This window comes from Variovorax sp. 10N412 (assembly GCF_056394985.1).
On sequence record NZ_JBFTIO010000014.1, the window covers coordinates 1 to 56,105 of the forward strand.

Here is a 56,105-nt window from a genome sequence, read left to right on the forward strand (position 1 = left end):
TGGCAGCGGACGCGTCTTCTCCGCAACGATTGAAGGGGCACGTCCGACCCTGCAAGACACGATGGTGGCCACCAGTGTTTATGTGGGGCATCTGGAGGAAGCGTTTCCCGACGCGGCCGAGCTGATCGCATGTTTCAGCGCCTGGCAACTGGAAGACAGCCCGGATCGAGACGGCTGTTCGCATGCCGACTCCGAGCGTTCGCTCAGATGGCAAAAGGCACATGGCACGGCACAAAGCGCTGGACGGTCGTGGCTCAGCAATCCCCTGGAGCAGACCTTTCGGTTCAGGCTTCACGAGGTTGCGGCGACTCGAGGGCAGCCGCTTCCAGCTTAGGGAGCCGGGTGCCGAGAGTCCTCCGCAAGCATCTCTTCGGGGCGCGCAGTCGAAGCATCTTGCTGGGCCACGCGCGCCGACGCCTATATGAGACCTTCCTTGGAGCGGACCCGACGAAGCGTCGCAATGAAGCTTTCGCTGGCGGCCGACAGCGAACGGCCTCGCTTTTGGACCACAAAGACATCGCGCGACACGCGCGGCGCGCTGATCGGGCGGATCACGAGCGAGTCGTCGCTCGCGGCCATCGCGTAGGCCGAGGGCATGATCGACGCGCCCATGCCGCTGGCCGTCATCCACAGCGCTGTCGACAGGAACGACACTTCGTTCATCACCTTCAACTCGACGCCGGCGCGCGCCGCGGTGGCGTCGATCAAAGACCGGATGCCATAGCCGGGCCGTACCGTGATGACTTGATGATTTGCCAGGTCCGCCCAACGCACCGCGCGGGCCTGCGCCAGCGGGTGATCCCGTAGGCACACCAACGCCAGGTGATCGCGCAAGAGGGTCTGCGTCTCGACTTCGGCACCTGGCCGCTCGGGCGTGCCGATGCCGAAGTCGACCTGCTCGGCGATGATCCGCGCGATGAACTGATCGGGTGCACAGTCGTCGACGACGATGCGCACCTGCGGATGGCTCTCCATGAAGCTGCGGATCGCGGAGGGCATCAGGAATGACGCCAGGGTCGGTGTAATCGCCACGCAGATGCGCCCGCGCTTGAGCGTCGACAGTTCGCGAAAGCCACCGGACAGCGCGTCGACATCGCGCAAGATGCGCTCCGCTATCGGGAGCATGTCGGCCGCCGCGGCGGTCGGCTGCAGCGAGCGCGTCGTCCGATCGAACAGCCGGGTGCCCAGCCCTTCCTCGAGCTGGCGGATCAGCATGCTCACGGCAGACTGAGTCACAAAGAGCCTTTCCGCAGCGGCGCTCAGCTTGCGCAGGCGATGCACCTCCACGAAAGCGCGCAGCTGTCGAATGCTGGGGGTGAAGGTCGGATTCATCAGAGAACATCATATTTGCTTCTGAATTTGTTGATTTACGAATGAATCGCTGCGGTGTTCAATGGGTGCAACTACAAGCAAGGAGACATCGCATGCATCACATCCAACGTCGCCGCACAGGGCTCTTTGCCGCGCTTCTGGTCGCCGCCCTGTTTGCGCCCTGGGTCGCCGGTCCCGCTGCGGCGCAGGCACCCACGGCCTTTCCAGCCAAGCCGATCCGTGTCGTCGTGACCTTTCCGCCGGGTGGCAGCACCGACGCGGTGGTACGGATGCTCACGCCCCGCCTCAACGAGAAACTGGGCCAACCAGTGATCGTCGACAACCGTCCGGGCGCTGGCGGCAACGTCGGCTTGTCGCTGGTTGCCAAATCACCAGGTGACGGCTACACCCTCGGCCTGGGCGCTGCAGGCGGACTGTCGGCCAACGTAAGCCTCTATGCGCAGATGCCCTTCGACCCGGCGAAGGACTTCAAGCCGGTCGGCATGGTGGCCGCCATTCCGTTCGTCCTCATCGGTCACCCTTCGATGACGGCGCGCACGCAGTCCGAACTGATCGCTCTCGCACGCAAGGAGCCGGGCAAGTTGTCCATCGGGCACGGCGGCAACGGCACAGCCATGCATCTGTCGGTTGCGCTGTTCGGCCAGATGGCAGACGCGCGATTCACCGAGGTGCCTTACCGAGGCTCCGGGCCTGCCGCGCTCGACACGCTGGGTGGCCAGATTCCGCTGGCGATGGTTGACCTGCCTTCCGCTCTCCAGCAGATCAAGGCCGGCAAGCTGATCGCCTATGCCGTGACCAGCCCGCAGCGCCTGCCGATGCTGCCCGACGTGCCAACCGTGTCGGAGTCCGGCCTGTCAGGGTACGACTCGACCGGCTGGTTCGGCTTGGTCGCGCCCGCGGGCACGCCCGATGCCATCGTGGCGCGGCTCAACGCCGAGCTCAACGCCGCGCTGTCCGATCCGCAGATACAGGCTGCCATGCGCAACCTTGGCGTGGAGCCGTCGCCGGGCACGCCTGCCGCCTTCGGCGCCTACATAGCGTCGGAAACCACGAAATGGGCCAAGGTCATCCGCACCGCCCACATCAAGCTCGATTGAGGACACCCTGGACATGGAAACATTGAATACCGACGTGTTGATCGTGGGTGCTGGCCCCGTGGGCCTCACTCTGGCGATGGACCTGGCTTCCCGCGGCGTGCGTGTGGTCATCGCCGAGATTCGCCACTACGCGGAGCCGCCCAACGTGAAGTGCAACCACGTCGCGTCCCGCACCATGGAGCAATTCCGCAGGCTCGGCGTTGCGCAGAAGCTGCGCGACGCGGGTCTGCCGGCGGACTACCCGAACGATGTCGTATTTCGCACCAGCGCCACCGGCCTTGAATTGACGCGAATTCCGATCCCCTGCCGGCGCGACCGCTTCACGGAAACCGAAGGCCCCGACGGCTGGTGGCCGACCTCGGAGCCGCCGCATCGCATCAATCAGATATATCTCGAGCCGATCCTGCTCGAGCATGCCGCGGCGCTGCCTGGCGTGACGCTGCTCAATCGCACGCAGGTCACATCTTTCGCTCAGGACGACCAGGGCGTGACAGCTGCCCTGGTTGATCTCGACACGGGTGCGACCCGCACCGTGCGCAGTCGCTACCTGGCCGGATGCGATGGCGGCAGCTCGGGGGTGCGCAAGCAGATGGGCGCAAAGCTGGAAGGCACACCCGTGATCCAGCGTGTGCAATCGACCTGCATCCGGGCTCCGCAACTGCGCGCGCTGCTGCCGGGCAAGCCGGCATGGTCCTACTATTCGATGAATCCGCGGCGCTGCGGCACCATGTTTGCAATCGACGGGCAGGACACCTGGCTGGTGCACAACCATCTCAACGCCGACGAGCCCGAGTTCGATTCGGTCGATCGCGACCGATCGATCCGCGAAATTCTCGGCGTCGGTGACGACTTCGGCTACGAAGTGATCAGCAAGGAAGACTGGGTCGGACGGCGTCTCGTGGCTGACCGCTTCCGCGAGGGGCGCGTGTTCCTCGCGGGCGATGCGGCGCACCTGTGGGTTCCCTACGCAGGGTATGGCATGAATGCCGGCATCGCCGACGCCATCAATCTGGGCTGGCTGATGGCCGCGGCAGTTCAAGGCTGGGCGGACGAAGCCATTCTCGACGCCTACGAGGCCGAGCGCCGACCGATCACTGAGCAGGTGTCACGGTTTGCCATGGACCATGCGCAGAAGATGATCCGTGCTCGCCGCGCGGTGCCGCAGGACATCGAGGCACCTGGACCCACAGGCGACGCACTGCGCGCAGAGTTGGGACGCGAAGCCTACGAGCTCAACGTGCAGCAGTTCTGCTGTGCCGGACTGAACTTTGGCTACTACTACACCGGTTCGCCCATCATCGCCACCGACGAAGAGCAGCCACCAGGCTACGCGATGGGAAGCTTCACGCCCTCGACCGTTCCAGGGTGCCGCGCGCCGCATTTCTGGCTGGCCGACGGGCGCTCGCTCTACGATGCCTTCGGTGCTGGCTACACACTGCTTCGGAGTGACCCGGCGGTCGACGTCGACGCGCTGCAAGCCGCAGCCCAAGGCGCGGGCATGCCGCTCACCTTGATCGACGTGACAACCGAGACGCTGCCCGCCGCGTACGTCCACAAGCTGGTGCTCTGCCGAGCGGATCAGCACGTCGTGTGGCGTGGCGACAAGCTGCCTTCGCAGCCCGAGTCGCTGGTCGCGAATCTGTGCGGGCGCGTGCTGGCTGCGTTGTCGACCTGATTCTGAGATGGCAACCCACGGCGCGTGCAATGGGGTCTGCGCGATCACGCCCCATGTTTCGGAGTACGGCTGAAACCGCCCCACGGAGTTCACGATCGTGACAGGAGCGCCTATCGACGTGTTCGTCGGCGATCATCTAGAGCCCCAACTCGCGCTTCGCGATGATGTTGCGCTGGATCTCGTTGCTTCCGCCGTAGATCGACATCGCGCGGCGCCAGAAGTAGTTGGGCGCCGCGCCCTGCACGCTGGCCTCGATGCCGTCGAGCTCGCCTTCGCCGCGCATGAGGGCGGGGTCCAGCACCTGGCCTTCGGGGCCCGCGGCCTCGAAGATGAGCTCGGTGATGCGCTGGCCGATTTCCGTGCCGCGGATCTTCAACGCCGACGCCAGGCCCGCGCCCGGCGAACTGCCGTTGCCCATGCTGGACAGTGCACGCAGCGTGGTCACTTCGAGCGCCTTCAGCTGCGCTTCGACGCCCGACACCTTGGCGCGGAACACAGCGTCTTCCATCAGCGGCTTGCCGCGCTGCGTCACGCTCGACGCGACGCGGTGCAGACGCCGCATGGCGAAGGTCGAGAAGCCGATGTTGGAGTTTTCCACGCGCTCGTGCTCCAGCAGGAACTTGGCATAGCTCCAGCCCTGGCCTTCTTCGCCCACCAGGTTGGCCTTTGGCACCTTCACGTCGGTGAGGAACACGGCGTTGAACGAGTGCGTGCCCTCGAGCATGGGAATCGGCTGCACCACGATGCCGGGCGACTTCATGTCGATGAGCACGAACGAGATGCCGTGCTGCGCCTTGGCGTCGCGGCTGGTGCGCACCAGGCAGAACATCCAGTCGGCGTAGTGCGCGTACGAGGTCCAGATCTTCTGGCCGTTCACCAGGTAGTGGTCGCCGCGGTCTTCGGCGCGCGTGGCCAGCGAAGCCAGGTCGGAGCCCGAGGCCGGCTCCGAATAGCCCTGGCACCACCATGTGGTCGAGTCGCGAATGCCTGGCAGATGCTGGGCCTTCTGCGCCTCGTTGCCGAAGTTGAAGATCACCGGGCCCACCATGCGCGGCCCGAAGGGCTGGATGGTGGGGCAGTCGAGCTCCGCGCTGATGGTCTCGAAGATGTAGCGCTGCGTAGCGCTCCAGCCCGGGCCGCCTTGCGACACTGGCCAGGTGTAGGCGTGCCAGCCGCGCCGCCCGAGGATCTGCTGCCAGCGCATGAAGTCCTCGCGGTGCAGGTGCAGGTCGTGCGCCACGCGCCGTGAAATGTCGCGCGGCAGGTGGGTCTTGATGAAGGCGCGCACCTCGTCGGCGAAGGCGCGCTCTTCGGCGCTGAAAGCCAGGTCCATGAATTTTTCCTCTCGGGCTCAGTGGTGGATGCGCAGCATGAAATGCACGCCGCCCACGTGCACGCCCGCGGCGTCGGTCTTCAGGCCGCGCTCGCGCGCGGTGGCGTGGATGGCGCTTGCGGCCTGCGCGTCCTGCACATCGACGACGATGCCGTACAGCCCTTCGCCCCGGCCGTCGTGCTGCGGCATGAACTGCAGCGTGGCGTTGTCGAGTGGCAGAAACGGGTCTGCCGTGGGTTCGCTGTCTTGCGTGCCGTGGTGCACGGTGCGCTCCAGGATGCGGCCCCAGCGCTCGGCCAATGTCTCGGGGGCGTCGCCCTGCAGCACCGCGCCCGCGATGCCGCGCACCCGCGCGTCGCAAACGGCATCGGGCCAGTGCGGGCCGGCGGGCCAGTAGGGGCCGTGCAGGTCCGCGCCGTTGCGGGTGGTATTGATCTCGAGCAGCGCACCGCCGGTGTCGCGCGGGTGCAACTGCATGCCCTCGTAGTCGCCCAGGGCCAGCGGCGCGGCAATGCGCACGCCGATGCGCGCCACGTGGGCGCGCCAGCGCGGCAGCGATTCGCTGTCGAGGATCACCATGTAGCCGCCGTCGCCCCCGCGCCGCTCCAGGTAGCGGCCCGCCGTGGTGCCCGCTTGCAGCGGTGCCACCACCTCGACGAAGCTGGTGCCGAAGGGCATGAGCGCGTTGTGCAGGCCGAACTGGCCCACCTCGGGGTCGCGGTGGCACACGCGCACGCCGAACACGGCGCACAGGTCTTCCTCCACCGGGGCGAGTTCGCGTGCAACCAGGCAAAGCTGGCGCAGGCGAAGGTAGTGCGCAGGGCGGGCCCCGGGCGCGGATGTGGTCGTCGTCAAGCGTGTCTCCTTGAATTCATGGGTTGCCGAATTCTTCTAATTTTGAATATGATATAACAAATTACGAAATCAACGAGACAAGGCCGACCCATGACATCGCTTGCCGGAGTGCGCGTGCTCGATCTCTCGCGCTTCATCGCCGGGCCCTACTGCGCCATGATGCTCGGCGACATGGGCGCCGAGGTGGTCAAGATCGAACCGCCCGGCGAGGGCGAGTACGCGCGGCGCGCGCTGCCCGCCGTGAACGGTCAGAGCCTGTACACCTTCGTGGTCAACCGCAACAAGAAGAGCCTGGCCATCGACCTGCGCCATGCAGACGGCCTGCGGGTGCTGCACGAGCTGGTGGCGCAGGCCGACGTGCTGGTGGAAAACTTTCGCCCCGGCACCATGGAGCGCATGGGCCTGGGCTGGGACGCGGTGCACAAGCTCAACCCCCGGCTGGTCATGGCGCGCATCTCCGGCTTCGGGCAGGACGGCCCGCTGGCCGGCAAGCAGTGCTTCGACGGCGTGGCACAGGCCATGAGCGGGCTCATGGACATGACCGGCGCGCAAGACGGCCCGCCCACCATGATCGGCTCGTTCATGTGCGACTACACCACCGGCATGTACGCCGCGCTCGGCATCCTGGCCGCGCTGAATGCGCGCCATGCCTCGGGCAAGGGCCAACTGGTGGACGTGTCGCTGCTGGAAAGCGCCACCTCGATGCTGATGACGGCCATCCCGCAGCAGAAGCTCTTCGGCACCACCATGACGCGCGTGGGCAGCCGGGACCGCTTTGTAGCCCCCTCCAACACCTTCGCCACCGGCGACGCCCGCTATGTGCTGATGGTGGGCGGCGACGACAACATGTTTCCGCGCGTGGTGCGCGCCATGAAGCAGCCCGCGCTGCTGGACGACCCGCGCTTCGCCTCCATGGCGTTGCGCCTCGAACACCGCGACGCGGTCGAGGGCATCGTCGCCGAATGGATGCGCGCGCACGACGCCGACGACATCGTCGCGCGCCTGGAGGCCGAAGGCGTGCCCTGCGCCAAGATCGCGACCGTCGACGAGGTGGTCGACAACCCGCAGCTGCGCCACCGCGGCGCCATTGCCGACATCGCGTTCGGCGACACCGCGGTGCCGGTGCAGGGCGTGACCATTCACCTGTCGGACACGCCGCTGTCCATTCGCGGCGCCATGCCCGACGTGGGCGCGCACAGCGGCGAGGTGCTTGCGCAATGGCTCGGCTATGCGCACGCGCGCGTCGACGCCCTGCGTGCCTCAGGTGCGCTTTGACTTCGAGATTTCCACGACAACCTTTGCAGGAGACAAGCGGATGACGACTTCCACCCAGCAGTTCGACGAACTCGCAGAGCACTTCAACCACGGCGTGCTCACGCTCACGCTGAATCGGCCCGAGCGGCTGAACGCGCTGACCGTGCCGATGACCGAGGCGCTGCTTGCGGCGCTGCGCCGCGCGGCCGTCGACACCCGGGTGCGCGCGGTGGTGCTCACCGGCGCGGGCCGCGGCTTCTGCGCGGGCGGCGACGTGAAGGCCATGGCCGACGACGACGCCAGCCGCCATACGCTCGAGTCGCGCACGCTGCAGCTGCGCGAGCACATGGAATGCGCGCGCCTGCTGCACGAAATGGCCAAGCCGACCATCGCCGTGGCGCGCGGCGCGGTCGCCGGCGCGGGGCTGTCGCTGGCGCTGGCCTGCGACCTGCTGCTGGCCAGCGACACCGTCAAGCTCACCTCGGCCTTCGCCAAGGTCGGGCTGTCGGGGGATTTCGGCAGCACCTACTTCCTGACCAAGCTGCTGGGCCCACGGGCGCGCGCTTTCGCGCTGCTGTCGCCGGTGCTCAAGGCCGACGAAGCGCTGCAGCTGGGCCTGGTGACACGCGTGGTGCCCGACGCCGAGCTCGACGCCGAAGGCCGCGCGCTGGCGCGTCAGCTGGCCGACGGCCCGTCGATCACGCTGGGCCACATCAAGGCCAACCTCAACGCGGCGGAGCAGGGCGCCACGCTGGCGCAGGCACTGGACCACGAGGCCATCCGCCACATTCGCTGCGGCATGACCGAAGACCACCAGGAAGCGGCGCGCGCATTCGTGGAAAAGCGCGCCCCCAAGTTCGTCAACCGCTGAACGGAGCACCCCCGAATGGACCGCTTTTCTCTCAAAGGCAAGACCGCCATCGTCACCGGCTCGTCGCGCGGCATCGGCCGCGCCATTGCCATCGCCTATGCCCGCGCGGGCGCCCGCGTGATCGTCACCAGCCGCAAGGCCGACGCCTGCGAGGCGGTGGTGGCGCAGCTGCGCGGCGAGGGGCTGGAGGCTGCTGCGGTGCCCTGCAACATCTCGAACAAGGAGCAGGTGGCCGCGCTGGTCGATCGCACCGAGGAGGTCTACGGGCCGGTCGACGTGCTGGTGTGCAACGCGGCCGTCAACCCGTACTACGGCCCGATGCTGGGCATCAGCGACGAGGCCTTCTCCAAGGTGATGGATGTGAACATCCGCTCCAACCTGTGGCTGGTGAACCGCGTGGCGCCCGGCATGGCCGAGCGAGGCGGCGGCTCGATCGTCATCATCAGCTCGATTGCAGGGTTGACCGGCTCGCGCGTGCTCGGCGCGTACGCCATCTCCAAGGCGGCCGACATGCAGCTGGCGCGCAACCTTGCGCTGGAGTGGGGCAAGCAGGGCGTTCGCACCAACTGCATTGCGCCCGGACTCATCAAGACCGACTTTGCGAAGGCGCTGTGGGACAACCCGCAGACCCTGGCCGCCGCGCTCGCGTCGAGCCCGCTGAACGCCATCGGCGACCCCGAGGACATTGCCGGGGCGGCGCTGCTGCTGGGCTCGGACGCGGGGCGCTTCATCACCGGCACCACGCTCGTGATCGACGGCGGCGCCACCATCGGCGGCGAGGCCTGAAGGCCAAAGTACGCACGGCAATTGCACTGAAGAAAAAAGCAGAGGACACGCATCCATGAGCTACCAGGACATCACCACCGCCATCGACGGGCACGTGCTCACCCTGACGCTGAACCGCCCCGAGCGGCTCAACGCCTGGACCCACCGAATGGAGAGCGAGTTTCGCCAAGCTGTGGAGGCGGCGCAGGCCGACGAAGCCGTGCGCGCCATCGTGGTGACCGGCGCGGGGCGGGGCTTTTGCGCGGGGGCGGACATGGACATCCTGGAGGCGGGTGCCGCCGGCGCGGCATCGCAGGACACGACCGAATCCGCCCCGGCGCCGGGCCCCGGCACCGGCATCGAGGCCAACTACGCCTGGCGCTTCAGCTACCTGCTGCGCGTGCGCAAGCCGGTGTTCGCGGCCATCAACGGGCCCATTGCCGGCATCGGCCTGTGCATGGCGGTGTTCTGCGACTTTCGCTACATGGCCGAGGGACAGAAGCTGACCACCGCCTTCGCCAAGCGCGGGCTCATCGCCGAGCACGGCATCTCGTGGATGCTGCCGCGGCTGGTGGGGCCGACGAACGCGCTCGACCTGCTGCTGTCGGCGCGCACGCTGGTGACGGCGGAGGCGGCCGCGCTGGGCCTGGTGAAGCCGTTGCCGGCGGAAGGTTTTCTTGCCCAGGTGCAGGCCACGGCACGCGAGATGACGCGCAGCGCTTCGCCGCGCTCCATCGGCGTCATCAAACAGCAGGTGTACGACAGCCTGTTCCAGGACCTGGACACCGCCTGGCGCCGTGCCGACGAAGAGATGGGGGCCTCGTTCGCGAGCGAGGACTTCCGTGAAGGTGTGGCGCATTTCCTTGAAAAGCGCGCACCGGCCTTCACTGGGCGCTGACGTTTGCCCGCCACGGCATCGCAGGGCTCGCCGCGGAAAGAAATAACATATACGCTATTTGCAAAGAAACAACGTGCACGCTGCCGCGTGCCGCTCCACGCCATGGACGACAACCTTCTTACCCGCGACAGCCTGAACGCGCAGGCCTACAACCGGCTGTGCCGCGACCTCAAGGCCGGCCGCTTCGCCCCGGGCGAAAAGCTCAAGCTGCGCGACCTCGCGGCCGAGATGGGCATCAGCCCCACGCCCGTGCGCGAGGCGCTGGCGCGGCTGATTTCCGAGCAGGCGCTCGAACAGGTCGGCCACCATTCGGTGCGGGTGCCGGTGATGAGCGAAGAGCGCTTCGCGGAGGTGCGCACGCTGCGCCTCATGCTCGAAGGCGAGGCGGCGTCGCGCGCGGCCTTGCGCGCAGGCACCGAGGACATCCGCCGGCTCGACGCCATCCACGAGCGCATGGCCGCGCTGCGCGAGGCCGGCGACACGGCCGGCGAGCTGCTCGAGTCGGAGCGCTTTCACATCGAGGTGTGCGCGCTGGCCGGCATGCCGGTGCTGCTGCGCGTGGTGGAAGGCCTGTGGCTGCAATGCGGCCCGCTGTTCAAGGCCTTGCAGACCCACGCGCTCGACCAGCCACGCAAGCAGCACCCGCACCTGATGGTGCTGCGCGGCCTGCGCAAACACGACGGCGACGTGGCGCGGCGCGGTATTCAGGACGAGATCGACCGCACCACGGCGCCCATCCTGGCGTACCTGCGCGAGCGCAACGAGGCGCAGGCGGAGCCGGCCGAGCGGGGTACGGCAGCCAAGGCCTCGAAAGACACGAAGCAGGCGAAAGCCACCATGGCCACCACGGCCACGCGCCGCGCAAGCAGCCAGCTGGCCTGAGCGGGGGGCGCCGCAGCGCTGGCCTTGCATGCCGCACGACCATGCACCGCGAACATGGACCCGCATGCCGAATATTCATCGGGCATGCCTTGCCGCTGCTGGCGCTTCGCCGCATGATGGCGAACAAACCGGGGCGCCGCGACACGGGCGCAACCCGGACGAGCAGATCGACTCGGAGACAAGCCCAGAATGATCGCCTACCGCCACGGCCTGCAGCCGCTGCATGAGTATCTGCGTCTTCACGCGCGCAACACGCCCGACAGGGCGGCCGTCATCTGGTACGGCCGGCGCATTTCTTGGGCCGAGCTCGACGACCTGAGCGACCGCTTCGCGCAAAGCCTGCGCGGGCGCGGCATCGGCCAGGGCGACGTGGTGGCGCTGTTCCTGCACAACTGCCCGCAGTACCTCATTGCGCACTTCGGCGCGCAGAAGCTGGGCGCCATCGTGAGCCCCTGCAACCCCGACGCGCAGGCCTACGAGCTGGAGCACCAGCTCAGCGAGCTCGACGCCAGCGCCATCGTCGCGGGCGAGGCGCTGCTGAAGGTGGTGCTCGGCTCGCACGCGATGCGCACCGTGGCGCATCTGTACGCCGTGCGCAGCGGCGACATGCTGCCCGCCACGCTCGCCATGGACGTGCCCGCCTGTCTGCGGCTGCCGCACGAGAGCGCCCCGCCGCTGCCCGCCGGCGCCATCGACTTCGCCGACGCGCTGGCCGAGGCCGGGCGCTTCGAGCCGGCGGACACGATCGCCATGGACGACGTGGCGCTCATGGCCTACACCTCGGGCAGCACCGGGCTGCCCAAGGGCGCGATGATCAGCTACGAGTGTTCGCTGTTCAAGACGGCGGTGAGCGCCGACAGCTTTCGCATCGGTGCCGACGACGTCATGCTGGCCGACGTGGCGCTGCACCACATCTCCGGAATGATGACCGGGCTTGCGCTGCCCGTGTACTGCGGCGCCACGGTGGTGCTGCTCAACCGCTTCGACGCCACCGCCGTGCTGCAGGCCATCGAGGCCTTCAGGGTCACGTGGTGGTACACGATGGCGCCGTCGCTGCCTTCGGCCATGGCCTGCGACGACGCGGCGAGCTTCGACCTGTCGTCGCTGCGCACCACGGTCGGCACCAGCTTCGGCGTGCCGCTGACCGAGGCGCTGGCCGCGCGCTGGAGCCGCTTTGCCAACGGCTGCCTGGTGTACGAGGCCGGCTACGGGCTGAGCGAAACCCACACCTGCGACACGCTGATGCCGCCCGACGCCATCCGGTGGGGCACCAACGGCAAGCCGGCGCCGGGCGTGGAACTGCGCATCGTCGACCCCGAGACCGGGTGCGACCTGCCTGCGGGCCAGCGCGGCGAGATCCTGCTGCGCGGGCCCATCCGCTACAAGGGCTACTGGCTGCAGCGTGAAGCCACCGAGGCCATGCTGCTGGACGGCTGGCTGCGCACCGGCGACGTCGGCGTGGTCGATGCGCAGGGTTACCTCACCTTCCTCGGGCGCACCAAGGAAATGATCAAGGTCTGGAGCTACAGCGTGTTCCCCGAAGAGGTCGAGGCCATCCTGGGCATGCACCCCGACGTGCGCCAGGCGGCGGTGGTCGGGCTGCCCGACCCCGACCGGGGCGAGGCCGTGCAGGCCTACGTGGTGCTCAAGGACGAGGCCGCGGCCCGCGTGCACGCCGGCCAGACCAAGGACCGCGCCGACCAGAAGATCATCGAGTGGTGCCTGCAGCACATGTCGCACTACAAGGTGCCGCGCACCGTCATCTTCCGCAACGGCCTGCCGTCTTCGGAGAACGGCAAGCTGCTGCGCCGCATGCTGCGGGAGCCGGCCACGTCGATGGCCGTGAACTGAGCAGCCGGTGCGCACGGCGCGCCGGCGCGCCAGGTTCCGGTCAGCGTGCGTTCACTGGCACCCGGTAGCTCGCCAGCTCCTGCTTGGCGATCGCGTTGCGGTGCACTTCGTCGGGCCCGTCGGCCACGCGCAGGTGGCGCGCATAGGCGTAGAAAGACGTCAGCAGCGTGTCCTGGCTCAGCCCGGCCGCGCCGAACGCCTGCATCGCATCGTCGATCACCTGCACGCAGTTGTTGGGCGCCAGCACCTTGATCATCGCGATCTCCTTGGCGGCGACCTTGTTGCCCACGGTGTCCATGCGCCAGGCCGCGTGGAGCACCATCCAGCGGGTCTGGTCGATCAGCATGCGCGCCTTGGCGATGCGCTCGCGCCACACGCCCTGCTCGGCCAGCGGCTTGCCGAAGGCCACGCGCGAGACCACGCGCTCGCACATCATCTCCAGCGCCGACTCGGCCATGCCGATCATGCGCATGCAGTGGTGGATTCGCCCCGGGCCGAGGCGGCCCTGCGCGATCTCGAAGCCCCGTCCTTCGCCCAGCAGCAGGTTCGAGGCCGGCACGCGCACGTTCTCGAACAGCACCTCGGGGTGGCCGAAGGGCGCGTCGTAGTGGCCCATGAGTGCCATGTCGCGCACCACGGTGATGCCGGGGGTGTCGCTCGGCACGATGATCATCGACTGCTGCCGGTGGCGATCGGCGTTGTCGGGGTCGGTCTTGCCCATCAGGATGAAGAGCTTGCAGCGCTCGTTCATGGCGCCGGTGATGTACCACTTGCGCCCGTCGATCACGTAGTCGCTGCCGTCGCGGCGAATGCGGCACTCGATGTTGGTGGCGTCCGACGAGGCCACCGCCGGCTCCGTCATCGCGAACGACGAACGGATCTCGCCTTCCAGCAGCGGCTGCAGCCAGCGCGCCTGCTGCTCGGGCGAGCCATAGCGCGCAATGACCTCGGTGTTGCCGGTGTCCGGCGCGCTGCAGTTGAAGGCCTCCGCGCTCCAGTAGCGCCGGCCCATGATCTCGCACAGCGGCGCGTACTCCAGGTTGGTCAGCCCCGCGCCGTGGGCGGCCTCGGGCAGGAACAGGTTCCACAGGCCCGCGGCGCGCGCCTTCGGCTTGAGCTCTTCCATCAGCGGCAGCGTGGTGTAGCTGCCACCGTTCTGCGCGTTCAGGTAGGAGCGGTGGGCTTCTTCTTCGCGGCGCTTCTCGTTCGGGTAGATGTGCTCGTCCATGAAGGCGAGAAGGCGCTTGCGCAGATCCTGCACTTTGGGGGTGTATTCGAATTCCATGGTGTCTAGGTTTCGGTCGTCGGGTTGAAAAATAGCGGCCGTTCAGGCCCAGGAGAAAAGGCCCAGCGACACCGCCACCAGCGCCGGCTTGGCCTGGCCTTCGATCTCCACCGTGTTCTCGGTGCGAAGGAGCGTCCAGCCGTCGTCGCGTGGCTCGGCCGCCAGCAGCTTGATGTGGTTTCGCACTCGCGAGCCCGCGGCCACTGGCGACATGAAGCGCAGCTTGTCCATGCCGTAGTTGACCGACTTCGTCGCCTTCAGGTCGGCCAGCAGTTCGTAGGAGGTAATGGGGAGCAGCGACAGCGTGAGAAAGCCGTGCGCAATGGGCGCGCCGAAGGGGCTTTCGCGTCGGGCGCGCTCCACGTCGATGTGGATCCACTGGCGGTCCTCGGTGCAGTCGGCAAAGGCGTCGATGCGCGACTGCGGCACCTCCACCCACGACGACGTGCCTATCGATTGCCCGACGTGTTCGAGCAGGTTGTCTTTGTTCAGCAAGGGCATGGCGGCAAGGCTTGAAATGGCGATGCGCCAATGGTGCCGCCTGGCCGGCCGCGAAAGGGGCTTGCGGCATGCAGGCTTTTCATCGGGCCCATGCGGCTTGTTGATGCCCGCGCGCCGCGCGTGCCCGAACATGGCGGCGACCCGCACCGAAAGGACACCGTGACCGCAAGCTACGAAGTGCAAGACGGCGTTGCCGTCCTGACCATGGACAACCCGCCCGTCAACAGCCTCGGGCTGGGCAACCGCCGGTTCGTCGCCGATTCGATGCTTCGCGCGCAGGCCGATGCGGCGGTGGTCGCCATCGTGCTCGCCGGCACGGGCCGGGCTTTTTGCGGCGGTGCAGACATCCGCGAATTCAATCTTCCCGAAGCCACCACCGCGCCCGGACTCGTCGACGTGATCGCGCTGGTGGAGGGCGCCACCAAGCCCGTGGTTGCCGCGATTCACGGCGTGGTGATGGGCGGCGGGCTGGAGCTGGCGATGGGCTGCCACTACCGCATCGTGCAGGCGGGAACGCAGGTGGCGCTGCCCGAGGTGCGCATCGGCATTCTGCCGGGCGCGACCGGCACGCAGCGCCTGCCCCCGCTGATCGGGCTGGAGGCCGCGCTCAACATGATCGTGACGGGCGACACGGTGACGAGCGAGCGCCTGTTCGCGCTGCCGGGCCAGCGGCTCTTCGATGCGCTGGTGGCGCACGACGTGTTGCCGGCGGCCATCTTGTTCGCGCGAGACAAGGCGCATGCACGGCCGCTGCCGCGCTCGCGCGAACTGGCCGTGGCGCATGCCGACGCGCAGGGCTACCTGCACTTTGCGCGCAACGCCGTGGCCGCGAGCTCGCAGCACTACCCGGCACCGCTGCGCTGCCTGGACTGCGTGGCCCAGTCGGTGCGGCTGCCCTTCGATGCCGCGGTGGCTTACGAACGCCAGGCGGTGACGGAGTTGGTGTGGACGCCAGAGAGCGCCGCGCTTCGCCATGCGTTCTTCGCCGAGCGTGCGGCGAAGAAGGCGAGCGGGCCGGGCGATGCCGTCATTGGCGAGCGGATGCTGGCGCAGTACCGGCGCCAGGCTGCGTGGCTGATGCAGGCCGGCGTGTCGCCGGGGCAGATCTCGCGTGCGATGGCGCACTACGGCTTTGCGCCGGAGGTTTCAGCGGCGCCGCTTACAAACGCTTCCGCGTCTGCGACCACGCCAGCTGTTGCCGACGAAGAGATCGTGCAGCGGCTTGTCTATGCGATGGTCAACGAGGGCGCTCGGCTGCTCGAGGAAGGCAAAGCGGCACACGCCGCGCATATCGACTTCATCTTTCTTTCCACGCTGGGCTTTCCCCGCTGGCGTGGCGGGCCCATGCATTGCGCTTCGCAGGCAGGGCTCTACAACGTGGTGGCGGCCATGCGCCGCTTTGCTTTGCAGGACGAGGGCTTCTGGCAGCCCGCGCCGCTGTTGTTGCGACTGGCGGCCGACGCCGGGGCTTTTGCCTGACCCATTCAAGTCGCTTCATTCGCTTGGCGCAGGCTCGCGCGGAGGCCGTGGGCCTCGAAGCCGGTGCATCCCTCGCTGTCTGCCACCGCTTGCATGCCTTGCAACGACGCTCGCTGCGCCAGCGCGGCGACGTCGGGTACCGCGAAGTGGATGGCGCTGACGCGGGCACGGCCGTCGCGGGCGAGCACGAAGCGCAAGTCCAGGCCTTCCAGCGCGAGCGCCGGCAATCCGCCTGCGGCGCGGGTGACGGTCGAGTGAAAGAGCTGTGCCCAGTGCAGGGCGACGCGTTCGGGTGAGCGCACCGCCAGCTCCAGGCCGCACCACACGGCGCTGGCCACGCCGGGTGCGTTTGCCTTCGGCGCTTCGTCCCGCGCAAGCCCGCATGCCGGACCTTCGCGCAGATCGACCGTGCACGCGCCCGTGTCCATCGGGTCCAGCCGCAGGCGCGGCGCGCAGCCGACGGCGCTGTCGTCCGTCGGGTCGATGCCCAGGCGCTGCAGGTGGGTGCGCTGGCGCGAGAGGTCCGCGCAGTGCAGTTCGAGCGCGGCGCCCGAGCCGGTGCGCAGCTCGAGCCAGCGGCTTGCAAAGCCCAGGCGTGGCCAGTGGTCGCCGCCGTCGCGCGCGAGCGGCGTGCCGAGCAGTTGCGCGAGCCAGGCCGCCGCGGCGGCACTGTCCGCAACGCCGACGCGCAGCCCGCGCAGCCAGGGTGCCTGAGAGTGGGCCTGGGCCTGGGCCTGGGCGTGGGTCTGAGCCTGGGCGTAGGGCGACGCGGTCATGCGGTCAGGCCCGGTCTGCGCGTTGCCAGCCGAGTTCGGCCAGCTGCCGCGCCTGCCGGCCCGCGTCCAGCGCGCGTTCGTTCGAGGCATTGCCCGCCAGCGCGCGGCCCATGATGCCCTGGGCGATGGCCGCGGCGCGAAAGAGGTTGAACGCCGTGTAGAAGCGCCAGGTCTGCGCCGGCACCGGGGCCAGCCCGCGTCGCTCGCAGTAGCGCGCAAGGTACGTGTGCTCGTCGGGCAGGCCGAGCGGCGCGAGCGCCTTCGCGTCGAGGTCGCCGAGCCCGCGAAAGGGCGGTGGCAGCTGCCACGCCATGCAGTGGTACGCAAAGTCGGCCATCGGATCGCCCAGCGTCGACAGCTCCCAGTCGAGCACCGCGACCACGCGCGGCGCGTCGTGCGCGAACACCAGGTTGTCGAGCCGGAAGTCGCCGTGCACGATGCGCGCGGCGTTCTCCGGCGGCATGTGCCGTGGCAGCCAGTCGATCAACTGTTCCATCGCCTGGATGCGCTCGGTCTCGCTGGCGCGGTACTGCCTGCTCCAGCGCGCGAGCTGGCGCTCGATGTAGTTGCCGGGCCGTCCGTAGTCATGCAGGCCCACCGCGTTCGCATCGACGTCGTGCAGGGCGGCCAGCACGCGGTTCATGTCGTCGCATACCGCGGCGCGCTCGGCCGGCGCCATGCCGGGCAGCTTCGGGTCCCACAGGATGCGGCCGTCGACGCAGTCCATCACATAGAAGGCGGTACCGATCACATCGGAGTCTTCGCACAGCGCATGGACGCGCGGCACCGGCACGCCGGTGTCGGCCAGCGCCTTCATCACGCGGAACTCGCGGTCGATGGCGTGCGCCGAGGGGAGCAGCTCGCCCGAGGGCTTGCGCCGCACCACGTAGCGCCGTTTCGGCGTTTCCACCAGAAAGGTGGGGTTCGACTGGCCGCCCTTGAACTGCGACACGCGAAACCCCGCGTTGGCGCCCGGGTCCACGCGCGCGGCAAACCAGTGGCGCAGGGCGGTCTCGTCGAAGCGCTGCCGTTCCTGGACCTCGGTGGTGCCGGCGAACTCCTCGATGGTGCTCATGGGTGCTTGTCTCCTCGGTGAATGCGCGCGGGCGCCATCTCGCGCATGATGGCGCGCGTTCCTGGCCACAGCCTAAGGGCAGCCACGCCCCGGCGGCCAATGAATACTTGGAATGGACCTGGATACAGCAAATGCATATCTCGCGCGTCGACCTGAACCTGCTCGTGGTGCTCGACACCATCTACACCGAAGGCGGCATCACCAGGGCCGCGGAAAAGCTCCACCTCACGCAGCCGGCCATCAGCCATGCGCTGGCGCGCCTGCGCGACCTGTTCAACGACCCGCTGTTCGAGCGGCAGGGCCACCGCATGGTGCCCACCGCGCTGACCAAGCGGCTGATCGACCCGCTGCGCGGCTCGCTGCAGTCCATCGGCTCGCTGCTCAACGACACGCAGAGCTTCGAGCCCGCCAGCGCGAGCAAGCGCTTCGTGATCGGGCTGCGCGACTTCATGGAGTCGACGGTGATGCCGCCGCTCATGCGCGCGCTGGCCGCCGAGGCGCCTGGCATCGAGGTGTCCAGCGTGCGCGCCAATCGCCGCAGCCTGGAGAGCGAACTCGCGGCCGGCACGCTCGACATGGCCATCGACGTGCTGCTGCCGCTGTCCGACGCGGTGAAGGTCAAGCGCATCAGCGTGGACGGCATGGCCGTGGTGGCGCGCAAGGGGCACCCGGCCATCGACGGCGCGATCGACCTGGACACCTACCTGGCGCAGCGCCACATCCTGGTGACCTCGCGCCGCCAGGGCCCGGGCTTCGAGGACATCGAGCTGCGCCGCATGGGCGTGCAGCGCCAGGTGGCGCTGCGCTGCCAGTTCTACTTTGCGGCGTGCCGCACCGTGTCGCAGACCGATCTGGTGCTGACGATGCCCGAGAGCTACGCGCACATGGCCAACCGGCAGTTCGGCAACCAGGTGATGGCGTTTCCGGCGCCGCTGTCGTCGATGGACGCGTACATGTACTGGCACGCCAGCGCGGAGAACGACGCGGCCAACCGCTGGTTGCGCTGCGTGCTGATGCGCTGCCTGGCGCGCTGAGCGGCCCGCCTGCGCCCACGTTGGGCGCGGCTTCGTTTTCCTTCCTCTTCCTTCGCGGCACCAGCGTCCGCGCGCCGGAACGCGCCTGCCTTCGGGTTTACGCCAGTGACAGCGCCACGCGCCAAGTCGTAAATTGTCATCTGTTATAACAAATAACGCGGCGAGCAAACACCGGCCGGCGCGTCAACGAAGGAGACATCGATGGCCATCAACAGGCGTCATTTCGTTCGGGCCACCGCCGTGGGCAGCGCCGCCGGCGTGCTTGGCTGGCCTGCGTTGCGCACCGCCAGCGCGCAGGGTGGGCCGGTGCGCATCGGCGTGATGCTGCCGCTCAGCGGCATCGGCGCGGAGGCCGGCGCCGCATGGCTGGCCGGCGCTCGCGTCGCCGCCGAGCAGTGGAACGCCAAGGGCGGCGTGCTCAAGCGGCAGGTCGAGCTGGTGGTGCGCGACGACAAGTTCACCAGCGCCGGCGCCGTGGCCGCCGCGCGCGAGCTGGCGGGCAGCGGCGTGAACCTGCTCATCGGCGGCTCGCAGTCGCCGATGGCGCTGGCCACCGCGCCCATTCTGCCGGAACTCAAGGCGATGATGGTCGCGCCTTGCCCCACGGTGATGTCGCTCACGCACGAGAACTTCCAGCGCAACTTCTTCCGGCTGTCGTGGAACGCGTACATCGCCTTCGCCGGCATCGGCGGCATGCTGACCGAGCGCTTCAGCGAGGTGCAGAGCTGGTCGTGCATCGTGCCCGACAGCGAGAACGGGCGCGACATGGCGCGCTTCTTCACCACCGGCGTGCAGCGTGCCGCTGCCAAGGCGGGGCGCCAGGTGAAGGTGCTGGAGCCGGTGTTCGCCAGCCTGAACAAGGCCGACTACAAGGTCGAGATCAACAGCCTCATGAACGCGCCGTCGCAGGGGCTGTTCGTGGGCCTGACGGCCGCGCCCTGCATCAGCCTGCTGCAGCAGGGTCGCTCGGTGGGCATGGACAAGAAGTTCAAGGTCATCGGCGACGCGGGCACCGAGCTGATGATCGCCAAGGCCATGCAGAAGTCCACGCCGGCCAACCTCTGGAGCATCAGCTACTGGGTGCCGGGCACCGAGGCCGGCAAGCGCAACCCGATGAGCACGCCGCTGTACGACGCCTACGTGAAGCTCACCGGCGACAAGAACCCGCCGAGCATCGTGCAGTCGAGTCACCGCTGCGCGCTGGCGCTCTTCAACGCCATACAGAAAGCCGGCAACACCGAGACCGACGCCGTGGTCGCCGCGCTCGAGGGCCTGAGCTTCGACACCGCGGTGGGCAGCTACCACGTGCGCAAGGAAGACCACCAGGGCCTGGGCACCGCCTACATCGCGAAGGTGGGCACGCGCGAGGCCGAGCCCGGCTACGGCATCGTCGATGCCATTGCCTACAACGAAGCCGACGTGGCGGAACCGCCGTCGCCCGGCAAGTCGATTTCGCTGTGAGCACACAAGGAACCATGCCATGACCCTCCGACGCAGAACCCTTCTCCAGGCCGCCGGCGCGGCCGCCGTGCTGGGCGCCGCCGGCGCACGCCCGCTGCGCGCGCAGGGCGCGCCCGTGAAGATCGGCGCCATGCTGCCCATGAGCGGCATCGGCGCCGAGGCGGGCGCCGCCTGGCTCAACGGCATCAAGGCCGCGCAGCTGCAATGGAACGCCAACGGCGGGCTGCTCGGCCGCCAGATCGAGATCGTGGTGCGCGACGACAAGTTCACCAGCGCGGGCGCGGTGAACTCCGTGCGCGAGCTCGCGGGCGAGGGTGTCAACCTGTCGGTGGGCGCCGGGCAGTCGCCCATGGCACTGGCCATCGCGCCCATTCTTGGCGAGCTCAAGAGCATGGTGGTGGCGCCCGCGCCCACGGTGATGTCGGTCACGCACGAGAACTTCAGCCGCAACTTCTTCAGGCTGTCGTCCAACGCGCTGATGCTGTACGGCGGCATCGGCAACCTGATGACCACCCGGTTCGCCGACGTGGGCACCTGGGCCGTCATCGCGCCCGACAGCGAGAACGGCCGCGACGTGGCGCGCTACTTCAAAGCCGGCGCGCTGGCCGCGGCGGCCAAGGCCGGCCGCCAGATCAAGGTGGCCGAGCCGGTGTACGCCAGCCTGAACAAGGCCGACTACAAGATCGAGATCAACAACCTGATGAACTCCGGCGCCGACGGCCTGTTCATCGGCCTCACGGCTGCGCCCTGCGTGAGCTTGCTGCAGCAGGGCCGCGCGGTGGGGCTGGACAAGAAGTTCAAGGCCATCGGCGAGGCCGGCACCGAGCTGATGATCGCCAAGGCCATGCAGAAGTCCACGCCCGCGAACCTCTGGGGCGTGACCTTCTGGGCGCCCGAGCTGGAGCCGTTCAAGACGCAGTTCCCGGTGAGCCGCCAGCTCGGCGAATACATCCTGAAGGTGGCGGGCACGCCGTGGGTGCCGGGCATCGTGCAGGCCTCGCACCGTTCGGCGCTGGGCATCTTCAACGCGGTGAAGAAGGCCGGCTCCACCGACACCGACGCGGTGATCGCCGCGCTCGAGGGCCTGCAGTTCGACACCGCGGCCGGGCCCTACCGCGTGCGAAAGGAAGACCACCAGGGCATCGGCTCGTTCTACTTCGCCAAGATCGGCGCGCGCGACGCCGCGCCGGGCTACGGGCTGGAGCAGGTGTTTCGCCTGGACGAGAACGAGATCGTCGAGCCGCCCACGCCCGGCAGGAAGTACGAGGGCTGAGCATGGCCAACGAACTCCTGTTCGCGGTGTTCAACGCCGCCGCCTTCGGCATGGCGATCTTCGTGGTCGCGGCCGGGCTCACGCTCATCTTCGGGCTCATGCGCCTGCTGAACATGGCGCAGGGCGGCTTCTTCATGATCGGCGCGTACACCGCCTACTCGGTGATGGGCCGCGACGTGCAGTCGCTGTGGATGTTCCTGCTGGCCGCGCTGTGCGGTGGCGTGGTGGTGGCACTTCTGGGCCTGCTGACCGACCGGCTCGTGCTGCGCCGGCTGCGCAACGTGGACCCTCACTACGTGCTCATTGCCACCTTCGCGCTGATGATGGTGTGCACCGGCGTCACCAAGCTGGTGTGGGGCGTCGACTTTTTCTCGGTGAACCCGCCGCCGGGGCTGGACCAGCCGCTGAACCCCTTCGGCCTGTTCTTCTCGGCTTACCAGCTGTTCGTGATCGCGGCCGGCGTGGTGGTGTACATCGTGCTCGAGGTGGCCATCCACCGCCTGTGGTTCGGCAAGCTGATGCAGGCGCTGGCCGCCGACCCCTGGATGGCGGGCGTGCTCGGGCTGAACGTGTCGTTCGGCATTGCGCTGAGCGTGATGGCGAGCTTCTTCCTCGCGGGGCTGGCCGGCGGGCTGCTGCTGCCCAACCAGAGCCTCTCGACCGGGCTGGGCGACTCGTACCTGATGTACGCCTTCTTCGCGGTGATCATCGGCGGGCTGGGCAACATCCGCGGCGCCTTCATCGGCTCGCTGGTGCTGGGGCTGGTGCAGAGCCTGAACACGGTGCTGCTGCCGTCGGTGCCGGGCCTGGCGATCTACGTGGTGCTGGCGGCCTTTTTGCTGTGGAAACCCAGCGGCCTGTTTCCGGCGGTCGGCGCGCAGGCCGAGGCGGGCGCCGAGTCGCACGGCTCGGGCGCGCTGCACCGCCCGCGCATTCCGCGCGCTGCGTGGCAGGTGGTGGGAGTGGCAACGGTGGGCGTGCTGGCGACGCTGCCGCTGTGGGTGAACGCGGGGCCGCTGTACGTGGTGGGCACGGTGCTGGTGCAGGTGATCTTCGCGCTGTCGTGGAACGTGCTGTTCGGCTACACGGGGCTGGTGTCGTTCGGGCATGCGGGCTTCTTCGCCATCGGCGCCTACCTGGCGGCCCTGGCGCTGCGGCACATCGCGGGCGTGCCCTTCCTCGGGGTGCTGGTGGGCGCGGCGGCGCTGGGCGCGGTGGCTGCGTGGGTCATCGGGGTGCTGGCGCTGCGGCGCATGAGCGGCGTGTTCCTGGCGGTGCTGACGGTGGCGCTCGCCGAAGCGCTGCGGCTGGTGATCGGCTTCTCGACCTTTCTCGGGCGCGAAGACGGCATCACCGACATTCCGCGCCCCGCGCTGGACTTCGGCGTGCTGCGCATCGACCTGTCGAGCTCCAACGCCTACTACTGGTTCCTGCTGGTGGCAACGTTGCTGATCACCGCCTTCCTGTGGTGGCTGCTGCACAGCCGCTTCGGCCGCACGCTGCAGACGGTGCGGCAAGACGCGGAGCGCGCCGCCTTCATGGGCACGAACGTGGCGCGCTACCGATTGGCGGCCTTCGTCATCTCGGGTGCGGTGGCGGCGGTGGCGGGCGCGCTGTATGCGCCGTGGTCGCGCATCGTCACGGTCGAAGAGGTGCACTGGCTCGCCTCGGCGCAGCCGATGCTGAACACCCTGCTGGGCGGTGTCAGTTCGTTCTGGGGGCCGGTGGTGGGGGCGGGACTGTTCGCGGCCATCACGTACGCCACGCGCACGCTGGTGGGCCTGTCGGAGCTCATCGTGGGCACGGGGCTGCTCGCCATCATCCTGCTGGCGCCCAACGGCGCGGTCGGGCTGTGGCGCAACCTGGAGGAGCGCATCTGGGGACGCAGGGCCGCACCGCCTGCAACCCCGTCAAACGATGCGCGCATGCCGCCCGCCGGCGTCAAGCTCGAAGCCGGAGGCGCACGATGAGCGCCGAACTGCTGCGCGTGGACGGCGTGCGCAAGAACTACGGCCCCATCGAGGTGCTGCACGGCGTGAGCCTGTCGGTGGGGCGCGGCGAGGTGTTCGCCATCATCGGGCCCAACGGCGCCGGCAAGACGACCATGTTCAAGGTGATGACCGGCGAGGTGCCGTCCAACGGCGGCACCATCCGCTTCGACGGCAAGGACGTCACGCGCATGCCGGCCTACGAGCGCGTGCGCCAGGGCTTCGGTCGCACCTTTCAGGTGGCGCGCGTGTTTCACGATTTCACCGTGCTCGACAACGTGATCGCCGCGGTGGAGGCGCGCCGCGCCTGCAAGCGCGAACCGCTGGGTTCGCGCTGGCGCTGCGCGCCCTCGGCCGACACCCGCGACGAGGCGATGGCGCTGCTGGAAGACGTGCGGCTGCACCCCATGGCGCGCGAGGCCGCCCGCTTTCTGTCGCATGGCGACAAGAAGCGGCTGGAGTTCGTCATCGCGCTGGCCGGGCGCCCGAGCATCCTGATGCTTGACGAGCCCACTGCGGGCATGTCGCCCAGCGACCGCGCGGACATCGCACAGCTGGTGGCGCGCACGCGCCGCGAGCGCGGCATCACGGTGGTGATGACCGAGCACGACATGGACGTGGTCTTCGGCCTGGCCGACCGCATCATGGTGATGAACTACGGCGAGGTGGTGTCCACGGGCAGCGTCGACGAGGTGCGCCGAGACCCGAAGGTGCGCGAGGTCTACCTCGGCAAGGAGATGGTCGGTGCTTGAAGTCCGCGAACTCGACGCCTTCTACGGCGACAGCCACATCCTGCTCGGCGCGCAGGTCTCGGTGCAACCCGGCCAGCGCGTGGCGCTGCTCGGGCGCAACGGGGCGGGCAAGTCGACGCTGCTCAAGAGCGTGATGAACGCCGGGCCGCGCGTGCGCGGCACGCTGCGCTTCGACGGGCGCGACCTGCGCGACATGCCCACCCACCAGCGCACCCGCATGGGCCTGTCGCTGGTTCCTGAAGACCGGCGCATCTTCACTCACCTGACGGTGGCCGAGAACATCGCCATGGCGCGCTACGGGGCCTCGCCCACGCGAACGGCCGTGCCGGTGCCCGACATCGTGGCGCGCTTTCCCATGCTCGCGCCGCTTCTGCAGCGCTACGGCGGCCAGCTCAGCGGCGGGCAGCAGCAGCTGCTGGCCGTGGCGCGCGCCATGGCGGCCAACCCCCGCCTGCTGCTGCTTGACGAGCCCACCGAGGGCCTGGCGCCGATCATCGTCGAGGAGATGGCGCGCGACGTGGTGCGCACCTGCACCGAGGGCAACGTGGCGCTGCTGCTGTGCGAGCAGAACATCTGGTTCGCCCGGCGCTGCACGCAGTACGTGTACGTGATCGACACCGGCCGCATCGTGTTCGAGGGCGACTGGGCGCAGTTCGACAGCCAGCCCGAAGTGCAGCAGCGCTACCTCGCGCTCTGACGCGCATCCCCTCCTTCCTTCAACTGCCCATTTTTCGCGGACCTCCCATGGACCTCCAGTACACCCCCGAACAGAACCAGCTGCGCGAAAGCGTGGAGCGCTTCGTGCGCGAGGAATACGACTTCGCGCACCGTCGCAGGCTCGTGGCCAGCGACCGCGGCCACGACGAGCGCCACTGGCGCAGCTACGCCGACTTCGGCTGGCTCGCCGTGCCCTTCAGCGAGGAAGACGGCGGGATCGGCGGCGACGCCACCGACACCGGCATCGTGATGGAAGGCGTGGGCCGCGGCCTGCTGCTGGAGCCCTACCTGGCCAACGTGGTGCTCGCCGGCGGCATGCTCGCCGCGCTGGGCAGCGCGCAGCAGAAGGAGCAGTGGCTGCAGCCGATGATGGCCGGCACGCACAAGCTGGCACTGGCCTATGCGCAGCCGGGTGCGCGCTACGACATTGCGCAGTGCGCCACGACCGCGCGCCGCGACGCGGAAGGCTGGGTGATCGACGGACAGAAGGTGCTGGTGCATGGCGGCGCGGCGGCGGACTTCGTCGTGGTGGTGGCGCGCACGTCGGGCGACGTGGCTGACGCGGACGGGCTCGGCGCCTTCGTGGTCGATGCCAGGACCGCCGGGCTCGGCGTGCGGGGCTACGCGACGCACGACGGCAGCCGCGCGGCGGACCTGCACTTCGACGGCGTGCGCGTGGGCGCGGCGAATCTGCTGAGCTCCGAGGGCGGCGCGCTGCCCGCGCTGGAACGCGTCATCGACCAGGCCATTGCCGCCGTCGCTTCCGAGGCCGTGGGCGCGATGGCCACGCTGGTCGACATGACGCTCGACTACCTCAAGACGCGCCAGCAGTTCGGCCGCCCCATCGGCACCAACCAGGCGCTGCAGCACCGCATGGTCGACATGTACATCGCGCTGGACGAGGCGCGCTCGATGGCGCTGTACGGCGCGCTGATGCTCGCCGAACCCGATGCCGCAGTGCGGCGCAAGGCGCTGTCGGCCACCAAGATCGAGATCGACCGCACGGCGCGCCGCGTGGGCCAGGAGGCCGTGCAGTTGCACGGCGCCATGGGCGTGACCGAGGAGCTGGCCGTGGGTCACTACTTCAAGCGCCTTTCGATGATCGGCGTGAGCTTTGGCGACAGCAGCTGGCACCTGCAGCGCCACGCGCAGTCCTGAAGGCGGGGCAGGGCAATGAACCTCGATCTTTCCGCCGACGAGCAGGCCTTCGAGTCGCAGGTGCGCGAGTTCATCGCGCGCGAGCTGCCGCACGACATCCGCGAGAAGGTGCGGCTCGACCATCACCTGGGCCGAGAGGACTACATGCGCTGGCAGCAGATCCTCGGGCGCAAGGGCTGGTTCACCGGCGCGTGGCCGCGCGCGCACGGCGGCCACGCGTGGACGCCGATGCAGACCATCATCTTCAACCGCGTGGCCGGCGAGCTGCACGGCCCCGAGCTGCAGGTGTTCGGCCCGGCGATGGTGGGGCCGGTGATCTACACCTTCGGCACCGAGGCGCAGAAGGCGCAGCACCTGCCGGCCATCCGCGACTCGTCGGTGTGGTGGTGCCAGGGCTATTCGGAGCCTGGCGCGGGCTCCGACCTGGCGGCACTGCAGACGGCCGCCGAAGACGATGGCGACCACTACCTGGTGAATGGCCAGAAGATCTGGACCTCGTTCGCCCACCATGCCGACTGGATGTTCTGCCTGGTGCGCACCGGCCGCGAGGGCAAGCGGCAGCAGGGCATCTCGTTCCTGCTGATCGACATGAAGACGCCCGGCGTCGAGGTGCAGCCCATTCGCATGATGGACGGGCGCCACTACCTCAACGCCGTGTTCTTCAACAACGCCAGGGTGCCAAAGCGCAACCTCATCGGCGAGGAGGGGCGCGGCTGGACCTATGCCAAGTTCCTGCTCGAACACGAGCGAGTGGAAAACGCCAACCTGCGCTTCATCACCCAGGAGCTGCGCAAGCTGCGCCGCGTGGCCGGCGAAGTGCGCAGCGGCGGCCACCGCCTGGCGGACGACCCGGGCTTCATGGCCGAGCTCGCGTCAGTGGAGGTGCAGTTCAAGGCGCTGGAGGTCGGGCTGCTGCGCACCCTGTCGGACATGCAGGCCGGCGCGCCGGTGGGGGCGGGCAAGTCGTCGTTCATCAAGATACGCGGCACCGAGATTGCGCAGCGCATCACCGAGCTGCTGGTGCAGGCGAGCGGGCCCGATGCCTTGCGCTACCAGCCCGGACTGCTGTTCGGCCAGGGGCGTGAAGAAGCGCTGCTCGGCCCCGAGCACGCGCTGGGCCCGGTGGCCAGCTACCTGTTCTGCCGCGCCATGACCATCTACGGCGGCAGCACCGAAGTGCAGAAAAACATCATGGCCAAGCACGTGCTCGGCCTCTAGACAAAACCAGACAACTTCACGCTCCACCCCCTTCCGACCATGAACGACGACGACATCGACTACCTGCAGGGCGAGAAGCCGCTGCACGAGTACCTGCGCGGCCACGCAAGAAACCACCCCGGCAAGGCTGCACTGGTCTGGTACGGCCGCGCCATCAGCTACGCCGAGCTCGACCGCTGCAGCGACGCCTTCGCGCAGGCGCTGCACGAACGCGGCGTGGGCAAGGGCGACCGCGTGGCGCTGTTCATGCAGAACTGCCCGCAGTACCTCATTGCGCACTTCGGCATCCAGAAGATCGGCGCCATCGTCAGCCCGTGCAGCCCCATGTTCAAGTCGCACGAGTTCGCCTACCAGGTCGGCGACCTGGGCGCCAAAGCGCTGGTGGTGGCCGACCACCTGGTGCCCATCGTGCAGTCGGTGGCCGAGCGGGTGTGCGTGCCGCACGTGTTCAGCGTGCGCTACGCAGACTTCCTGCCGGCCGAGCCCGACGTGCGCGTGCCCGACGAGGTGGCCGCGCGCCGGCCGCTGCCCGCGGGCACGCTCGACTTCCATGCCATCGTGAAGCGCGTCGATCCGGTCGCCCCCACTGTCGCGCTGTCGATGGACGACGTGTCGCTCATGACCTACACCTCGGGCACCACCGGCATGCCCAAGGGCGCGATGCTGAGCTATCGCAACGCGCTGTACAAGACGGCGGTGGGGCAGGAGATGTTCCGCATCCGCGGCGAAGACGTGCTGCTGGCGGCGGCGCCGCTGTACCACATCGCCGGCATGATCTGCGGCGTGACCATGTTGGCCTACACCGGCGCGACGGTGGTGCTGCTCAACCGCATGGACGCGCTGGCCGTGCTGCAGTCGATAGAGCGCAACCGCGTGAGCTGGTGGTACGCCATGGCGCCGATGCTGGTGGCGGCCATGAACGAGCCGGACGCCGGGCGATTCGATTTGTCGTCGCTGCACACCACCATGGCCACCAGCTTCGGCATCAAGCTGACCGAGGAACTGGCCGCGCGCTGGAGCGCCTTCGCCAACGGCTGCCTGGTGTACGAAGCCGGCTATGGCCTGTCGGAGACGCACACCAACGACGTGCTGATGCCGCGCGACGCCGTGCGCTGGGGCACCAACGGCATTCCCGGGCGGGGGGTGGAGCTGAAGATCATCGACGGCGACGGCTGCATCGTGCCCGCCGGCGAGAGCGGCGAAATCGCGGTACGCAGCCGTGGTGTGTTCCATGGCTACTGGAACCGGCCCGACGCCACCGCCGAGGTGCTGCATGACGGCTGGGTGCACACCGGCGACATCGGCCGCATGGACGACCAGGGCTACCTGACCTTCATCGGCCGCGTGAAGGAAATGATCAAGGTGTCGGGCTTCAGCGTGTTCCCGGAGGAGGTGGAGGCCATTCTCATCCTGCACCCCGACGTGCAGCAGGTGGCTGTGATCGGTGTGGCCGACGCCGACAAGGGAGAGGTCATCAAGGCCTTTGTCGTGCCTCGCAACGGCGTGCTCGACCAGGAAGCGTTGCTGCGCTGGGCGCGCGAGAACATGTCGCACTACAAGGTACCGCGACAGGTCGAGCTACGGGAATCGCTGCCCGCAAGCGGCACAGGCAAGGTGCTGCGGCGGCTGCTGCGGGACGCGGCAACGGGCTAGGTCTCGGCGGCTGCCGATGGCCGCGAGGTGCGTGCCTGCATGGCGCGCGCGACCTTCGACGTGGTGGTACTCGGCCTGATGCTGGCAGACGAAAGCGGCCTGACCTCTGCCGTCGGATGCAGCAGCACCATGCGGTGCCGGTGATCTTGCCCACAGCGTGAGAAGGAACGCCTCGTGGCCTGCGGCAAGACAATTGACATCGTGCACGAAACATGACCTGATTCAGCGGCACACCCTCCATGAGTCAACCGTGTTCAAGCTTCTGCAGGCATGTCTGGTCATGTTGGCAACCGGCGCTTTGTCCGGGTCTTGCCTGGCCGCCGTGCGACCGCCTGCACCCGAAGAAGCGCTGGAAGGCACGCTCTTTGCCGGATCGTCGAAGACGCTTTCGGGCGGCGCGCTGGCGTCGTGTGAACTGAGCTTCCTGTCGCTGGTGCGGGATGTCCCCGGCAACGACGATGCGCTGGTCAAGATCGGCGGCACCTTTGTCTTGCGCAGAGCCGCCGACGGCATGGTGTTCTATGCATTGAAGCTGGGCCTCGTCGATGAGGTGAGCGGCCGGGAGGTGCCTTTGGCGCCCACCGAGGCGCTGGTGCTGGCACCCGGTGGACGGGCGCCTTCTCCGCCGATCCGAAAAGAGTCGGCGCCGGGCTTTGCGCTCTATCTGGGCGACTTCGACGATGACATGGCCGCCGCTTACGGCGACATCGTCGGAAAGTACAGGCTGACCCTTCGCTTCAACCGGCGCGCTGGCGCGGAACCCCTCTTCGCTGTGATCGACCTGATGGTGACCGGCGCGCGGATCTCGGGCGACGGCATGGTGCGCATGCGCAGCCATGCGGCCGTCGACGGCTTCTCGGCCTGCACGCAGCAGTTGTTCCAGCGCCATTGACTGCGACGGGGCGCAGACCGCGCCACTCGCCTACAGGATTTTTGCAGCCGTGCGTACGCCCGGCACCCGGTACAGGCAGACACTCCGCAATTCCTTTACTCCCCAAGGAGCAAGCAATGAAAGCACTTCTGCCCATCTGGATCATCGGCGCACCCTTCATCTGGCTGATCTTCGACTGGATGCGCACGCCCAAGCGCTGAGCGCTGAGCGCTGAGCGCTCGCTAAGGCTGCGTCGACGAGATCTGCACCTGGACGTCGTCGCGCGCGACCTCCACCGGCACCGACTCGCCGCGCAGGTCCCCCGACTGGGGCATCGCCTCGCCGTTGCGCGACACGCGCGCGGTGACGATCAGCCGCGCCACCTGCGACAGCTTCTTGCCGCCGTTCATCGGCGAGGTGTCGTCCAGCTTGAAGCGCAGCGGAAATTGCGCTGCGCTGTAGCGCGCGGCCGCAATCGGCATGCCGACGCCGCCCACTTCTCGCGCGAAGACGAAGACCGTGTCGGTCGGCCGCACCGCGGCGGCCAGTTCGGGTGAGAGGCCGATGGTGCCGCTCACCGTGTCTGCGAACCGCGGCGCGCCGGCGCGGGGCGCTTGGCTGGCCAGCAGGGACTTCTGGACCTGGGCCTGCTCGGCCTTCAGCACCGCGTCGTCCGGCGCCAGTGCGAGCGCCAGCGCATAGGCGCGGTTCGCGCTGTCGAAACGCTGTATCGATGCGTACGAGCGCGCCACCAGCGTCCAGCCCGCCACATCGATGGTGCCGGGCGCCTGTCCCTGCATGCGCACGACCATGCTGTCGAGCATCTCCTGCACCGCTTCGGCCGAAGGCTCGGTGGCGTTGTCGGTGGCCGATGCCCGGGCGAGCGCACCGGCGGCAACGGACGCGCCCGCCGGCGAAGGCGTCATCTGCAGCGCGTCGATGTTGCCGATGAAGCCGTAGACGCCGAACGCGAAGACCGCGATCGCGGCGGCGAGCCCCGTGCGCGCGCGCCGCGACAGCGCGACGGCCGGGCCTGCGGCGGCCTGCAGCCCCGCTCCCGACCCCGACAACATCAGCCAGGCGAGGCCCACGAGCCCGGCGGCGGCGATCCAGAAGGCCGTCATGACGCAGGGGCCCCGCGCCCATGGCGGCGAACGATGCGCACCAGCGCGAGCAAGGCGCCGGCCAGGAGCGCGAAGGGCCCGATCCACAGCAGCGCGGTGGTGGCGTTGAAGGCCGGCCGGTACAGCACGAAGTCGCCGTAGCGCTCGACCATGTAGCCCTTGACCTCGTCGGCGCTGCGCCCCTGCGCGAGCTGCTGGCCGATCTGCGCGCGCAGGTCGATCGCCAGGGCCGACTGCGACGCGGCGAGCGTCTCGTTCTGGCACACCAGGCAGCGCAGCTCGGCCGCGATCGCCTGCACGCGCGCGTCGAGCTGCGGGTCGGCGGCCAGCGGCTGCGCTTCGCCGGCCAGCGCGGCAGAGGCGGCGAGCGCCCACGCGCAGCCAAGGAGGGTGCGCCTAGCCATCGAGCTTCCTCACGAGCGGCATCACCGTGTCGCGCAGGATGTCGGGCGTGAGCGGGCCGATCACTTTGTGGCGGATCACGCCCTGCTTGTCGATCACGAAGGTCTCGGGCACGCCGTACACGCCGAAGTCGATGCCCACCAGCCCCTCGCGGTCCGACAGCGAGGCCACATAGGGATTGCCGAAGCGATCGAGCCAGCGCTGCGCATCGGCCGGCGCGTCCTTGTAGTTCAGGCCGTAGATCGGCACCTCGCCGGTGCGGGATGCATCGAGCACCAGCGGATGCTCCAGCCGGCACGCCACGCACCACGAGGCCCAGACGTTCAGCAGCCAGACCTTGCCGCGCATGTCCTGCACGGACAGGGTGCGGCCGGGCTGTTCCAGCACCGGCAGCGTGAAGCCCGGCGCCGGCTTGCCGATCAGCGGCGAGGGCACCTCGCGCGGCTTGAGCGTGAGGCCGGCCGCCATGAAGGCGACCAGCACGCCGGCGGCCAGCAGGGGAATCGCGGCGCGTCTCATGGATGCCTCGTTTCGGTCATGAAGGTCGCCACCCCTTTCATGATGGGCTGGGCCGTCAAACCAGGCAACGGCTGCGGTTGCGGTTGCGGTGGCGCGTCCGCGTGCGCCGCACCTGCAGAGGCCTCTGCGCGCCGCCGCCGCCGCGCGGGTATCGCCATCAGCCCGCCGATCGCCATCAGCAGGCAGCCGCCCCAGATCCAGCCGACGAAGGGCTTGTAGTGGATGCGCACGCTCCACTGCATCGGGCCGATCGGCTCGCCGAGCGACACGTACAGGTCGCGCGTGAAATGGCGGTGGATCGCCGTCTCGGTCATGGGCGTGCGGGTCGCGATGTACAGCCGGCGTTCGGGCGCCATCATGGCCAGAGGCTCGCCGTCGCGCGTGACCGCGAGGGTGGCGCGCGCGGCGATGTAGTTGGGGCCGCGCTGTTCGTTCACGCCCTGGAAGCGGAAGACGTAGGCGCCCAGGGTGGCGGTGTCGCCCGGTCCCATGCGCACGTCGCGCTCCACCGAGTAGCCGCCGACGATGGTCACGCCCACCACGAACACCGCCACCCCGAAATGCGCGCACAGCATGCCGTAGTAGCTGCCGCTTTGCGCCGCCAGCCGGGCGCCCCATGCGCCGGGCGCATGGCCGCGCAGCTTGCCCGCGAGGTTGAGCGCGCAGGTGCTGGCGATCCACATGGCCAGCATCAGGCCGAAGCCGATCATCGGCGTCCAGCGGCCCAGCGCCAGCGGCGCGACCACGGCACTGGCCGCGCTCACGCCCATGGCCCAGCGAAGCCGCCGCGCCAGGTCGCCCACCCGCGCCTGGCGCCATTGCGCCAGCGGGCCGACGCCCATCAGGAACAGGGCCGGTGCCATCAGTGGCACGAACACGGCTTCGAAGTAGGGCGGGCCGACCGACAGCTTGCCCAGGCCCAGCGCATCGACGGCCAGCGGGTACAGCGTGCCCAGCGCCACCGCCGCGCAGGCCACCAGCAGCAGCGCGTTGTTGGCCAGCAGCATCGACTCGCGCGAGACCAGTTCGAAGCGCACCGAGGCCTCCAGCCTGGGCGCGCGCCAGGCAAAGATCGCGAGCGATCCGCAGACCACCACCGCCAGGAACACCAGGATGAACACGCCGCGCGTCGGGTCGGACGCGAAGGCGTGCACCGAGCTGAGCACGCCCGAGCGGACCAGGAAGGTGCCCAGCAGCGAGAGCGAAAACGCCACGATCGCGAGCAGCGCGGTCCAGGCGCGGAAGGCGCCGCGCTTTTCGGTGACGGCCAGCGAATGGATGAGCGCGGTGCCGGCCATCCACGGCATCAGCGACGCGTTTTCCACCGGGTCCCAGAACCACCAGCCGCCCCAGCCGAGCTCGTAGTAGGCCCAGAAGCTGCCCAGCGCGATGCCGCAGGTGAGAAAGCACCAGGCCGCGGTGGTCCACGGGCGCGAGGCACGCGCCCAGGCCGCGTCGAGCCTGCCCGACATCAAGGCGGCCACCGCGAAGGCGAAGGCGACCACGAAGCCGACATAGCCCATGTAGAGCATGGGCGGATGAATGACCATGCCCGGGTCCTGCAGCAGCGGCGTGAGGTCTTGCCCCTCGGCCGCCGCGGGCAGCAGGCGCTCGAAAGGGTTGGAGGTGAACAGCGTGAACAGCAGGAAGCCGCAGCTCACGAAGCCCATCACGCCCAGCACGCGGGCGCGCATCGCCGGGTCCACGCCGCGCGCGAACAGCGTCACGGCCAGCGTCCAGCCCGAGAGGATCAGCGTCCACAGCAGGATCGAGCCTTCGTGCCCGCCCCAGACGGCGGTGATGCGGTAGACCATGGGCAAGGCCGAGTTCGAATGCTGTGCCACATAGAGCACCGAGAAGTCGTTCAGCGCAAAGGCCCGGGTGAGCGCGAGGTAGGCCAGGGCGATGAAGACGAACTGGGCCAGCGCCGCCGGGCCGGCCAGCGCCATCCAGGCCGCATGGCCGCGCGCCGCGCCGGCCAGCGGCAGCGATGCCTGCACCAGCGCCATCGCGAGCGCGAGCACCAGCGCGAAGTGGCCGAGTTCGGGGATCACGGCTCGGCCACCTCCAGCTTGCCCTGGCGCGCTGTCTCCAGCGCGTGGGCGGCCTCGGGCGGCATGTAGTTCTCATCGTGCTTGGCCAGCACCTGGTCGGCCCGGAACACGCCGTCGGCGCCCAGCCGGCCCTGCGCCACCACGCCCTTGCCTTCGCGAAACAGGTCGGGCAACAAGCCCGTGTAGACCACCGGCACCGTGCGCGCGGTGTCGGTCACCACGAAGTGCACCGTCAGGCCCTGCCCGCTGCGCCGGATGCTGCCTTGCTCCACCAGGCCGCCGAGGCGAAAGCCGCGCTCCAGCGGCGCCTCCCTGGCCGCGACCTGCGACGGGCTGAAGAAGAACACCAGGTTGCTGCGGAACGCGTTGAGCACCAGCGCGCTCGCGATGCCCACCGCCGCCAGGCCTGCAAGGATCGCCAGGCCGCGCCGGCCGCGCGCCTTCACGGGAGGTCTCCCACGATGTTTCCAGACTGCGCTGCCCGCAGCCCGCGGCGCCTGGCGCGAAGCTGCACCGCTTCGAGCAGCACCACCAGCGCCGCCATGCCGAAGGCGCCCCACACGTAGAGGCCGTAGCCGCCCATTGCGACGAAGTCGCTCCAGCCGTTCCAGTTCATCGGGCCTCCAGTGCGCGGCGGGCCCAGGCCGTGTCGCGCTCGCGCTCGAGCATCAGGGTGCGAAGCCGCAGCAGGCTCACGGCAATGCAGTAGAGCCACACCGCCGCGACCATCACCAGCATGCCGGTGAGCATCGGCGTGGCCATGCTCGGCGCCTTCGACAGGCTGACCGACGCGCCCTGGTGCAGCGTGTTCCACCACTTCACCGAGAAATAGATGATGGGCACGTTGACCACGCCCACCAGCGCCAGCACCGCGGCCGCGCGGTCGGCGCGCCGCACGTCGTCGATGGCGCCGTGCAGCGCCAGGAAGCCGAGGTAGAGGAACAGCAGGATCAGCTCGGAGGTGAGCCGCGCATCCCACACCCACCAGGCGCCCCAGGTCGGCTTGCCCCACAGCGCGCCGGTCCACAGCGCCAGGAAGGTCATGAGCGCGCCTGTGGGGGCGAGGGCGCGCGCGAACATGGCCGGCAGCCGTGCGTTGAAGGCCAGGCCGATGCCGGCCCAGAAGGCCATCGCGAGGTACAGCACCATCGACATCCAGGCGACCGGCACGTGCACGAAGATGATCCGGTAGGCCTCGCCCTGCTGGGCGTCGGTGGGCGCGATGCCCAGCCCGATCAGCAGGCCGGCCACGGCGAGCGCTGCCGCCAGCAGCGCCGACACCGTCGCGATGCGGCCCGCCACCGGATAGAAGCGGGCGGGCGACGCGAGCGCGAAGAGGCTGCCCGCAGGCGCCCTGCGTGCGGGCGATGCCGAGGTGGTGACGAAAGACATGGCGAGTCCTTTCATTCGAACGCGATGCGCAGCGCAGCGGCGGCCGCCGGCGGCGCGCCCGCCAGGGCCAGCACCAGCATGGCGCCGAGCAGCGAGAAATGGCCGGCCACGCCCATGCCGGCGTTGCTGGCATCCACCGCGTTGGCGCCGAAGATCAGCACCGGCACCACCAGCGGCAGCACCAGCAGCGACAGCAGCATGCCGGCGCCGCGCACGCCCACGGTGAGCGCCGCGCCGATCGCGCCGACCAGGCTCAGCACCGGCGTGCCCAGCAGCAGCGACGCGGCCAGCACGCCCATCGCGTGCGGCGCCAGGCCGAACTGCAGCGCCAGGAGCGGCGAGACCAGCGCCAGTGGCAGCCCCGTGCAGAGCCAGTGCGCCAGGGCCTTGCCCAGCACCAGCAGCGCGAGCGGCGTGGCCGAGAGCAGTTGCGACTCGAGCGTGCCGTCCTGCAGGTCGTCGGCGAACAGGCGCGCCAGCGACACCATCGAGGCCAGCAATGCGGCGACCCAGACGATGCCCGGCGCCATGCGGCGCAGCAGCTCCGGCTCGGGGCCGATGCCCAGCGGAAAGAGGCTCACCACGATCACGAAGAACAGCAGCGCGGCCAGCGGGTCGGCGGGGCGCCGCCAGGCCAGGCGCAGGTCGCGCTCGACCAGGCAGGCAACGCCCTGCAGCATGCCGGGCTGCGCGACCGGTGCGGCGGGCAGCGCGAGGGTGTTCACAGCGCCAGCTCCATCTGCGGCATGCCGTGGGGAAATGACAGCGCCGCATCGTGGCTGGTGAGCAGCACCACGCCACCGCGCTGCACCTGCGCGGCGATGCCGTGCACCAGCCACGCCGACGCCGCGCCGTCGAGCGCCTCGAAGGGCTCGTCGAGTACCCACAGCGGCGCCTGCGCGCCAAGCGCGAGCCGCGCGAGCGCGGCGCGSCGGCGCTGGCCTTGCGACAGGCTGCGCGCCGGCGTGCGTTCCCTGCCCTGAAGGCCGACGGCGCCGAGCGCGGACACCACCTCGGGCCCGGTGGCGCAGTGGCCCGACAGGCGGGCAGCCAGCTGCAGGTTCTCGCTCGCGCTCAGGTCGTCCTTGAGCGCCGCCGCATGGCCGATATAGATCAACTGGCGATGAAAGGCCTCGCGCAACTGGCCGATGCCTGTGCCCTCCCACAGCACCTGGCCCTCGGCGGGCCGCAGCAGCCCGCAGACCAGCCGCAGCAGGCTGGTCTTGCCCGCGCCGTTGGGCCCCTTCACCCGCAGCAGCCGGCCGGCGCGCACCGAAAGATTCAGTCCGCTGAACACGGCACGGCCGCCGCGCACGCAAGCCAGTTCGCGAAGTTCAAGCGTCGGGCAGACCATGTTGTCAATTTAACCTGACACTCATACTATGTGCAAGATGTTGACAACCACAGTCCAGGCCGCGCCGCCGGTCCGTGCCGCAAGCGCCCGCGCCTCGGGCCCGCGCGCGCAGCCGGAGGCGATCGTCATCGGCAGCGGTTTCGGCGGACTGGCGGCTGCCGTGCGGCTGGGCGCGCGCGGCTACCGCGTGACGGTGCTGGAGCAGCTGGACGCGCCCGGCGGCCGCGCCTATGTGTACCGGCAGGACGGCTTCACCTTCGACGCCGGCCCCACGGTGATCACCGCGCCGTTCCTGTTCGAGGAGCTGTGGGCGCTGTGCGGCAGGCGCCTGGCCGACGACGTCGAGCTGCGCCCGGTGTCGCCCTTCTATCGCATCCGTTTCGACGACGGCACCACCTTCGACTATTCGGGCGACGCCGAGGCCATGCGCGCCGAGGTGGCGCGCCTGGCGCCCGGCGACGTGCAGGGCTACGAGAACTTCCTGAAGGCCAGCGAGGCGATCTACAAGGTCGGCTTCGAGCAGCTGGGCGACGTGCCTTTCGACCGCTGGAGCGACATGGCGCGCGTGCTGCCGCAACTGCTCAAGCTGGAGGCCTACCGCACGGTGCATTCGCTGGCCGGCAAGCATGTGCGCGACGAGCGGCTGCGCATGGTGCTCACCTTCCAGTCGCTGCTGGTCGGCGGCAACCCCTTTGCGACCACTTCGGTCTACTGCCTCATCGCGTTCCTGGAGCGCCGCTGGGGCGTGCATTTCGCGATGGGCGGCACCGGCAGCCTGGTGAAGGGGCTGGTGTCGCTGATCGAAGGGCAGGGCGGCAGCGTGCGATGCCGCCAGGCGGTGGCCGAGATCACCGTGAAGAACGGCACCGCCACAGGCGTGCGAATGGCCGACGGCAGCACGCTGCGGGCCGACGTGGTGGTCTCCAATGCCGACTCGGCCTGGACCTACCGGCACCTGGTCGCGCCCGAACACCGCCGGCGCTGGACCGACCGCCGCATCGAGAAGGCGCGCTATTCGATGAGCCTGTTCGTGTGGTACTTCGGCACGCGCCGCCAGTACCCCGGCGTGGCGCACCACACCATTGCGCTCGGCCCGCGCTACGAGGCGCTGCTGTCGGACATCTTCGTGCGCAAGCACCTGGCCGAGGACTTCAGCCTCTACCTGCACCGGCCGACCGCCACCGATCCTTCGCTGGCGCCGCCAGGGTGCGATGCCTTCTACGTGCTGTCGCCCGTGCCGCACCTGCAAGGCGGCACCGACTGGCGGCGCCAGGCCGAGCCCTACCGGCTGGCGATCCAGAAGAAGCTGCAGGCGACCTTGCTGCCCGACCTGGAGAACCAGATCGCCAGTTCGCGCCTGCTGACCCCGCAGGACTTCCAGGACCGGCTCTCGTCCTTTCGCGGCGCGGCCTTCGGGCTGGAGCCGGTGCTGTCGCAGAGCGCGTGGTTCCGCCCGCACAACCGCAGCGAAGACATAGACCGCCTGTACCTCGTGGGGGCGGGCACCCATCCCGGCGCCGGCTTGCCCGGCGTTCTTTCATCGGCCCGCATCCTGGACACGGTGGTGCCTCATGCAGATTCGCTCGCTTCCCGTCATGCCAGCCCCGCCCGCTGAGACGCTGCTGGGCACCGTGCGAGGCGCACCGCGCGCCCGCATCGACCCCGCGGACATCGCCGCCTGCCGCGCGGCGCTGCGGCAGGGCTCGCGCACCTTTCTCGCGGCCTCGCTGCTGCTGCCGCGCGAGGTGCGCGACGCGGCCTGCGCGCTCTATGCCTTTTGCCGCATGGCCGACGACGCGGTGGACCAGGGTGCCGACGAAGCCGCCGCGGTGGCAATGCTGCGCGCGCGGCTCGCGCGCATCTACGACGCGGGTGCGCCGGGCTCGGCGCTGGCCGCGCCCGCCGACCGCGCACTGGCCGGCGTGGTGGGCGCCTTCGACATTCCGCGCGCCCTGCCCGAGGCCCTGATCGAGGGCTTCGCCTGGGATGCCGAGGGCCGCAGCTACGAGACGCTCGAAGACCTGCATGCCTACGCGGCCCGCGTGGCCGGCACCGTCGGCGCGATGATGGCTTTGCTCATGCGGGCCCGCTCGCCGGAGGCGGTGGCGCGCGCCTGCGACCTGGGCGTAGCGATGCAGCTGTCGAACATCGCGCGCGACGTGGGCGAAGACGCGGCCATGGGCCGGCTCTACCTGCCGCGCCAATGGATGCGCGAGGCCGGCATCGACCCGCAAGCCTGGCTGGCGCGGCCGGTCTTCACGCCGGCGCTGGGGTCGGTGGTGCGGCGCCTGCTGGCGGCCGCTGACGTGCTCTACGCGCGGGTGGGCAGCGGCGTCGCCCGGTTGCCGCTGGCTTGCAGGCCGGGCATCAATGCGGCGCGCTTCCTGTATGCCGACATCGGCGGGCAGGTGCAACGCGCCGGCTGCGATTCGGTGAGCGCGCGCGCCGTCGTGCCCACCACGCGCAAGCTGGGCTTGCTGCTGCGCGCGCTGGTCGCCGTGCGACCCGGTCGCGCAAGCGATGCGTGGCCGGTGCTGGCGGCCAATGCCTTTCTGGTCGACGCGGTGTCGGCCACCGCGCCGCGCGCGACGGCGGCACGCAAGCGCAGCCCCTCGGAAAGCGTGGTCTGGGTCATCGATCTCTTCGAGCGGCTGGAGCGGCTGGAGCGGCGTGAACGCGGCAAGTCGGCGCGCCCCGCCACGCCTGCCTGAGAACACCGGCCATGAGCTCGGGCCTGATCATCACGCTCGAGATGCTCGGCGTGCTCGGGGTGGTGGTGGGTTTCGGCTTCTGGGAGCTGTATGCGCTGCGGCGCGACAAGAAGAAGCAAAGGCCCGGGCCCGCGCCGCGCGACGACGGGCCCTGAGCACCGCGCCGCCGCCGCGCGGTGCCTTCCATCAGAACACCGCGTGGTCGCCGCGCTGCGGCAGCGCCGCGCCGTGCGCGAGGCCGGCATAGAAATCGGACAGCGTCTCGCGCCCGGTCGACGGCGTGGCCGCCGCGTCGTAGCGGCCGGTGCGGGCGTCAAGCACCAGCATCGATTCGGTGGCGTAGTAGCGGCCGATGCGCGCCAGTTCGGCCTTGGCCGCCAGCGCCGGCATCACGTGGCCGAGCGCAGCCAGCCCGCTCACGATGGCGTCGAGCATCGCCACCGGCACCTGCCTGAAGCGCGGCGGCCGGCCCAACGCACTGAACAGCGCCTCCCCCTGCTCGCGCGGTGTGATCGCCGGTCCGGGCCCGCCGATGGGCAGCACCCGGTTGCGGCGGTGCGGGTCGTCCAGGCAGTCGGCCAGGTAGGCCGCCAGGTCGGCGTCGCTCACCGGCTTGCAGGCAGTCAGGCGGCCGTCGCCGAACACCAGGAACGGCTGGCCGCGCCGTACCCGTTCGACCTGCCCCGACAGGGACTTGAAGAAGGCGGTGGGCCGCACGATCGAATAATCGACGCCGCTTTCGGCCAGCTCTTTTTCGAAGGCCAGCTTGGCCTGCTGGAACGCGAGCAGGGGCTTCTGCACGCACATCGCCGACAGCAGCACCACATGCGACACGCCCGCCGCCTGCGCGGCATGCAACGCCTGCACATGCGCGAGGTGGTCGATGGCCCAGGCGTCCGCGGGCGCGCCGCTGCGCGAGGCCAGGCACGAGACCAGGGCGTCGAAGCGCTCGCCGCGAAACCCGTCGCGCGCGAGCGATGCGGCATCGGTCGCCTCTCCCAGCCGGAGCGTCGCTCCCGCCAGCAGGCGCGCGCTGTCTTCCGCCGCCAACCGGCCGCCGACACCGGCCCGAGGGCGCACCAAGCACACGACCTCGTGGCCGCGCGCCACCAGTGCGCGCACGGTCGCGCAGCCGATGGTGCCGGTCGCGCCGAGCACGAACACACGGCGCGGACGCAGTGAAGATGAAGCTGAAATCGGGTGCTGCACGGTCTTTCCTCAGTTCGCGCGGCGCCCCGGCCGCCAGACGCCGAGGGCCGCCGCGGCGAGCGCCAGGGCCAACGCCAGGACCAGGGTGGCAATGCCCGCGCCGAACCAGACCGCCGGTGCGATCAACAGCATCAGCAGCATCTTGCCCAGCATCCAGCGCTCCTCGAGCCAGGCCGGGCGCGCGGCAATGCCCAGGAGGCCGCTGGCGATGAGCAGCAGCAGCGCCGGCCCGGTCAACCACCGGGCGACCGCCGCGGCGGCGGCGGCGGAAAGCGGGTCGGTGCGCGCGAGCAGCAGCTGCGCGGCCAGTCCGCCCGCCAGGCCCGCCAGGCCGATCAGATGCAGGAACTTGAAGAGCCGCACGGCGTGCCTTCAGCGCAGGGCGCGCGGCATGCGAAAGGGCAGCATCGCGCGGCACCAGGGCGTGTCCAGCCGCGTGAGCGACAGGCTCTCGTGCACGGCCGGCGCGCGCTCGCCCTGCAGCGTGGTCTCGATCAGGCTGCGCGCATAGAAGGGTGCGTCCTCGAAGGTGCGGCGCAGCGCCGGCACAGCGCCCGCGTCGCAGCGGGTGGGGCGGTCCAGCCGCCAGCCGCTGCGCGCCAGCGCGGCCGGCGGCGGTGCGTCGAACCCTCTCGCTTCGCCGTGGGCATCGAAGCCGAGTGCGAGCAGCGCGGTGCTGCCGTCGCGGCGCGCCACCTCGAACAGCACCGCCGAGCGGCCTTGGCTGCGCGCGCTGCGCGACCAGGACCAGTGCGCGAAGTCGGCTTCCAACGGCCGGTCACCCGTGTTCGCGTCGATGTAGCCGGTGCCCTGCCACCGGCAGGCGGGCTGCTCGAAGGCCACCTCCACACGCGCGCTGGGCGTGATCGGCTGCCAGCGGTGGCGCCCCGCGGCATCCAGCGCAAAAGAACGGTTGGCCAGCGCGCGCGGATGCACCCGCACCCGGCCCCGCAGCCGCGACGGCAGCGGGGCCGTCAGCTCGTCGATGTCGATCACCAGCGCATCGCCCTCCCAATGCATGCGGCTCGCGCCGACCTGCAGCGACGCGGCGTCGCGCTGCACGCTGGCGCGGCGGCGCTCGGTCATGGCCCAGCGCGACAGGCTGCGCGCAGGGCCGTACAGCGCCACGTTGATCGCGCAATGGTCCAGCGGGTCGGCCACGCCGCCATGGCGCCCGCGGGCCCAGGCGTAGTAGGGCGAGAACACGCTGCCGACGAAACCGATGACGGTGAGGCCGTGCTGTCCGTCGTCGCTCAGCGCATCGACATACCACCAGGCATAGCCGCCGGGCGCCACCGCGAGGTCGAAGCGCGGTCGGCCAGCAGGCTGGCCGCCGCCAGCCGGCCCGACAGCGCCGCCATCGGAACGCCCGGACCCGGGTGCGTGCTGCCGCCCGCCAGGTACAGGCCCGGCAGGCGGCTGCGCGCCCCCGGGCGCGAGAAGCTCGCCGCCCAGCCGTGCGAGGCCTGGCCGTAGAGCGCGCCCCCCGTCCCCGGAAACAGCTGCTCGAACTGCCGCGGCGTGGTGACCTGCATCTGCGCCGCCTCGCAGTCCAGCCGCAGGCCGCAACGGGCCAGCCGCGCGAAGGTTGTCTGCTGGCATGTGCGGATCTCCTTTGGGGTGAAGGTGTGGGTGTCGCCCGACGGCGGGGCGTTGACGATGCACAGCAGCCGTTCGGGGCCGGCGGTGGCGGGGGCCGAGCCAGGCGCCTCGTGGGCCGGGCGGTCCTGCGCGCAGACGTACACCGTCGGCTCCGACGGCAGTCGCCCGCGGCGCAGGATGTCGTCGAACTCGGCCGCGTAGTCGCGCGAGAAGAAGACCGAGTGGCGCATGAGCGGGAAGCCGTGCGCCTCGGCCCGCAGGTTGAAGGTGAGCGCCGAGAGCGAGCGTTCGGGCCGGGCCCTGGCCGGCACGGCGCGCGCGCCGTGCGAGCCCAGGAGGCCCCGGCCGAGCGCCGCGACGTCGCCGTTGAAGACCACCGCGCCGGACTCCACCCGTTCGCCGCTGGCCAGCCGCACGCCGACGGCCCGGCCGCCGCAGACCAGGATGTCGGCCACCTCGGCGCCGTACTGCAGCCGCGCGCCACGCTCGGCGGCCAGGCGCGCCAGCATCTGCGCGATGCGGTGCATGCCGCCTTCCACCAGCCACACGCCCTGCTGTTCGACATGGGCCACCAGCATCAGCGTGGCCGGCGCGAGCCAGGGCGAGGCGCCGCAGTAGGTGGCATAGCGCCCGAAGAGCTGCCGCAGCCGCGGATCGCGAAAGTACCCGCCCAGTTCGTTCCACAGGTTGGCGAAAGGCGAGATGCGCGCGAGCGCCGGCATGCCGCGCAAACCGGCGCGCGCCACCAGCGACAGCGGCGTGGGGCGGGTGCCGCGCAGGAAAGGGCCTTCCAGCGTGTCGTAAATCTGTGCGGCCCGCACCTGGAACGCGCGGTAGCCTCGGGCGGCCTCGGCGCCCGCGAAGCCGCCGATGGCGTCGGCGCTGCGTTCGGCGTCAGCGAACAGATCGAGCCGCGAGCCGTCGTCCCAGGCGTGGCGCGCGAGCACCTCGGCGCGCTGCAGACGCAGGTGGTCTTCCAGCCGCGTGCCGGCGCGCGCGAGCAGTTCGTCGAACACCCAGCGCATCGTGAAGACGGTGGGCCCGGCGTCCATGCGCGCGCCGTCGACCTCCAGCTCGCGCATCTTGCCGCCCGGCGTGGGCGCGCGCTCGATCACATGCACGTCCATGCCGCGCGAGGCCAGCTCCAGCGCCGCGCACAGGCCGCCGACGCCGGCACCGACGATCACGACGCGATCGCCTGTCATCGCTTGCCCGGTTGACGATGGGAGTGCATGTGTCTATTCTAATTGACACTTGAGTGTGACTATCAAATATTACAGAGGTGCTCCAGATGAAACCGCTCACGCGCATCGAACATTCGCTCGCCATGGCCGTCTCCCAGGGCGAGGCGCCCGGATGCCCCACCAAGCTGGCCGGCGCGATCCGGCATGCGGTGTTTCCCGGCGGCGCCCGGGTGCGGCCGCAGCTGTGCCTGGCGGTGGCGGCCGCCTGCGGCGACGACGACCCCGAACTCTCGAGCGCCACGGCCAGCGCCATCGAGCTGCTGCATTGCGCGTCGCTGGTGCATGACGACCTGCCGTGCTTCGACAACGCGCCCACCCGGCGCGGGCGCGCCTCGGTGCACTACGCCTACGGCCAGAGCCTGGCGGTGCTGGCGGGCGATGCGCTGATCATCCTGGCCTTCCAGACGCTGACCGCGGGCGCCGCGCGCTCGCCCCAGCGCCTGCCCGCCTTGCTCACCATGGTGGCGCAGAGCGTGGGCATGCCCTTCGGTGCCGTCGCCGGCCAGGCCTGGGAGTCGGAGCCGCGGGTGAACCTGCGCGACTACCAGCGCGCCAAGACCGGCGCTCTCTTTGCCGCCGCGACCATGGGCGGCGCGCAGGCCGCGGGCGCCGATCCGCAACCCTGGCGCGCTTTCGGCGACTGGCTCGGCGAGGCCTACCAGGCGGCCGACGACATTCGCGACGTGATCGGCGACCCCAGCGTGCTGGGCAAGCCGGCCGGCCGCGACCTGGCCTTGCTGCGGCCCAGCGCGGCGACCGAGCTGGGGCTCGAGGGCGCGGCCCGGTACTTCGACGAACTGGTCGCGCGCGCCATCGACGCGGTGCCCGACTGCGCCGGCTCGGCGGGCCTGCGCGCCCTGGTGCGCAACGAGGCCGAGCGCCTGGTGCCGCCGGCATCGCGCGGCGAAGTGATGCGCGCGGCGGCGGCCTGATCCGCCGCCCGCGCCTGAGGCCCGCAACATGCATACCCTGCCGGTGGACAGCCGCCCCGCGGCACCGTCGTGGCGCACGGCATGGGGCGATCGATGGCTGGCCGTGCGCGATCGCCTGCTCGCGAGCCCGGTGTTCCAGCGGCGCGCCGCCGCGTTCGTGCCGACGCGGCCCATCGCGCGGCAGCGCGCCGGCGCACTGTTCGACCTGGTGGCCGGCTTCGTCTATTCGCAGGTGCTGCTGGCCTGCGTGCAGCTGAAGCTCTTCGACATGCTCTCGGGCGGGCCGCTGGCCCTGGACGACGTCGCGCAACGCACGGACCTGCCGCCGGCGTCGGCCGAACGCCTGCTGGCCGCGGCGGTGGCGCTGCGCCTGGTCGAGGCCCGCAGCGGCGGCCGTTTCGGCCTGGGCGAACTGGGCGCGCCCATGGTCGGCAACACCGCCATCGCCGCCATGGTGATGCACCACCGCGCGCTCTATGCCGACCTGGTGGACCCGGTGGCGCTGCTGCGCGGCGATGCGCGCGGCACGGCCCTGGCGAGCTACTGGCCCTATGCCGGGGCAGTCAGTCCCGACGATCTGTCGGGCGACAGCGTGGCCGGGTACTCGGCGCTGATGGCCGCGTCGCAACCGCTGGTCTGCGACGAGATCCTCGATGCCTATCCGCTGCACGGCCACCGCTGCCTGCTCGACGTGGGCGGCGGCGAGGGCAGCTTCCTCATCGGCGCGGCGGCGCGGGCCCCGGCCTTGCAGTTGGTGCTGTTCGACCTGCCGGCCGTGACCGAGCGCGCGCGCCTGCGCTGCGCGGCGGCCGGCATCGGCGCGCGGCTGCGCATCGAGGGCGGCAGCTTCCTGGCCGACGCGTTGCCCACGGGCGCGGACATCGCGACGCTGGTGCGGGTCATCCACGACCACGACGACGCCGCGGCGCTCTGCATCCTCAACGCCGTGCGGCGCGCGCTGCCACCGGGCGGCACCCTGCTGCTGGCCGAGCCCATGGCGGACACGCCGGGCGCCCAGGCCATGGGCGGCGCCTATTTCGGCTTCTACCTGCTCGCGATGGGCAAGGGCAAGCCGCGCAGTTCGGCGGCGCTGCAGGCCATGTTGCGCGCGGTGGGTTTCGTGGAGGTGAAAGCGGTGGCTACGCGCATGCCGTTGCAGGTCGGGCTCATCGTGGCGCGAACAGGCCTTGCGTGATCGAGCTTCCGGATGTGTAATTAAAACTAGACAGTTCAATTAGTAAAAAGAAAATGACACACACCCTGAATCCAGGTTCTGCGCACCCAAGTTCCGCGAACCCGATGACAGCCCTGGCCGTGGTGCTCCACAAGCCCCGCGAGCTGTCGCTGAGCCGCCTGGCCCTGAGCGCGCCGACGGACGAGGACGTGGTGGTCGACATCGAATGGAGCGGCATCAGCACCGGCACCGAACGGCTGCTCTGGTCGGGCCGCATGCCCGACTTTCCGGGCATGGGCTATCCGCTGGTGCCGGGCTACGAGTCGGTGGGCGTGGTGCGCAGCGCCGGCCGGCATTCGGGCGGGATCGTCGGGCAGCGCGTCTTTGTGCCGGGCGCGCGGTGCTTCGGCGACGTGCGCGGCCTGTTCGGCGGCGCCGCATCCACCGTGGTGCTGCCGGGCTCGCGCACCCTGGCATGGGACGCCGGCGACTTGAGTGCCGAGCAGGGCGTGCTGCTGGCCCTGGCCGCCACCGCCCACCACGTGAGTTCGGCCGGCGGCGGCGTGCAGCCCGATCTGATCGTCGGTCACGGCGTGCTGGGCCGCATGGTGGCGCGCATCGCGGTCGCCATGGGCGGCGCGCCGGTCGTCTGGGAAACCGATGCCCGAAGGCGCGAGGGCGGGCAGGGCTACGAGGTGCGCGACCCCGCCACCGACACGCGCCGCGACTACCGCAGCATCTGCGACGTGAGCGGCGACCCCACGCTGCTGGACACCCTCATCGGGCGGCTCGCACCGAGCGGCGAGATCGTGCTGGCGGGCTTCTACGACGAGCCGCTGTCCTTCGTCTTCGCGCCCGCCTTCATGCGCGAGGCGCGCATCCGGGTGGCGGCGCAATGGCAGCCGCACGACCTGGCCGCGGCCCGGGCGCTCATGCAGTCGGGGCGGCTGCGGCTGGACGGCCTCATCACCCACCGCGCCCAGGCCACCGAGGCCGACAGCGCCTACCGCACCGCATTCGGCGATCCCGCCTGCCTGAAGATGGTGCTCGACTGGAGAAGCTGCCAATGACATCCACCCCTCACGCCATCGCCGAGGGAACGCCGGTGCGCTTCATGCAGCAGCAGGCGCTGCGCGCAGAGGCCGCCATGGAGCCCGATGCGGTGAGCACCGCGCCCGTCACCAAGGAAACGCAGATCATCGCCATCTACGGCAAGGGCGGCATCGGCAAGAGCTTCACGCTCGCCAACCTGAGCTACATGCTGGCGCAGCAGGGCAAGAAGGTGCTGCTGATCGGCTGCGACCCCAAGAGCGACACCACCTCGCTGCTGTTCGGCGGCCGGGCCTGCCCGACCATCATCGAGACCTCGTCGCGCAAGAAGCTGGCCGGCGAGGCCGTCGCCATCGGCGACGTGTGCTTCAAGCGCGACGGCGTGTACGCGATGGAGCTGGGCGGCCCCGAGGTGGGCCGTGGCTGCGGCGGGCGCGGCATCATCCACGGCTTCGAGCTGCTGGAGAAGCTGGGCTTTCACGAGTGGGGCTTCGACTACGTGCTGCTCGACTTCCTGGGCGACGTGGTGTGCGGCGGCTTCGGCCTGCCGATCGCGCGCGACATGTGCCAGAAGGTGATCGTGGTGGCGAGCAACGACCTGCAGTCGCTCTACGTGGCCAACAACGTCTGCTCGGCGGTGGAGTACTTCCGCAAGCTCGGCGGCAACGTGGGCGTGGCCGGCATGGTGATCAACCGGGACGACGGCACCGGCGAGGCGTCGGCCTTCGCGCAGCAGGTGGGCATTCCGGTGCTGTCGGTCATTCCGGCCAACGACGACATCCGGCGCAAGAGCGCCAGCTACGAGATCATCGGCGTGCCCGGCACGCCCTGGGGGCCGCTCTTCGAGCAGCTGGCCGAGAACGTGGGCACCTCGCAGCCGATGCGGCCCCGCCCGATGACGCAGGACCAGCTCCTGGGCCTGTTTTCGGCCGAGTCGGTGGGCCGCAACGTGGTGCTGGAGCCCGCCACGCAGTTCGACATGTGCGGCAAGTCCGACACCGCCCGGCCGACGCTCGAAGTGGTCTACGACGACGCCTGAAAGCCACGCCATGACACAGCGCCCCATTTCCATTCCAGTCGTCGCACTGCCGGTGCCTGCGGCCGTCCAGGGCGACGGCGTGGGTTGCCATTCGGGCGCGGATGCGATGCGCGCGGCGGCCGGTGCGGCGGGCAAGTCGGAGACGCTCGCGCAGTACGCCAAGGACTATCCGCCGGCGCCCCATGCCGGCCCGCACGACCAGCCCCAGAGCATGTGCCCGGCCTTCGGCGCGCTGCGCGTGGGCCTGCGCATGCGGCGCACTTCCACCATCCTGTCGGGCTCGGCATGCTGCGTGTACGGGCTGACGTTCACCTCGCATTTCTACGGCGCCAAGCGCAGCGTGGGCTACGTGCCGTTCAACTCCGAGACGCTGGTGACGGGCAAGCTGTTCGAGGACATCCGCGAGGCGGTCCACAAGCAGGCCGATCCGGCGCTGTACGACGCCATCGTCATCATCAACCTGTGCGTGCCCACGGCCAGCGGCGTGCCGCTGCAGATCCTGCCGCGCGAGATCAACGGCGTGCGCATCATCGGCATCGACGTGCCCGGCTTCGGCGTGCCCACCCATGCCGAGGCCAAAGACGTGCTGGCCGGCGCGATGCTCAGGTACGCGCGCGCCGAGGTCATGGCCGGGCCGGTGCAGCCGCCGCGCCCCGGCAGGGCCGACAAGCCCGCCATCGCGCTCATGGGCGAGATGTTCCCGGCCGACCCGATGGTCATCGCCCGCATGCTGGAGCCCATGGGCCTGGCGGCCGGGCCGACGGTGCCCACGCGCGAATGGCGCGAGCTCTATGCCGCGCTCGACTGCGTGGCGGTGGCCGCGATCCATCCGTTCTACACCGCGAGCCTGCGCGAGTTCGAGGCGGCGGGCCGCCCCATCGTCGGCTCGGCGCCGGTCGGCCATGACGGCACCGAGGCCTGGCTGCAGGCCATCGGCACCGCGGCCAACGTGCCGCAGGGCAGGATCGACGCGGTCAAGAACGCGATGCTGCCGGCCATCCGCGGCGCGCTCGCGAAGATGCCGATCAAGGGCCGCATCACGCTGAGCGGCTACGAGGGTTCCGAATTGCTGGTCGGCCGCCTGCTGGTGGACAGCGGCGCCGACCTGCGCTACGTGGGCACCGCCTGCCCGCGCACCGCATGGAACGACGAAGACCGCCAGTGGCTGGAGGCCCGTGGGGTGCACGTGCAGTTTCGCGCCTCGCTCGAACAGGACCTGGCCGCCCTGCACGAATGGAAGCCCGATCTGGCCATCGGCACCACACCGGTGGTGCAGGCGGCCAAGGAGCAGTGCACGCCGGCGCTGTACTTCACCAACCTCATTTCGGCGCGGCCCCTCATGGGACCAGCCGGCGCCGGCTCGCTCGCGACGGTGATCAACGCGACCATCGGCAACAAGGCGCGCTTCGAGGCGATGAAGGCCTTCTTCGGCGACACCGGCGCGGGCCATGCGGCGGGCGTGTGGGAAAGCGCGCACGGCGTGCCGCAGGATCGCCCCGACTTCAAGGCCGACACGCGCCGCCAGGCCCAGAAGGCCCTGAAGAAGCGCAAGGCCGAGGAGATGATCTGATGCTCGTGCTCGACCACGATCGCGCCGGCGGCTACTGGGGTGCCGTCTACGTGTTCACCGCCATCAAGGGCCTGCAGGTCGTCATCGACGGACCCGTGGGCTGCGAGAACCTGCCGGTCACCTCGGTGCTGCACTACACCGATGCGCTGCCGCCGCACGAGCTGCCGATCGTGGTCACGGGCCTGGCCGAAGAACAGCTGGGCCGCGAGGGCACCGAGGCCTCGATGCGCCGCGCGCACGCCGCGCTCGACCCCGACCTGCCCTCGGTGGTGGTCACCGGCTCCATCGCCGAGATGATCGGCGGCGGCGTCACGCCCTCGGGCACGACCATCCAGCGCTTCCTGCCGCGCACCATCGACGAGGACCAGTGGCAGTGCGCCGACCGCGCGATGTACTGGCTGTGGTCGGAGTACGGCCTGAAGCACCCGTCGGTGCGCAAGCCCTTCGGCGAGCGGCCCGCCGGCGAGAAGCCGCGGGTGAACATCGTCGGACCGAGCTACGGCACCTTCAACGCGCCCAGCGACCTGGCCGAGATACGGCGCCTGGTGCAGGGCATCGGCGCCGAGGTGAACCTGGTGTTTCCGCTGGGCACGCACCTGGCCGACGTGTCGCGCCTGGACGAGGCCGACGTCAACATCTGCATGTACCGCGAGTTCGGCCGCATGCTGTGCGAAGCCCTGGAGCGGCCGTTTCTGCAGGCGCCGATCGGGCTGCACAGCACGACAGCCTTCCTGCGCGCGCTCGGTGGCCTGCTGCACCTGGACCCCGAGCCGTTCATCGAGCGCGAGAAGCACAGCACCCTCAAGCCGATCTGGGACCTGTGGCGCTCGGTGACGCAGGACTTCTTCGGCACCGCCAGCTTCGGCGTGGTGGCCAACGAGACCTATGCGCGGGGCCTGCGCCACTTCCTGGAAGACGAGATGGGCCTGCCGTGCCACTTCGCGGTGGCCCGCGTGGCGGGCGCCAAGACCGACAACGCCGAGACCCGGCGCCTGGTGCACGAGAAGACGCCGCTGGTGCTGTACGGCAGCTACAACGAGCGCATGTACCTGGCCGAGTGCGGCGGCGGCGGAATGATGAAGACCGCCTTCGTTCCCGCCTCGTTCCCGCTGCCGATCATCCGGCGCCACACCGGCACGCCCTTCATGGGCTACTCGGGCGCGACCTTTCTCATCCAGGAGTTCTGCAACGCGCTGTTCGATGCGCTGTTCCACATCCTGCCGCTGGGCACCGAGCTCGACCGCGTCGATGCGACGCCCGCGCGGACCGGTGCACGGCCCGATGCGCGGCCCGACAGCCCGTGGGACGACGACGCCCGCCAGTTGCTCGACGACTTCATCGAGGCACAACCGGTGCTGGTGCAGATCTCGGCGGCCAAGCGGCTGCGCGACCGCATCGAGCGCGACGCGGCGCGCGCCGGCGAAGAACGCATCACCTCGGCGCGCGTGGCGCGCACGCGCGATGCGCTGCGCCAGGGGGAGCCGGCATGAACCGCGCGCTGCCCTTCATGAGAACAAGAACCTTGGCGGGCCTGCGGGTCCGCCGCAGAAGTTGTGGCGGCCTGCGGCCGCTTCGATCCCCGCCGCGGGGGATGTGCGCGGTGCGTGGCCATCAGGCCGATACGGAGTAAATACCATGGTTCCAAAAGATAGAGAAGGCTCACTGTCCGGTCTGACCGAGCAGGAAGCCAAGGAGTTTCACAGCATCTTCATGACGAGCTTCATCATCTTCACGTTGATTGCGGTCGTCGCCCATTTCCTGGCTTGGCAATGGAGGCCCTGGCTTCCGGGTGCCGGCGGTTATGCGGCGATCTTCAACGACGCCAAGGATGTCGCGCTCGCGGCGGTATCCATCGGCTTCAATGCCTAGAGGAGACACGACATGTGGCGAATCTGGATGCTGTTCGATCCGCGCAGGACGCTCGTCGCCCTGTTCACGTTCCTCTTCGTGCTGGCGCTGGTGATTCACTTCATCCTGCTCAGCACCGACCGCTTCAACTGGCTCGAAGGGCCGCGAAAGAGCAGTCCGGTCGCAGCGCAGATGGCTCCCATGCCCGCGCCGGCGACGGCACCGGCGGGCAAATAGCCGCTTTGTTGCCTACGTGCGTTCGGAGCGCGGGTCCAGGTCCTTGCAGGTCCATATGCCCCGCATTCCGATCGTCATCCGGACGGCCCTGTGCCGTCGCGTCTTGACCCCGGGGAAATGATCATGGCCATGCTGAGCTTCGAGCGAAAGTACCGCATCCGCGGGGGCACCCTCATCGGTGGCGACCTGTTCGACTTCTGGGTCGGGCCGTTCTACGTGGGTTTCTTCGGCGTCACCACCATCTTCTGCGCGCTGGTGGGCACGCTGCTCCTCGTGTGGGGCGCTTCGCAGGGGCCGACCTGGAACCTGTGGCAGATCAACATCGCGCCGCCCGACCTCAAGTACGGGCTGCGTCTCGCGCCCCTCATGGAAGGCGGGCTGTGGCAGCTGGTCACCGTGTTCGCCACCGGCGCCTTCGTGTCGTGGGCGCTGAGGCAGGTGGAAATCTGCCGCAAGCTGGGCATCGGCTACCACGTGCCCTTCGCGTTCTCGTTCGCGATCCTGGCGTACATCACGCTGGAGATCGTGCGCCCGGTGCTGATGGGCGCCTGGGGCAACGGCTTTCCCTACGGGATCATGAGCCACCTGGACTGGGTGTCGAACACCGGCTACCAGTACCTGCACTTTCACTACAACCCGGCCCACATGCTGGCCGTGAGCTTCTTCTTCACCACGGTGCTGGCGCTGTCGATGCACGGCGGCCTGGTGCTGGCGGCCACCAACCCCGGCAAGGGCGAGACGGTCAAGACCGCCGAGCACGAGAACACCTTCTTCCGCGACACCATCGGCTACTCGATCGGCACGCTCGGCATCCACCGCCTGGGCCTGTTCCTGGCGCTGTCGGCGGCCTTCTGGAGCGCCGTATGCATCGTCATCAGCGGCCCCTTCTGGACGCGGGGCTGGCCCGAGTGGTGGACCTGGTGGCTCAACCTGCCGATCTGGCACTGATCAACCCAACGCACGCGCCGGAACCGCAGCGTCCCAGAGGAGACATCGATGGCCGAATACCAGAACATCTTCACCCGCGTGCAGGTCGTCGCACCGGCCTACGCGGGCGTGCCGCTGGAGCGCGGCAACAACGAGCGCGAAGGACCGCCGCTGCACGTGCACCTGCTCGGGCGCATCGGCGATGCGCAGGTCGGGCCCATCTACCTGGGGTGGTTCGGGCTGGCGGCGCTGCTGTGCGGCTTCATCGCCTTCGAGATCGTCGGGCTCAACATGTTCGCCTCGGTCAACTGGGACCCGGTGCAGTTCGTGCGCCAGCTACCCTGGCTGGCGCTGGAGCCGCCGCCGCCGTCGATGGGGCTCAAACTCTTTCCACCGCTCAACGAAGGCGGCTGGTGGCTGATGGCCGGCTTCTTCATGACCGCTGCGGTGCTGCTGTGGTGGGCGCGCATGTACCGCCGCGCGCGCGCGCTGAAGATCGGCACGCACGTGGCCTGGGCCTTCGCCGCCGCGATCTGGCTGATGCTGGTGCTGGGCTTCATCCGGCCGCTGCTGATGGGCAGCTGGGGCGAGGCGGTGCCCTTCGGCATCTTTCCGCACCTGGACTGGACGGCGGCGTTCTCCATCCGCTACGGCAACCTGTTCTACAACCCGTTCCACATGCTGTCGATCGCCTTCCTGTACGGCTCGACGCTGCTGTTCGCGATGCACGGCGCGACCATCCTGGCGGTGAGCCGCTTCGGCGGCGAGCGCGAGATCGAGCAGATCGTCGACCGCGGCACGGCCTCCGAGCGGGCCGCGCTGTTCTGGCGCTGGTGCATGGGATTCAACGCGACGATGGAGTCGATCCACCGCTGGGCCTGGTGGTTCGCGGTGCTGTGCCCGCTCACCGGCGGCATCGGCATCCTGCTGACCGGCACGGTGGTGGACAACTGGTACCTGTGGGCGGTCAAGCACCATGTGGCGCCGATCTATCCGGCGGTGTTCGCGCCGGTGATCGACCCGTCCACGCTGCCGGGAGTGCGGCCATGAACGCCGACCACACTGCGCAAGGACGGTTCGCCCGCCTGGCCTGGGGTGCCGCGGCCGGCGTGCTGCTGTTGCTGGCCGGCTGCGAGCGTCCGCCGATCGACGTGGTGCAGCGCGGCTACCGTGGCACCGGCATGCAGGAGGTGTACAACCCGCGCACCGTGGAGACGCAGGCCGCCAAGAATGCACTGCCGGCCGACTCGCCTGCGGCGCCGGCCGCCGGCCCGACGGCAGGCCAGGTGTTCCAGAACGTGAAGGTGCTCAACGACCTGAGCGTGGGCGAGTTCACCCGGCTGATGGTGTCCATGACGGCCTGGGTTGCGCCGCAGCAGGGCTGCACCTACTGCCACCAGGGCGAGAACATGGCGTCCGACGCGGTCTACACCAAGGTGGTCGCGCGGCGCATGCTGCAGATGACGCAGCACCTGAACGCCGACTGGAAGACCCACGTGGCCGACACCGGCGTCACCTGCTACACCTGCCACCGCGGCAACCCGGTGCCGCTGAACACCTGGACCATGGGCGAGCCGCAGAAGGCGGCCTATGCCGGCAACAAGGCCGGCCAGAACGCGCCGGCCGCCAGCGTGGCGATGGCGTCGCTGCCCAACGATCCGTTCTCGCCTTTCCTGGACAAGGGGGAGAACGTGCGCGTGGTCGGCGCGACCGCGCTGCAGAACGGCAACCGGCAATCGATCAAGCAGGCCGAGTGGACCTACGGGCTGATGATGCACATGTCGCAGTCGCTGGGCGTGAACTGCACCTACTGCCACAACACGCGCTCCTTCGCCGACTGGGAAACCAGCGCGCCGCCGCGCGCCGTGGCCTGGTACGGCATCCGCATGGTGCGCGACCTGAACACGCAGTACCTGGACCCGCTCACGCCGCTGTTCCCGGCCGCGCGGCTCGGGCCCGCCGGCGACGCACCCAAGATCAACTGCGCCACCTGCCACCAGGGGGCCTTCAAGCCGCTCTATGGCGCGAGCATGTTGCCCAACCATCCCGAACTCGCGAAGGTCCGCGCGGTGGTGCAGAGCGCATCGGCCCCGGCGGCGGAGGCCGCGACCGCCACGGCGGCCACGGCGTCCGGCGCGGTGGCCGGTTTGCCCGCGGCGGGCGTCGACGTGCTGTTCGCGACCGGCTCCAGTACCGTCTCGCCCGAGGCCGCGCAGGCGCTGGCACCGGCCATCGCAGCGCTCAAGGCCGATGCCGCGGCGCGGGTGAGCCTGTCGGGCTACCACTCCGCGAGCGGCGATACGGCGCAGAACGAGGAGCTCGCCAAGCAGCGCGCCGTGGCCGTGCGCGATGCGCTGGTGGCCGCCGGCGTCGCGGCCGAGCGCATCGTGCTCGACAAGCCGCAGTCGGCCGCGGCCAACGTGGCCGGCGAAGACCCGGCGGCCCGGCGCGTGCAGATGGCGGTGATCAAGTAAGGAGGCCCAAGCGGCGCGGCATCCGCAGCGCCTCGCGCTGCCGATCGGCCGCTCAGCCGACGAAGGCCTTCATGCGGTCGTACAGCGAGGCGGCGCGTCGCGTCGAGGCCTCGAGTTCGGCCAGTAGCGGTACCACGGTGGGCCCCATGTTGCCGTCTGCGATGTCCATCGCGGCGAGGCTGGCGTTGGAGACAATGGCACCGATCACGTCGGCCGCATCGGCCTGGCGTGACAGCGCTTCGTCGCGCATCGCCTTGGAGAGCGATTGCTCCAGGTGTTCGCGTGCGGCGGCGGCGCGCCGGCTGTCGCTCAGGTCGGTGAAGATCAGGAAGAAGCCCAGCACGGACCCGTCGCGCGCCGACACCGGCTCCGCGCGCAACGACGTGGGCAGGCTGGCGCCGTGGCCCAGGTCCAGCGACAGCTCGCCGCGCCACGAATGCCGCTCCTGCACCAGGGTGCGCAGCATGTCCCGCACCCGCGCGGGTTCCACGAACCACTGGGCGGCATCGCCGAGCTCGGCGGGCGCGTCTGCCTCGGCGCCGCGCCCGATCATCTCGAAGAAGCAGCGGTTGGCGAACAGCGCCCGGCCGTTCGGATCGGCGATCAGCACCGGCTCGTTGGCGTTGGAGACAGTGAGGCGGATTTGCGCGAGCTGATGCTCGGCGATCAGAAAACGCACCGCATTCACCTGCACGATGATGTCGATCAGCGCCGCGCCGAAGGCGCGGGCCAGCGCCAGCTCGGTCACCGACCAGGGCAGGGCAGTGCCGCGCACGATCTCCGACCATGCCGCGAACGAGCGGCGCGGCGACAGGGTCAGCGGGTCGTTCGCGTCGAGCACCGGCTTGGACGGATCGCCGGCCCAGGTCACGCTGGTGAGCTGCTCCTTGCGGAACCACATCAGGTAGTCGGGCCGCGACGACGACAGCCGCACCACCACCACGCCGCTGGCCGTGGGCGTGAGCGAGGCGAGCGACGGCTCGGCCCGCTCCACCGACGCGCAACTGAAAAGGCCGTCGAAGCGTTGCGCATCGATCCAGCGCATCAGCTCGCGCAGCTCTGCATGGTTGGGGGTCTCGCCGGCGGTCAGCAGCTCGCCCTCCTGGAACAGCGCCGCACCGGTGGCCTCCAACGGTTGCAGCAGCGTGCGCGGATTGCGAAACAGCGCCAGGCGCCAGTCGCCCTCTGT

55 protein-coding genes (1 of these 55 running past the window's edge) are annotated in these 56,105 nt (G+C 69.7%); 34 read left to right on the plus strand and 21 right to left on the minus strand.

The window, feature by feature from the left end; all coding sequences use genetic code 11:
• On the plus strand, nt 1-334 hold a 334-nt coding region (locus AC1DJH_RS24960; RefSeq protein WP_478187537.1), incomplete at its 5' end, for a hypothetical protein.
• Nucleotides 335-417: 83 nt separating this feature from the next.
• Here the strand turns inward: AC1DJH_RS24960 and AC1DJH_RS24965 are convergent.
• Complete coding sequence (locus AC1DJH_RS24965) at nt 418-1,332, minus strand: LysR family transcriptional regulator (protein WP_478187538.1); 915 nt, start codon at nt 1,330-1,332, stop codon at nt 418-420.
• 92 nt (nt 1,333-1,424) lie between these two features.
• Between AC1DJH_RS24965 and AC1DJH_RS24970 the strand changes: the two genes are divergently transcribed.
• A complete protein-coding gene (locus AC1DJH_RS24970) occupies nt 1,425-2,429 on the plus strand; it encodes a Bug family tripartite tricarboxylate transporter substrate binding protein (protein ID WP_478187539.1) in 1,005 nt (334 codons plus the stop codon).
• 13 nt (nt 2,430-2,442) lie between these two features.
• Nucleotides 2,443-4,104: an FAD-dependent oxidoreductase gene (locus AC1DJH_RS24975; protein WP_478187540.1), complete on the plus strand. Its 1,662-nt coding sequence runs from the start codon at nt 2,443-2,445 to the stop codon at nt 4,102-4,104.
• A gap of 136 nt (nt 4,105-4,240) precedes the next feature.
• Here AC1DJH_RS24975 and AC1DJH_RS24980 read toward each other — a convergent pair whose 3' ends face one another.
• Both AC1DJH_RS24980 and AC1DJH_RS24985 read right to left on the minus strand, forming a co-directional pair.
• Nucleotides 4,241-5,437, minus strand: coding sequence for an acyl-CoA dehydrogenase family protein (locus tag AC1DJH_RS24980; RefSeq protein ID WP_478187541.1), 1,197 nt, complete (start codon nt 5,435-5,437; stop codon nt 4,241-4,243).
• An 18-nt stretch (nt 5,438-5,455) separates the two neighbouring features.
• Nucleotides 5,456-6,292: a VOC family protein gene (locus AC1DJH_RS24985; RefSeq protein WP_478187542.1), complete on the minus strand. Its 837-nt coding sequence runs from the start codon at nt 6,290-6,292 to the stop codon at nt 5,456-5,458.
• Between the two features lie 90 nt (nt 6,293-6,382).
• On the opposite strand from AC1DJH_RS24985, the gene AC1DJH_RS24990 reads away from it, so the two are divergent.
• From AC1DJH_RS24990 to AC1DJH_RS25015, 6 genes are all read left to right on the plus strand, one after another.
• On the plus strand, nt 6,383-7,567 hold the full coding sequence (locus AC1DJH_RS24990) for a CaiB/BaiF CoA transferase family protein (RefSeq protein ID WP_472123448.1): 1,185 nt from the start codon (nt 6,383-6,385) through the stop codon (nt 7,565-7,567).
• Nucleotides 7,568-7,607: 40 nt separating this feature from the next.
• Nucleotides 7,608-8,417: an enoyl-CoA hydratase-related protein gene (locus AC1DJH_RS24995; RefSeq protein ID WP_478187543.1), complete on the plus strand. Its 810-nt coding sequence runs from the start codon at nt 7,608-7,610 to the stop codon at nt 8,415-8,417.
• Between the two features lie 15 nt (nt 8,418-8,432).
• Complete coding sequence (locus AC1DJH_RS25000; RefSeq protein ID WP_478187544.1) at nt 8,433-9,203, plus strand: SDR family NAD(P)-dependent oxidoreductase; 771 nt, start codon at nt 8,433-8,435, stop codon at nt 9,201-9,203.
• Between the two features lie 55 nt (nt 9,204-9,258).
• Nucleotides 9,259-10,080, plus strand: a complete 822-nt coding sequence (locus AC1DJH_RS25005) for an enoyl-CoA hydratase (protein WP_478187545.1) — start codon at nt 9,259-9,261, stop codon at nt 10,078-10,080.
• Nucleotides 10,081-10,182: 102 nt separating this feature from the next.
• Entirely contained in the window at nt 10,183-10,962 is a 780-nt protein-coding gene (locus tag AC1DJH_RS25010; RefSeq protein WP_478187546.1) for a GntR family transcriptional regulator, read from the plus strand.
• 189 nt (nt 10,963-11,151) lie between these two features.
• The gene (locus AC1DJH_RS25015) at nt 11,152-12,813 is read left to right on the plus strand and encodes an AMP-binding protein (protein WP_478187547.1); all 1,662 of its coding nucleotides are present in this window, start codon (nt 11,152-11,154) and stop codon (nt 12,811-12,813) included.
• A 40-nt stretch (nt 12,814-12,853) separates the two neighbouring features.
• Here the strand turns inward: AC1DJH_RS25015 and AC1DJH_RS25020 are convergent, their stop codons facing one another.
• Both AC1DJH_RS25020 and AC1DJH_RS25025 read right to left on the minus strand, forming a co-directional pair.
• Nucleotides 12,854-14,098, minus strand: coding sequence for an acyl-CoA dehydrogenase family protein (locus AC1DJH_RS25020; RefSeq protein WP_478187548.1), 1,245 nt, complete (start codon nt 14,096-14,098; stop codon nt 12,854-12,856).
• Nucleotides 14,099-14,140: 42 nt separating this feature from the next.
• Complete coding sequence (locus tag AC1DJH_RS25025; protein WP_472123469.1) at nt 14,141-14,599, minus strand: MaoC family dehydratase; 459 nt, start codon at nt 14,597-14,599, stop codon at nt 14,141-14,143.
• Nucleotides 14,600-14,758: 159 nt separating this feature from the next.
• Here AC1DJH_RS25025 and AC1DJH_RS25030 point away from each other — a divergent pair, with 159 nt between their 5' ends.
• On the plus strand, nt 14,759-16,078 hold the full coding sequence (locus AC1DJH_RS25030; protein ID WP_478187549.1) for an enoyl-CoA hydratase-related protein: 1,320 nt from the start codon (nt 14,759-14,761) through the stop codon (nt 16,076-16,078).
• Nucleotides 16,079-16,083: 5 nt separating this feature from the next.
• Here the strand turns inward: AC1DJH_RS25030 and AC1DJH_RS25035 are convergent, their stop codons facing one another.
• Together AC1DJH_RS25035 and AC1DJH_RS25040 are read right to left on the minus strand one after the other, a co-directional pair.
• Entirely contained in the window at nt 16,084-16,944 is an 861-nt protein-coding gene (locus AC1DJH_RS25035) for a hypothetical protein (protein ID WP_478187670.1), read from the minus strand.
• Entirely contained in the window at nt 16,859-17,929 is a 1,071-nt protein-coding gene (locus AC1DJH_RS25040) for a phosphotransferase (protein WP_478187550.1), read from the minus strand. Before AC1DJH_RS25040 ends, AC1DJH_RS25035 begins: the two co-directional genes overlap by 86 nt.
• A gap of 131 nt (nt 17,930-18,060) precedes the next feature.
• Here AC1DJH_RS25040 and AC1DJH_RS25045 point away from each other — a divergent pair, with 131 nt between their 5' ends.
• The 10 genes from AC1DJH_RS25045 to AC1DJH_RS25090 all read left to right on the plus strand — a co-directional run bounded on the left by AC1DJH_RS25045 (nt 18,061) and on the right by AC1DJH_RS25090 (nt 30,075).
• On the plus strand, nt 18,061-18,963 hold the full coding sequence (locus AC1DJH_RS25045) for a LysR family transcriptional regulator (RefSeq protein WP_472123480.1): 903 nt from the start codon (nt 18,061-18,063) through the stop codon (nt 18,961-18,963).
• A 201-nt stretch (nt 18,964-19,164) separates the two neighbouring features.
• On the plus strand, nt 19,165-20,424 hold the full coding sequence (locus tag AC1DJH_RS25050) for an ABC transporter substrate-binding protein (protein ID WP_478187551.1): 1,260 nt from the start codon (nt 19,165-19,167) through the stop codon (nt 20,422-20,424).
• A gap of 19 nt (nt 20,425-20,443) precedes the next feature.
• Nucleotides 20,444-21,697: an ABC transporter substrate-binding protein gene (locus AC1DJH_RS25055; RefSeq protein WP_478187552.1), complete on the plus strand. Its 1,254-nt coding sequence runs from the start codon at nt 20,444-20,446 to the stop codon at nt 21,695-21,697.
• A gap of 2 nt (nt 21,698-21,699) precedes the next feature.
• A complete protein-coding gene (locus AC1DJH_RS25060; protein WP_478187553.1) occupies nt 21,700-23,667 on the plus strand; it encodes an ABC transporter permease in 1,968 nt (655 codons plus the stop codon).
• Nucleotides 23,664-24,437 (plus strand): ABC transporter ATP-binding protein, encoded by a 774-nt coding sequence (locus tag AC1DJH_RS25065; RefSeq protein ID WP_478187554.1) that lies wholly within the window; start codon nt 23,664-23,666, stop codon nt 24,435-24,437. Before AC1DJH_RS25060 ends, AC1DJH_RS25065 begins: the two co-directional genes overlap by 4 nt.
• The gene (locus AC1DJH_RS25070; protein ID WP_478187555.1) at nt 24,430-25,134 is read left to right on the plus strand and encodes an ABC transporter ATP-binding protein; all 705 of its coding nucleotides are present in this window, start codon (nt 24,430-24,432) and stop codon (nt 25,132-25,134) included. The genes AC1DJH_RS25065 and AC1DJH_RS25070 overlap by 8 nt, the downstream gene beginning before the upstream one ends.
• Nucleotides 25,135-25,181: 47 nt before the next feature.
• The gene (locus AC1DJH_RS25075) at nt 25,182-26,312 is read left to right on the plus strand and encodes an acyl-CoA dehydrogenase family protein (protein WP_478187556.1); all 1,131 of its coding nucleotides are present in this window, start codon (nt 25,182-25,184) and stop codon (nt 26,310-26,312) included.
• A gap of 15 nt (nt 26,313-26,327) precedes the next feature.
• Nucleotides 26,328-27,530 carry an acyl-CoA dehydrogenase family protein gene (locus AC1DJH_RS25080; RefSeq protein WP_472123499.1) on the plus strand — a complete coding sequence of 401 codons (1,203 nt, stop codon included), beginning with the start codon at nt 26,328-26,330 and terminating at the stop codon, nt 27,528-27,530.
• Between the two features lie 39 nt (nt 27,531-27,569).
• Nucleotides 27,570-29,183 (plus strand): AMP-binding protein, encoded by a 1,614-nt coding sequence (locus AC1DJH_RS25085; RefSeq protein WP_478187557.1) that lies wholly within the window; start codon nt 27,570-27,572, stop codon nt 29,181-29,183.
• Between the two features lie 250 nt (nt 29,184-29,433).
• On the plus strand, nt 29,434-30,075 hold the full coding sequence (locus AC1DJH_RS25090; protein ID WP_478187558.1) for a hypothetical protein: 642 nt from the start codon (nt 29,434-29,436) through the stop codon (nt 30,073-30,075).
• 221 nt (nt 30,076-30,296) lie between these two features.
• On the opposite strand, the gene AC1DJH_RS25095 is transcribed toward AC1DJH_RS25090, so the two are convergent.
• The 9 genes from AC1DJH_RS25095 to ccmA are packed head-to-tail and all read right to left on the minus strand — an operon-like array spanning nt 30,297 to nt 36,899.
• Nucleotides 30,297-31,178 (minus strand): c-type cytochrome biogenesis protein CcmI/CycH, encoded by an 882-nt coding sequence (locus tag AC1DJH_RS25095; RefSeq protein WP_478187559.1) that lies wholly within the window; start codon nt 31,176-31,178, stop codon nt 30,297-30,299.
• Nucleotides 31,175-31,582, minus strand: coding sequence for a cytochrome c-type biogenesis protein (locus AC1DJH_RS25100; RefSeq protein ID WP_472123511.1), 408 nt, complete (start codon nt 31,580-31,582; stop codon nt 31,175-31,177). The genes AC1DJH_RS25095 and AC1DJH_RS25100 overlap by 4 nt, the downstream gene beginning before the upstream one ends.
• Entirely contained in the window at nt 31,575-32,099 is a 525-nt protein-coding gene (locus AC1DJH_RS25105) for a DsbE family thiol:disulfide interchange protein (RefSeq protein WP_478187560.1), read from the minus strand. The genes AC1DJH_RS25100 and AC1DJH_RS25105 overlap by 8 nt, the downstream gene beginning before the upstream one ends.
• Nucleotides 32,096-34,153 carry a heme lyase CcmF/NrfE family subunit gene (locus AC1DJH_RS25110; protein WP_478187561.1) on the minus strand — a complete coding sequence of 686 codons (2,058 nt, stop codon included), beginning with the start codon at nt 34,151-34,153 and terminating at the stop codon, nt 32,096-32,098. Before AC1DJH_RS25110 ends, AC1DJH_RS25105 begins: the two co-directional genes overlap by 4 nt.
• Entirely contained in the window at nt 34,150-34,599 is a 450-nt protein-coding gene (gene ccmE / locus AC1DJH_RS25115; protein ID WP_478187562.1) for a cytochrome c maturation protein CcmE, read from the minus strand. The genes AC1DJH_RS25110 and ccmE overlap by 4 nt, the downstream gene beginning before the upstream one ends.
• Complete coding sequence (gene ccmD / locus AC1DJH_RS25120; RefSeq protein ID WP_472123522.1) at nt 34,596-34,769, minus strand: heme exporter protein CcmD; 174 nt, start codon at nt 34,767-34,769, stop codon at nt 34,596-34,598. Before ccmD ends, ccmE begins: the two co-directional genes overlap by 4 nt.
• Nucleotides 34,766-35,545 (minus strand): heme ABC transporter permease CcmC, encoded by a 780-nt coding sequence (gene ccmC / locus AC1DJH_RS25125; RefSeq protein WP_478187563.1) that lies wholly within the window; start codon nt 35,543-35,545, stop codon nt 34,766-34,768. The genes ccmD and ccmC overlap by 4 nt, the downstream gene beginning before the upstream one ends.
• An 11-nt stretch (nt 35,546-35,556) precedes the next feature.
• Nucleotides 35,557-36,225, minus strand: a complete 669-nt coding sequence (gene ccmB, locus AC1DJH_RS25130; protein WP_478187667.1) for a heme exporter protein CcmB — start codon at nt 36,223-36,225, stop codon at nt 35,557-35,559.
• 41 nt (nt 36,226-36,266) lie between these two features.
• Nucleotides 36,267-36,899 carry a cytochrome c biogenesis heme-transporting ATPase CcmA gene (ccmA, locus tag AC1DJH_RS25135; protein WP_478187564.1) on the minus strand — a complete coding sequence of 211 codons (633 nt, stop codon included), beginning with the start codon at nt 36,897-36,899 and terminating at the stop codon, nt 36,267-36,269.
• Nucleotides 36,900-36,936: 37 nt separating this feature from the next.
• Here ccmA and AC1DJH_RS25140 point away from each other — a divergent pair, with 37 nt between their 5' ends.
• From AC1DJH_RS25140 to AC1DJH_RS25150, 3 genes are read left to right on the plus strand one after another with little or no spacing between them, the layout of a single operon-like run.
• Complete coding sequence (locus tag AC1DJH_RS25140; RefSeq protein ID WP_478187565.1) at nt 36,937-38,514, plus strand: phytoene desaturase; 1,578 nt, start codon at nt 36,937-36,939, stop codon at nt 38,512-38,514.
• Nucleotides 38,495-39,610, plus strand: a complete 1,116-nt coding sequence (locus tag AC1DJH_RS25145) for a phytoene/squalene synthase family protein (RefSeq protein WP_478187566.1) — start codon at nt 38,495-38,497, stop codon at nt 39,608-39,610. The genes AC1DJH_RS25140 and AC1DJH_RS25145 overlap by 20 nt, the downstream gene beginning before the upstream one ends.
• A gap of 11 nt (nt 39,611-39,621) precedes the next feature.
• Nucleotides 39,622-39,765, plus strand: coding sequence for a hypothetical protein (locus AC1DJH_RS25150; RefSeq protein WP_478187567.1), 144 nt, complete (start codon nt 39,622-39,624; stop codon nt 39,763-39,765).
• A gap of 31 nt (nt 39,766-39,796) precedes the next feature.
• On the opposite strand, the gene AC1DJH_RS25155 is transcribed toward AC1DJH_RS25150, so the two are convergent.
• The 4 genes from AC1DJH_RS25155 to crtD are packed head-to-tail and all read right to left on the minus strand — an operon-like array spanning nt 39,797 to nt 43,626.
• Nucleotides 39,797-40,819, minus strand: a complete 1,023-nt coding sequence (locus AC1DJH_RS25155) for an NAD(P)H-binding protein (RefSeq protein WP_478187568.1) — start codon at nt 40,817-40,819, stop codon at nt 39,797-39,799.
• Between the two features lie 9 nt (nt 40,820-40,828).
• A complete protein-coding gene (locus tag AC1DJH_RS25160; RefSeq protein WP_478187569.1) occupies nt 40,829-41,182 on the minus strand; it encodes a hypothetical protein in 354 nt (117 codons plus the stop codon).
• A gap of 9 nt (nt 41,183-41,191) precedes the next feature.
• Nucleotides 41,192-42,115: a carotenoid 1,2-hydratase gene (locus AC1DJH_RS25165; protein WP_478187570.1), complete on the minus strand. Its 924-nt coding sequence runs from the start codon at nt 42,113-42,115 to the stop codon at nt 41,192-41,194.
• Nucleotides 42,073-43,626: a 1-hydroxycarotenoid 3,4-desaturase CrtD gene (gene crtD, locus AC1DJH_RS25170; protein WP_478187571.1), complete on the minus strand. Its 1,554-nt coding sequence runs from the start codon at nt 43,624-43,626 to the stop codon at nt 42,073-42,075. Before crtD ends, AC1DJH_RS25165 begins: the two co-directional genes overlap by 43 nt.
• An 86-nt stretch (nt 43,627-43,712) precedes the next feature.
• Here crtD and AC1DJH_RS25175 point away from each other — a divergent pair, with 86 nt between their 5' ends.
• From AC1DJH_RS25175 to pufC, 11 genes are all read left to right on the plus strand, one after another.
• Nucleotides 43,713-44,597 carry a polyprenyl synthetase family protein gene (locus AC1DJH_RS25175; RefSeq protein ID WP_478187572.1) on the plus strand — a complete coding sequence of 295 codons (885 nt, stop codon included), beginning with the start codon at nt 43,713-43,715 and terminating at the stop codon, nt 44,595-44,597.
• A gap of 28 nt (nt 44,598-44,625) precedes the next feature.
• Nucleotides 44,626-45,792, plus strand: coding sequence for a methyltransferase (locus AC1DJH_RS25180; RefSeq protein WP_478187573.1), 1,167 nt, complete (start codon nt 44,626-44,628; stop codon nt 45,790-45,792).
• 104 nt (nt 45,793-45,896) lie between these two features.
• The gene (gene bchC / locus AC1DJH_RS25185; protein ID WP_478187574.1) at nt 45,897-46,841 is read left to right on the plus strand and encodes a chlorophyll synthesis pathway protein BchC; all 945 of its coding nucleotides are present in this window, start codon (nt 45,897-45,899) and stop codon (nt 46,839-46,841) included.
• On the plus strand, nt 46,838-47,860 hold the full coding sequence (locus tag AC1DJH_RS25190; RefSeq protein ID WP_478187575.1) for a chlorophyllide a reductase iron protein subunit X: 1,023 nt from the start codon (nt 46,838-46,840) through the stop codon (nt 47,858-47,860). Before bchC ends, AC1DJH_RS25190 begins: the two co-directional genes overlap by 4 nt.
• Nucleotides 47,861-47,870: 10 nt before the next feature.
• On the plus strand, nt 47,871-49,430 hold the full coding sequence (gene bchY, locus AC1DJH_RS25195) for a chlorophyllide a reductase subunit Y (protein ID WP_478187576.1): 1,560 nt from the start codon (nt 47,871-47,873) through the stop codon (nt 49,428-49,430).
• Nucleotides 49,430-50,920 carry a chlorophyllide a reductase subunit Z gene (bchZ, locus tag AC1DJH_RS25200; protein ID WP_478187577.1) on the plus strand — a complete coding sequence of 497 codons (1,491 nt, stop codon included), beginning with the start codon at nt 49,430-49,432 and terminating at the stop codon, nt 50,918-50,920. Before bchY ends, bchZ begins: the two co-directional genes overlap by 1 nt.
• A 145-nt stretch (nt 50,921-51,065) precedes the next feature.
• Nucleotides 51,066-51,299 carry a light-harvesting antenna LH1, beta subunit gene (pufB, locus tag AC1DJH_RS25205; protein ID WP_472123568.1) on the plus strand — a complete coding sequence of 78 codons (234 nt, stop codon included), beginning with the start codon at nt 51,066-51,068 and terminating at the stop codon, nt 51,297-51,299.
• Between the two features lie 12 nt (nt 51,300-51,311).
• Nucleotides 51,312-51,515, plus strand: a complete 204-nt coding sequence (gene pufA, locus AC1DJH_RS25210; protein ID WP_435446490.1) for a light-harvesting antenna LH1, alpha subunit — start codon at nt 51,312-51,314, stop codon at nt 51,513-51,515.
• 123 nt (nt 51,516-51,638) lie between these two features.
• Nucleotides 51,639-52,463: a photosynthetic reaction center subunit L gene (gene pufL / locus AC1DJH_RS25215; protein WP_435446491.1), complete on the plus strand. Its 825-nt coding sequence runs from the start codon at nt 51,639-51,641 to the stop codon at nt 52,461-52,463.
• A gap of 48 nt (nt 52,464-52,511) precedes the next feature.
• Nucleotides 52,512-53,492 (plus strand): photosynthetic reaction center subunit M, encoded by a 981-nt coding sequence (gene pufM, locus AC1DJH_RS25220; RefSeq protein ID WP_478187578.1) that lies wholly within the window; start codon nt 52,512-52,514, stop codon nt 53,490-53,492.
• Complete coding sequence (pufC, locus tag AC1DJH_RS25225) at nt 53,489-54,916, plus strand: photosynthetic reaction center cytochrome PufC (protein WP_478187579.1); 1,428 nt, start codon at nt 53,489-53,491, stop codon at nt 54,914-54,916. The genes pufM and pufC overlap by 4 nt, the downstream gene beginning before the upstream one ends.
• 52 nt (nt 54,917-54,968) lie before the next feature.
• Here the strand turns inward: pufC and AC1DJH_RS25230 are convergent, their stop codons facing one another.
• On the minus strand, nt 54,969-56,105 hold the 3' portion of the coding sequence (locus AC1DJH_RS25230; protein ID WP_478187580.1) for a GAF domain-containing protein. 1,038 nt of this gene lie beyond the right edge of the window; 1,137 of the gene's 2,175 nt are visible here — the last part of the coding sequence; the start codon falls outside the window, past its right edge; it ends in the stop codon at nt 54,969-54,971.

Coding starts and splice junctions, on each gene's coding strand:
- AC1DJH_RS24965 (WP_478187538.1), bottom strand. CDS start 1,332: ATGAATCCGACCTTCACCCCCAGCATTCGACAGCTGCGCGCTTTCGTG.
- AC1DJH_RS24970 (WP_478187539.1), top strand. CDS start 1,425: ATGCATCACATCCAACGTCGCCGCACAGGGCTCTTTGCCGCGCTTCTG.
- AC1DJH_RS24975 (WP_478187540.1), top strand. CDS start 2,443: ATGGAAACATTGAATACCGACGTGTTGATCGTGGGTGCTGGCCCCGTG.
- AC1DJH_RS24980 (WP_478187541.1), bottom strand. CDS start 5,437: ATGGACCTGGCTTTCAGCGCCGAAGAGCGCGCCTTCGCCGACGAGGTG.
- AC1DJH_RS24990 (WP_472123448.1), top strand. CDS start 6,383: ATGACATCGCTTGCCGGAGTGCGCGTGCTCGATCTCTCGCGCTTCATC.
- AC1DJH_RS24995 (WP_478187543.1), top strand. CDS start 7,608: ATGACGACTTCCACCCAGCAGTTCGACGAACTCGCAGAGCACTTCAAC.
- AC1DJH_RS25000 (WP_478187544.1), top strand. CDS start 8,433: ATGGACCGCTTTTCTCTCAAAGGCAAGACCGCCATCGTCACCGGCTCG.
- AC1DJH_RS25005 (WP_478187545.1), top strand. CDS start 9,259: ATGAGCTACCAGGACATCACCACCGCCATCGACGGGCACGTGCTCACC.
- AC1DJH_RS25010 (WP_478187546.1), top strand. CDS start 10,183: ATGGACGACAACCTTCTTACCCGCGACAGCCTGAACGCGCAGGCCTAC.
- AC1DJH_RS25015 (WP_478187547.1), top strand. CDS start 11,152: ATGATCGCCTACCGCCACGGCCTGCAGCCGCTGCATGAGTATCTGCGT.
- AC1DJH_RS25020 (WP_478187548.1), bottom strand. CDS start 14,098: ATGGAATTCGAATACACCCCCAAAGTGCAGGATCTGCGCAAGCGCCTT.
- AC1DJH_RS25025 (WP_472123469.1), bottom strand. CDS start 14,599: ATGCCCTTGCTGAACAAAGACAACCTGCTCGAACACGTCGGGCAATCG.
- AC1DJH_RS25035 (WP_478187670.1), bottom strand. CDS start 16,944: ATGCCTCGAACGAACGCGCGCTGGACGCGGGCCGGCAGGCGCGGCAGC.
- AC1DJH_RS25040 (WP_478187550.1), bottom strand. CDS start 17,929: ATGAGCACCATCGAGGAGTTCGCCGGCACCACCGAGGTCCAGGAACGG.
- AC1DJH_RS25045 (WP_472123480.1), top strand. CDS start 18,061: ATGCATATCTCGCGCGTCGACCTGAACCTGCTCGTGGTGCTCGACACC.
- AC1DJH_RS25050 (WP_478187551.1), top strand. CDS start 19,165: ATGGCCATCAACAGGCGTCATTTCGTTCGGGCCACCGCCGTGGGCAGC.
- AC1DJH_RS25055 (WP_478187552.1), top strand. CDS start 20,444: ATGACCCTCCGACGCAGAACCCTTCTCCAGGCCGCCGGCGCGGCCGCC.
- AC1DJH_RS25060 (WP_478187553.1), top strand. CDS start 21,700: ATGGCCAACGAACTCCTGTTCGCGGTGTTCAACGCCGCCGCCTTCGGC.
- AC1DJH_RS25065 (WP_478187554.1), top strand. CDS start 23,664: ATGAGCGCCGAACTGCTGCGCGTGGACGGCGTGCGCAAGAACTACGGC.
- AC1DJH_RS25075 (WP_478187556.1), top strand. CDS start 25,182: ATGGACCTCCAGTACACCCCCGAACAGAACCAGCTGCGCGAAAGCGTG.
- AC1DJH_RS25080 (WP_472123499.1), top strand. CDS start 26,328: ATGAACCTCGATCTTTCCGCCGACGAGCAGGCCTTCGAGTCGCAGGTG.
- AC1DJH_RS25085 (WP_478187557.1), top strand. CDS start 27,570: ATGAACGACGACGACATCGACTACCTGCAGGGCGAGAAGCCGCTGCAC.
- AC1DJH_RS25095 (WP_478187559.1), bottom strand. CDS start 31,178: ATGACGGCCTTCTGGATCGCCGCCGCCGGGCTCGTGGGCCTCGCCTGG.
- AC1DJH_RS25100 (WP_472123511.1), bottom strand. CDS start 31,582: ATGGCTAGGCGCACCCTCCTTGGCTGCGCGTGGGCGCTCGCCGCCTCT.
- AC1DJH_RS25105 (WP_478187560.1), bottom strand. CDS start 32,099: ATGAGACGCGCCGCGATTCCCCTGCTGGCCGCCGGCGTGCTGGTCGCC.
- ccmD (WP_472123522.1), bottom strand. CDS start 34,769: ATGAACTGGAACGGCTGGAGCGACTTCGTCGCAATGGGCGGCTACGGC.
- ccmC (WP_478187563.1), bottom strand. CDS start 35,545: ATGTCTTTCGTCACCACCTCGGCATCGCCCGCACGCAGGGCGCCTGCG.
- ccmB (WP_478187667.1), bottom strand. CDS start 36,225: ATGCTGCAGGGCGTTGCCTGCCTGGTCGAGCGCGACCTGCGCCTGGCC.
- AC1DJH_RS25140 (WP_478187565.1), top strand. CDS start 36,937: ATGTTGACAACCACAGTCCAGGCCGCGCCGCCGGTCCGTGCCGCAAGC.
- AC1DJH_RS25145 (WP_478187566.1), top strand. CDS start 38,495: ATGCCAGCCCCGCCCGCTGAGACGCTGCTGGGCACCGTGCGAGGCGCA.
- AC1DJH_RS25150 (WP_478187567.1), top strand. CDS start 39,622: ATGAGCTCGGGCCTGATCATCACGCTCGAGATGCTCGGCGTGCTCGGG.
- crtD (WP_478187571.1), bottom strand. CDS start 43,626: ATGACAGGCGATCGCGTCGTGATCGTCGGTGCCGGCGTCGGCGGCCTG.
- AC1DJH_RS25175 (WP_478187572.1), top strand. CDS start 43,713: ATGAAACCGCTCACGCGCATCGAACATTCGCTCGCCATGGCCGTCTCC.
- AC1DJH_RS25180 (WP_478187573.1), top strand. CDS start 44,626: ATGCATACCCTGCCGGTGGACAGCCGCCCCGCGGCACCGTCGTGGCGC.
- bchC (WP_478187574.1), top strand. CDS start 45,897: ATGACAGCCCTGGCCGTGGTGCTCCACAAGCCCCGCGAGCTGTCGCTG.
- AC1DJH_RS25190 (WP_478187575.1), top strand. CDS start 46,838: ATGACATCCACCCCTCACGCCATCGCCGAGGGAACGCCGGTGCGCTTC.
- bchY (WP_478187576.1), top strand. CDS start 47,871: ATGACACAGCGCCCCATTTCCATTCCAGTCGTCGCACTGCCGGTGCCT.
- bchZ (WP_478187577.1), top strand. CDS start 49,430: ATGCTCGTGCTCGACCACGATCGCGCCGGCGGCTACTGGGGTGCCGTC.
- pufB (WP_472123568.1), top strand. CDS start 51,066: ATGGTTCCAAAAGATAGAGAAGGCTCACTGTCCGGTCTGACCGAGCAG.
- pufA (WP_435446490.1), top strand. CDS start 51,312: ATGTGGCGAATCTGGATGCTGTTCGATCCGCGCAGGACGCTCGTCGCC.
- pufL (WP_435446491.1), top strand. CDS start 51,639: ATGGCCATGCTGAGCTTCGAGCGAAAGTACCGCATCCGCGGGGGCACC.
- pufM (WP_478187578.1), top strand. CDS start 52,512: ATGGCCGAATACCAGAACATCTTCACCCGCGTGCAGGTCGTCGCACCG.
- pufC (WP_478187579.1), top strand. CDS start 53,489: ATGAACGCCGACCACACTGCGCAAGGACGGTTCGCCCGCCTGGCCTGG.